This is a genomic window from Paenarthrobacter sp. CAP02, from assembly GCF_040137855.1.
In the GTDB taxonomy this organism is placed as follows: domain Bacteria; phylum Actinomycetota; class Actinomycetes; order Actinomycetales; family Micrococcaceae; genus Arthrobacter.
Window position 1 is genome coordinate 1 of record NZ_JBEEII010000018.1, and the last position, 46,771, is coordinate 46,771.

48 protein-coding genes are annotated in these 46,771 nt (G+C 63.4%); 13 read left to right on the forward strand and 35 right to left on the reverse strand.

Annotation, left to right across the window (positions count from 1 at the left end; all coding sequences use genetic code 11):
• Positions 1-253 precede the first annotated feature (253 nt).
• The gene (locus ABHM97_RS20780; RefSeq protein WP_349472060.1) at positions 254-1,708 is read right to left on the reverse strand and encodes an amino acid permease; all 1,455 of its coding nucleotides are present in this window, start codon (positions 1,706-1,708) and stop codon (positions 254-256) included.
• 251 nt (positions 1,709-1,959) lie between these two features.
• Positions 1,960-2,901 carry an aminodeoxychorismate lyase gene (locus tag ABHM97_RS20785; protein ID WP_349472061.1) on the reverse strand — a complete coding sequence of 314 codons (942 nt, stop codon included), beginning with the start codon at positions 2,899-2,901 and terminating at the stop codon, positions 1,960-1,962.
• A 29-nt stretch (positions 2,902-2,930) separates the two neighbouring features.
• On the opposite strand from ABHM97_RS20785, the gene cls reads away from it, so the two are divergent.
• Positions 2,931-4,460 carry a cardiolipin synthase gene (cls, locus tag ABHM97_RS20790; RefSeq protein ID WP_349472062.1) on the forward strand — a complete coding sequence of 510 codons (1,530 nt, stop codon included), beginning with the start codon at positions 2,931-2,933 and terminating at the stop codon, positions 4,458-4,460.
• Between the two features lie 4 nt (positions 4,461-4,464).
• Here cls and pabB read toward each other — a convergent pair whose 3' ends face one another.
• The 3 genes from pabB to ABHM97_RS20805 form a co-directional block, all read right to left on the reverse strand.
• The gene (gene pabB / locus ABHM97_RS20795) at positions 4,465-6,498 is read right to left on the reverse strand and encodes an aminodeoxychorismate synthase component I (protein ID WP_349472063.1); all 2,034 of its coding nucleotides are present in this window, start codon (positions 6,496-6,498) and stop codon (positions 4,465-4,467) included.
• A complete protein-coding gene (locus ABHM97_RS20800) occupies positions 6,495-7,055 on the reverse strand; it encodes a low molecular weight protein-tyrosine-phosphatase (RefSeq protein WP_349472064.1) in 561 nt (186 codons plus the stop codon). The genes pabB and ABHM97_RS20800 overlap by 4 nt, the downstream gene beginning before the upstream one ends.
• A 94-nt stretch (positions 7,056-7,149) precedes the next feature.
• Positions 7,150-7,776, reverse strand: coding sequence for a TetR/AcrR family transcriptional regulator (locus tag ABHM97_RS20805; protein WP_235517830.1), 627 nt, complete (start codon positions 7,774-7,776; stop codon positions 7,150-7,152).
• A gap of 100 nt (positions 7,777-7,876) precedes the next feature.
• Between ABHM97_RS20805 and ABHM97_RS20810 the strand changes: the two genes are divergently transcribed.
• A complete protein-coding gene (locus ABHM97_RS20810) occupies positions 7,877-8,197 on the forward strand; it encodes a putative antibiotic biosynthesis monooxygenase (RefSeq protein WP_235517829.1) in 321 nt (106 codons plus the stop codon).
• A gap of 53 nt (positions 8,198-8,250) precedes the next feature.
• Here ABHM97_RS20810 and ABHM97_RS20815 read toward each other — a convergent pair whose 3' ends face one another.
• The 6 genes from ABHM97_RS20815 to uriH all read right to left on the reverse strand — a co-directional run bounded on the left by ABHM97_RS20815 (position 8,251) and on the right by uriH (position 13,645).
• Complete coding sequence (locus ABHM97_RS20815; RefSeq protein WP_349472065.1) at positions 8,251-8,574, reverse strand: hypothetical protein; 324 nt, start codon at positions 8,572-8,574, stop codon at positions 8,251-8,253.
• Positions 8,575-8,690: 116 nt separating this feature from the next.
• Positions 8,691-9,185, reverse strand: a complete 495-nt coding sequence (locus ABHM97_RS20820) for a GNAT family N-acetyltransferase (protein WP_349472066.1) — start codon at positions 9,183-9,185, stop codon at positions 8,691-8,693.
• A gap of 30 nt (positions 9,186-9,215) precedes the next feature.
• On the reverse strand, positions 9,216-10,082 hold the full coding sequence (locus ABHM97_RS20825; protein WP_349472067.1) for an AraC family transcriptional regulator: 867 nt from the start codon (positions 10,080-10,082) through the stop codon (positions 9,216-9,218).
• Between the two features lie 124 nt (positions 10,083-10,206).
• Complete coding sequence (locus tag ABHM97_RS20830) at positions 10,207-11,181, reverse strand: ribokinase (RefSeq protein ID WP_349472068.1); 975 nt, start codon at positions 11,179-11,181, stop codon at positions 10,207-10,209.
• Positions 11,178-12,620, reverse strand: coding sequence for a uridine transporter UriT (gene uriT, locus ABHM97_RS20835; protein WP_349472069.1), 1,443 nt, complete (start codon positions 12,618-12,620; stop codon positions 11,178-11,180). The genes ABHM97_RS20830 and uriT overlap by 4 nt, the downstream gene beginning before the upstream one ends.
• Positions 12,620-13,645 carry a uridine-preferring nucleoside hydrolase UriH gene (gene uriH, locus ABHM97_RS20840; RefSeq protein ID WP_349472070.1) on the reverse strand — a complete coding sequence of 342 codons (1,026 nt, stop codon included), beginning with the start codon at positions 13,643-13,645 and terminating at the stop codon, positions 12,620-12,622. The genes uriT and uriH overlap by 1 nt, the downstream gene beginning before the upstream one ends.
• 186 nt (positions 13,646-13,831) lie before the next feature.
• Here uriH and ABHM97_RS20845 point away from each other — a divergent pair, with 186 nt between their 5' ends.
• On the forward strand, positions 13,832-14,860 hold the full coding sequence (locus ABHM97_RS20845; protein ID WP_235517822.1) for a LacI family DNA-binding transcriptional regulator: 1,029 nt from the start codon (positions 13,832-13,834) through the stop codon (positions 14,858-14,860).
• Positions 14,861-14,872: 12 nt separating this feature from the next.
• On the opposite strand, the gene ABHM97_RS20850 is transcribed toward ABHM97_RS20845, so the two are convergent.
• Positions 14,873-15,226, reverse strand: coding sequence for a hypothetical protein (locus ABHM97_RS20850; protein ID WP_349472071.1), 354 nt, complete (start codon positions 15,224-15,226; stop codon positions 14,873-14,875).
• 35 nt (positions 15,227-15,261) lie between these two features.
• A complete protein-coding gene (locus ABHM97_RS20855; RefSeq protein WP_349472072.1) occupies positions 15,262-15,885 on the reverse strand; it encodes a LysE family transporter in 624 nt (207 codons plus the stop codon).
• A gap of 659 nt (positions 15,886-16,544) precedes the next feature.
• On the opposite strand from ABHM97_RS20855, the gene ABHM97_RS20860 reads away from it, so the two are divergent.
• On the forward strand, positions 16,545-17,636 hold the full coding sequence (locus ABHM97_RS20860) for a DNA polymerase IV (protein ID WP_349472073.1): 1,092 nt from the start codon (positions 16,545-16,547) through the stop codon (positions 17,634-17,636).
• 27 nt (positions 17,637-17,663) lie between these two features.
• Here ABHM97_RS20860 and ABHM97_RS20865 read toward each other — a convergent pair whose 3' ends face one another.
• The 7 genes from ABHM97_RS20865 to ABHM97_RS20895 form a co-directional block, all read right to left on the reverse strand.
• Positions 17,664-18,647 (reverse strand): aldo/keto reductase, encoded by a 984-nt coding sequence (locus ABHM97_RS20865; protein ID WP_349472074.1) that lies wholly within the window; start codon positions 18,645-18,647, stop codon positions 17,664-17,666.
• A 72-nt stretch (positions 18,648-18,719) separates the two neighbouring features.
• Positions 18,720-19,037, reverse strand: coding sequence for a hypothetical protein (locus ABHM97_RS20870; RefSeq protein ID WP_349472075.1), 318 nt, complete (start codon positions 19,035-19,037; stop codon positions 18,720-18,722).
• Positions 19,038-19,124: 87 nt separating this feature from the next.
• Positions 19,125-20,561, reverse strand: a complete 1,437-nt coding sequence (locus ABHM97_RS20875) for a C40 family peptidase (protein WP_349472076.1) — start codon at positions 20,559-20,561, stop codon at positions 19,125-19,127.
• A gap of 181 nt (positions 20,562-20,742) precedes the next feature.
• The gene (locus ABHM97_RS20880) at positions 20,743-21,966 is read right to left on the reverse strand and encodes an RNA polymerase sigma factor (protein WP_502921316.1); all 1,224 of its coding nucleotides are present in this window, start codon (positions 21,964-21,966) and stop codon (positions 20,743-20,745) included.
• On the reverse strand, positions 21,967-22,326 hold the full coding sequence (locus ABHM97_RS20885; protein WP_235517814.1) for a YciI family protein: 360 nt from the start codon (positions 22,324-22,326) through the stop codon (positions 21,967-21,969). It lies immediately after the preceding gene.
• A gap of 110 nt (positions 22,327-22,436) precedes the next feature.
• Positions 22,437-23,252, reverse strand: coding sequence for a methyltransferase domain-containing protein (locus tag ABHM97_RS20890; RefSeq protein WP_235517813.1), 816 nt, complete (start codon positions 23,250-23,252; stop codon positions 22,437-22,439).
• A gap of 69 nt (positions 23,253-23,321) precedes the next feature.
• Entirely contained in the window at positions 23,322-23,834 is a 513-nt protein-coding gene (locus ABHM97_RS20895; RefSeq protein ID WP_235517812.1) for a MarR family winged helix-turn-helix transcriptional regulator, read from the reverse strand.
• A 165-nt stretch (positions 23,835-23,999) separates the two neighbouring features.
• On the opposite strand from ABHM97_RS20895, the gene ABHM97_RS20900 reads away from it, so the two are divergent.
• Complete coding sequence (locus ABHM97_RS20900; RefSeq protein WP_349472077.1) at positions 24,000-26,165, forward strand: MMPL family transporter; 2,166 nt, start codon at positions 24,000-24,002, stop codon at positions 26,163-26,165.
• Between the two features lie 181 nt (positions 26,166-26,346).
• Positions 26,347-27,324: a thioredoxin-disulfide reductase gene (trxB, locus tag ABHM97_RS20905; protein WP_257369414.1), complete on the forward strand. Its 978-nt coding sequence runs from the start codon at positions 26,347-26,349 to the stop codon at positions 27,322-27,324.
• Positions 27,325-27,338: 14 nt separating this feature from the next.
• Here the strand turns inward: trxB and ABHM97_RS20910 are convergent, their stop codons facing one another.
• The 4 genes from ABHM97_RS20910 to ABHM97_RS20925 form a co-directional block, all read right to left on the reverse strand.
• On the reverse strand, positions 27,339-27,680 hold the full coding sequence (locus tag ABHM97_RS20910; protein ID WP_257369416.1) for a hypothetical protein: 342 nt from the start codon (positions 27,678-27,680) through the stop codon (positions 27,339-27,341).
• 3 nt (positions 27,681-27,683) lie between these two features.
• Positions 27,684-28,139, reverse strand: a complete 456-nt coding sequence (locus tag ABHM97_RS20915) for a prevent-host-death protein (RefSeq protein ID WP_235517806.1) — start codon at positions 28,137-28,139, stop codon at positions 27,684-27,686.
• Positions 28,140-28,187: 48 nt separating this feature from the next.
• On the reverse strand, positions 28,188-29,045 hold the full coding sequence (locus ABHM97_RS20920) for a prephenate dehydratase (RefSeq protein WP_235517805.1): 858 nt from the start codon (positions 29,043-29,045) through the stop codon (positions 28,188-28,190).
• A gap of 97 nt (positions 29,046-29,142) precedes the next feature.
• A complete protein-coding gene (locus tag ABHM97_RS20925; RefSeq protein ID WP_235517804.1) occupies positions 29,143-29,868 on the reverse strand; it encodes an ArsR/SmtB family transcription factor in 726 nt (241 codons plus the stop codon).
• Positions 29,869-29,934: 66 nt separating this feature from the next.
• Here ABHM97_RS20925 and ABHM97_RS20930 point away from each other — a divergent pair, with 66 nt between their 5' ends.
• Entirely contained in the window at positions 29,935-30,570 is a 636-nt protein-coding gene (locus tag ABHM97_RS20930) for a flavin reductase family protein (RefSeq protein ID WP_349472078.1), read from the forward strand.
• Between the two features lie 57 nt (positions 30,571-30,627).
• On the opposite strand, the gene ABHM97_RS20935 is transcribed toward ABHM97_RS20930, so the two are convergent.
• Entirely contained in the window at positions 30,628-32,040 is a 1,413-nt protein-coding gene (locus ABHM97_RS20935) for an aldehyde dehydrogenase family protein (protein WP_349472092.1), read from the reverse strand.
• 161 nt (positions 32,041-32,201) lie between these two features.
• On the opposite strand from ABHM97_RS20935, the gene ABHM97_RS20940 reads away from it, so the two are divergent.
• Positions 32,202-32,846 carry a LysE family translocator gene (locus tag ABHM97_RS20940; protein WP_349472080.1) on the forward strand — a complete coding sequence of 215 codons (645 nt, stop codon included), beginning with the start codon at positions 32,202-32,204 and terminating at the stop codon, positions 32,844-32,846.
• Here the strand turns inward: ABHM97_RS20940 and ABHM97_RS20945 are convergent, their stop codons facing one another.
• On the reverse strand, positions 32,847-33,437 hold the full coding sequence (locus tag ABHM97_RS20945) for a TetR/AcrR family transcriptional regulator (protein WP_235517801.1): 591 nt from the start codon (positions 33,435-33,437) through the stop codon (positions 32,847-32,849).
• Between the two features lie 121 nt (positions 33,438-33,558).
• Between ABHM97_RS20945 and ABHM97_RS20950 the strand changes: the two genes are divergently transcribed.
• From ABHM97_RS20950 to ABHM97_RS20960, 3 genes are all read left to right on the forward strand, one after another.
• The gene (locus tag ABHM97_RS20950) at positions 33,559-35,526 is read left to right on the forward strand and encodes a primary-amine oxidase (protein ID WP_349472081.1); all 1,968 of its coding nucleotides are present in this window, start codon (positions 33,559-33,561) and stop codon (positions 35,524-35,526) included.
• 13 nt (positions 35,527-35,539) lie between these two features.
• Positions 35,540-35,962 (forward strand): hypothetical protein, encoded by a 423-nt coding sequence (locus ABHM97_RS20955; RefSeq protein WP_349472093.1) that lies wholly within the window; start codon positions 35,540-35,542, stop codon positions 35,960-35,962.
• An 87-nt stretch (positions 35,963-36,049) separates the two neighbouring features.
• Positions 36,050-37,381 (forward strand): APC family permease, encoded by a 1,332-nt coding sequence (locus ABHM97_RS20960; protein WP_349472082.1) that lies wholly within the window; start codon positions 36,050-36,052, stop codon positions 37,379-37,381.
• Here the strand turns inward: ABHM97_RS20960 and ABHM97_RS20965 are convergent.
• Together ABHM97_RS20965 and ABHM97_RS20970 are read right to left on the reverse strand one after the other, a co-directional pair.
• Positions 37,359-38,255 (reverse strand): sigma-70 family RNA polymerase sigma factor, encoded by an 897-nt coding sequence (locus ABHM97_RS20965; protein WP_235517797.1) that lies wholly within the window; start codon positions 38,253-38,255, stop codon positions 37,359-37,361. The two genes, ABHM97_RS20960 and ABHM97_RS20965, sit on opposite strands and share 23 nt — an antisense overlap.
• 17 nt (positions 38,256-38,272) lie before the next feature.
• Positions 38,273-38,731, reverse strand: a complete 459-nt coding sequence (locus tag ABHM97_RS20970) for a carboxymuconolactone decarboxylase family protein (protein ID WP_349472083.1) — start codon at positions 38,729-38,731, stop codon at positions 38,273-38,275.
• Between the two features lie 93 nt (positions 38,732-38,824).
• Here ABHM97_RS20970 and ABHM97_RS20975 point away from each other — a divergent pair, with 93 nt between their 5' ends.
• Positions 38,825-39,862, forward strand: coding sequence for a zinc-dependent alcohol dehydrogenase family protein (locus ABHM97_RS20975; RefSeq protein WP_349472084.1), 1,038 nt, complete (start codon positions 38,825-38,827; stop codon positions 39,860-39,862).
• On the opposite strand, the gene ABHM97_RS20980 is transcribed toward ABHM97_RS20975, so the two are convergent.
• Positions 39,863-41,098, reverse strand: coding sequence for a pyridoxal phosphate-dependent aminotransferase (locus ABHM97_RS20980; protein ID WP_349472085.1), 1,236 nt, complete (start codon positions 41,096-41,098; stop codon positions 39,863-39,865).
• A 48-nt stretch (positions 41,099-41,146) separates the two neighbouring features.
• On the reverse strand, positions 41,147-41,806 hold the full coding sequence (locus tag ABHM97_RS20985; protein ID WP_235517794.1) for a hypothetical protein: 660 nt from the start codon (positions 41,804-41,806) through the stop codon (positions 41,147-41,149).
• 195 nt (positions 41,807-42,001) lie between these two features.
• Between ABHM97_RS20985 and ABHM97_RS20990 the strand changes: the two genes are divergently transcribed.
• Complete coding sequence (locus ABHM97_RS20990; protein WP_349472086.1) at positions 42,002-42,610, forward strand: dihydrofolate reductase family protein; 609 nt, start codon at positions 42,002-42,004, stop codon at positions 42,608-42,610.
• A 93-nt stretch (positions 42,611-42,703) separates the two neighbouring features.
• Here ABHM97_RS20990 and ABHM97_RS20995 read toward each other — a convergent pair whose 3' ends face one another.
• The 5 genes from ABHM97_RS20995 to ABHM97_RS21015 are packed head-to-tail and all read right to left on the reverse strand — an operon-like array spanning position 42,704 to position 46,748.
• Positions 42,704-43,690: a sensor histidine kinase gene (locus ABHM97_RS20995; protein WP_349472087.1), complete on the reverse strand. Its 987-nt coding sequence runs from the start codon at positions 43,688-43,690 to the stop codon at positions 42,704-42,706.
• Complete coding sequence (locus ABHM97_RS21000; RefSeq protein ID WP_349472088.1) at positions 43,683-44,357, reverse strand: response regulator transcription factor; 675 nt, start codon at positions 44,355-44,357, stop codon at positions 43,683-43,685. Before ABHM97_RS21000 ends, ABHM97_RS20995 begins: the two co-directional genes overlap by 8 nt.
• Positions 44,358-44,361: 4 nt before the next feature.
• Positions 44,362-45,045, reverse strand: coding sequence for a DedA family protein (locus tag ABHM97_RS21005; RefSeq protein WP_349472089.1), 684 nt, complete (start codon positions 45,043-45,045; stop codon positions 44,362-44,364).
• On the reverse strand, positions 45,042-45,761 hold the full coding sequence (locus ABHM97_RS21010; RefSeq protein ID WP_349472090.1) for a phosphatase PAP2 family protein: 720 nt from the start codon (positions 45,759-45,761) through the stop codon (positions 45,042-45,044). The genes ABHM97_RS21005 and ABHM97_RS21010 overlap by 4 nt, the downstream gene beginning before the upstream one ends.
• 60 nt (positions 45,762-45,821) lie before the next feature.
• On the reverse strand, positions 45,822-46,748 hold the full coding sequence (locus ABHM97_RS21015) for an NAD-dependent epimerase/dehydratase family protein (RefSeq protein WP_349472094.1): 927 nt from the start codon (positions 46,746-46,748) through the stop codon (positions 45,822-45,824).
• Positions 46,749-46,771: the final 23 nt, after the last annotated feature.

Consider the following 46,771-nt stretch of genomic DNA (forward strand, 5'->3'; position numbering starts at 1 on the left):
GTGAGTGAGCGTTCGGGTGAAGGCGGTGGGATGTGAGTGAGCGTTCGGGTGAAGGCGGTGGGTTGTGAGTGAGGGTTGGGTTGATGGGGGTGGGTTGTGAGTGAGGGTTGGGTTGATGGGGGTGGGGTGTGAGTGAGGGTTGGGTTGATGGGGGTGGGGTGTGAGTGAGCGTCAGACGGGACCAGCCCCTGGGAAACCGTTCAGGTTGTCCAGGGGCTGGTCCTTCGTCACGCGGGGTCGGGAGGCTCAGGGCCTAAGCGCCGGCAACCTTCTTGAGCGACCGCCGTCGTCCGTACTTGAAGTAGAAAAACGCGTAGCAGGCTCCAACAAACGGAACACCGAACGACAGCGCGGCGACCTGGTTGGGATCAAAGGCAATACCGATCAGCGACACCAGGCATAAGGCGAAGGCCAGGATCGGGACCAAGGGGAAGAGCGGGGCCTTGTAGGGGAGCGTTGAGAGGTCCCCTCCGTTCTTCACGAAGGTCCGGCGGTAGATGAAGTGTGAAGCGACGATCGACATCCAGACACCCACCGTCGCGAAGCCGGCCACGGACACCAGCACGAGGTAGACAGTGGAAGGCGCCACAACGCTGCTGATCAGCGAAGCCAGGCCGCCAAGCATGCTGACACACAGGGCGATCATGGGGATGCCGCGTTTGGTCAGCTTCTTGAAGGCTTTGGGTGCGTGGCCTTCGTCTGCCAGCGAGAACAGCATGCGGGCACAAGAGAAGAGCCCGCAGTTGCCGGCCGAGAGCAGCGCCGTGATGATCACGAAGTTCATGATGTCCGCGGCGAAGGGGATCCCGAGCATGGAGAAGACGGTGACGAACGGGCTCTCATCCACGCTGACCTGCTCGTACGGGATGGTGGCCGCGATGACCACGATTGCGCCGACGAAGAAGATCATGAGCCGGATGACCGTGGTACGCATGGCCTTGGGGATGGTGGCACCGGGGTTGGCCGTTTCCCCTGCTGCGACGCCGATCAGTTCGGAGCCGGAGAAGGCGTAGAACACGGCCAAGCAGGTGACGAAGACTCCTGTGAAGCCGTTGGGGAAAAGACCATCCGGAGTGGTGAAGTTCGAGCCAAATGAGGGGTAGTCGCCGGTGGCGAGCGGGTGGAAGCCAGCCAGCGCGGCACCGCCCAGGATGATGAGGCCGACGACGGCGGCGACCTTGATCAGCGCGAACCAAAACTCAGATTCGCCGAAGACCCGCGATGAGATGGCATTCAGTGTGAAAAGGACTGTTGCGAAGACAAAGCACCAGATCCATACGTCGACACCGGGGAACCAACGTTGCATGAGGAGGCCGGCCGCCGTGAATTCAGAGCCCAGGGCCACGGCCCAGCAAAGCCAGTAAAGCCAGGCGGTGGCGAAGCCCGTTGCAGGGCCGATGGTCCGGGCCGCGTAGATGTGGAAAGCGCCGGAAACGGGGAACGCTACGGCGAGTTCCCCGAGGCAGGCCATCACCAGATAAACGACGACAGCGCCGATAAGGAACGCCAGGACCGCGCCGAGTGGGCCCGCGGTGGCGATCGTGTAACCGGAACTGACGAACAGGCCAGAGCCGATGACGCCGCCCATGGCGATCATCACCAGGTGCCGGGCCTCCATGGACCGGCGAAGACCTGTTGACGGGGCGTCAGTCTGGGGCTGCGCCTTGGTTGCCGATGCTTCGGCCTCTGTGGGGGAGCTGAGTCCCATATTCCCTCCGGGAAGTTAGCCAGCAAAGTTTCGGGTTGTGCCAGCCGGACGTGATCCAACTAACACGAGAACAAGATTCATCACATGACGGATGAGCATTTCAAGGAGGATAAGAATCGCGATTGGACCCGCAGGAACGTTGTGGCTGAGGCCAAGCATTTCTTATCTATAAGTCACGCGAGCGATTACTCTGCTTGTGACCTGCTAGGTTCCAAGCGGAGCCCCCTAGCCGTGGGCTCCGCGGGGCCGGCCTACTCGATTCCGGCGAACAGCTCGTTCAACTCGGCTGTGAGCTGCTTCCGTACAGCGGGCGTGCCGATTTCCTTGCCGTTGATGTGGTTCACGGGAGCGATCAAACGGATGCTCGAGATAAGCCAGACAGCGTCGGCGTCGAACAGGTCCTGTGGGACGAGCGGCCCGTAGCCAAGCTCCCAACCTGCTGCCTTCGCTGCAGCAAAGAGGGCGCCTTGGGAGGTTCCGGGCAGAATGCCGCTGTCGTGTTGGGGCGTGATGAGGCGGCGTACAGTCCTGACCGAACCCTCGCCGTCGTCAATTTCCTCAAGGTGAGCCAGCAGCACGGTGGACGTCGGGCCTTCCAGGACGCGGCCGTCTGTGGAGGTGAAGATGGCGTCGTCAACGCCCTGCTTGTGCGCGTAGCGAAGGGCCGCCATGTTGACCGCATAGGAGAGCGTCTTGGCGCCCAGCAGCAGCCAGGGTGCACGCTCTCCGGCTTCGGTGTCGAAGCCGCGGTCCAAAAGGACGACGTCGATGCCCGTCTCGCGCTGCCGGCGGCCGCCCGCGGGGGACGGCGAGGCCTGTACCCAGCAGGTGGGACTGGCCGCGCCTTCGACGCCGCGGGTCACGATCAGCTTGACGACTACCTCGTCCTCCTCCGGCGTCGGGGCCGGGTGGACGCGGCGGAACTCGGTTATGGCGGTATCTATGGCCCTGCGCCAGGCGTCCTGCTCCGGAAGTGTGAGATCGAGCGCATCCGCGGAACCGCCCAAACGGTTCAGGTGCGCCTGGACCTTGCGGGGGTGTCCCTGGACCGCCAGCAGCGATTCGAACACTCCATCGCCACGTGTGGCGCCCAGATCCGTTGCCATGAGCTGAGGTTGGCTGGAATCGGCAAGTCGGCCGTTTTCGAACGCGGGATCCAGGAAAACCAGGACCGTGGGGGCAGGTGAAGTCATGGTCCCAGCTTAGTGCCGGGCCATTGGATATGACTTTGCCGGATAGGCTGTGGTCACTGTTGTTCACGGAACGTGGGGGTTGGTCGGTGCTCTTTCCTTTTCCTTTGGGCCAGGAGTGGACCTGGTTACTGGGTGTTTGGGCCATTGTGGAAATCGCCATGCGCATCGTGCTGCTTGGCATCATTCCCGGCAACCGTCGTCCCACCACGGCCATGGCATGGCTTCTGGCTGTGTTTCTCATCCCATCGGTCGGCTTCGTCCTGTTCCTGCTTTTCGGAAACTTCAAGCTGTCAAAGCGCAGGCGGGAGCAGCAGGAAGAAGTCAACCGCCGGGTCCGCGCCGTAACCTCCGATCTGTCCGATCCCGTGAGCGATTACTCGGGCCCCGAATGGGTGAAATCGGCAGGAGAACTCAACCATCGGCTGGGATCCTTGCCCATGGTTGACGGCAACAAAGTAGAGCTCATTCCTGGCTACGAAGAGTCCATCAAGGCCATGGCCGAGGCAGTCAGGGGTGCCACCAGGTACGTCAACGCAGAGTTCTACATCATGAGCAGCGACTCCGTCACGGACGAGCTGCTGACGGAGTTGGAAAAAGCGGCTGAACGTGGGGTTGAAGTCAGGCTGCTTTTCGACCACATCGGGACGCTCAGGGTGAAGGGCTACCGGCGGCTGATCCGCAGGCTCAAGGCTGGAAAGATCCAGTGGCGGCGGATGCTTCCTTTGCTTCCCATCCATGGCCAGTGGCGGCGCCCTGATCTCCGGAACCACCGCAAGATCATGGTGATTGACGGAACCGTTGCCTTCACAGGCTCGCAGAACCTGATTGAGCCTTCATACAACAACCCCAAGCACCGCAAGGTGGGCCGCAAGTGGGTTGAACTCATGTCCCGGCTTGAAGGCCCGATCGTGGCGACCCTCAACGTCGTGTTCGCGACGGACTGGCTCAGCGAGACGGACGAATCCCTGGAGGACCAGCTCCGGCTGCCTTCCCAGCCGTCTCCGGGCAACGTTACGGCTCAGGTGGTTCCGAGTGGTCCGGGTTTTGCGACCGAGAACAACCTCCGCCTGTTCAACACCCTGATCTACTCCGCGCAGCACAGAATCTCCATCTGCAGCCCGTATTTCGTTCCGGATGACTCGTTGCTCTACGCCATCACCACTGCGGCGCAGCGCGGCGTGGACGTGGAGCTGTTCGTCTCCGAGAAAGGCGACCAGTTCCTGGTCCACCACGCCCAACGCTCCTACTACGAGGCCCTCCTGGATGCCGGCGTGCGCATTTACCTGTACCGGGCACCGTACGTCCTCCACGCCAAGCACTTCACCATTGACGATGAGGTGGCAGTTCTTGGTTCCAGCAACATGGACATGCGCTCCTTCTCCCTGAACATGGAGGTTTCGGTGATGCTGTTGGGCACCGAAACCGTGAACCTTATGCGTGCCGTGGAGTCCACGTATCGCGAGGTGTCCCGTGAGCTTATGTTGGAAGACTGGGTTGATAGGCCCCCGCTGGCCAAGTATGTGGATAACGTGGCCAGATTGACGGCGACGCTCCAGTAGTTCCTCAGCCCGGGAAGCCTGCGCCAAGCGTGGACAGCACGCCGTACGCCTTGGTCCGGATTTCCTCGTACTCGTCATCGGTCACTGAATCCGCCGTGATGGCCCCGCCCACGCCCAGGCTCAGGGTCCGCCCGTTCGCTCCGGAAGGGTTTACCACCAGGGTTCGAATCACCACGGCGAGGTCCGTGGCAGCGTTGAGCGAGAAGTAGCCGATAGCTCCCGAGTAGATCCCCCGGGGCCCAGACTCAAGCTGGTCGAGGATGTCCATGGTGCTGATTTTGGGAGCGCCGGTCATTGAGCCCGCAGGAAATGCGGCGGCTACCGCTTCGGCCCGGGGAGCCCCCGGATTGAGGTGCGCATCCACTGTGCTCACCATTTGGTGGACCGTGGCGTAGCTTTCGATCGCGCACAGCCGGCTCACAGTGACCGAACCCGGGATGGCGAAGTGGCTGAGGTCGTTGCGCAGCAGGTCCACGATCATGATGTTCTCCGCGCGGTCCTTCAGCGAGGTCACCAGGTCGTGCCGCAAGGCTGCGTCCTCAGCCGGATCGGAACTGCGCCCACGCGTGCCCTTGATCGGCTCGGCGCGCATACCGCCGTCGGACAGGATCCGGAGGAACCGTTCGGGTGACGTACTCGCGACCACCAGTTCGCCGAACCGCAGGTAACTGGCAAACGGTGCCGGGTTACGGCGTCGAAGGTTGAGGTACGCAAACCAAGGATCCAGGCTGCCGGCGAGTGCTTCAAGGGTGGTCGTGAGGCAGACCTCGTACGAGTTGCCTTCAGAAATTTCGTGTTGGGAGGCCGCGATTTTCCGCTTGTAGTCTGTAGCGGAGTCGCGGCTGACGAATTCAGGGACCGTCCCCGAAGGAGCGTCGACGGCGGTGGCAGCCGGGACGGCGGCGGCCACGACGGCGGTGCGTGCCGTGCGGAACCAGGCGTCGGCGTCGGGCGCATCCAGGGCCAGCAGCCATGCGGTTTGTTCGCGGTGATCAAGGACGATGGCGCGGCCGGCGAAGAGCAGCGCTGCGTCGGGGGTTTCGGACTGGACGTCGCTCCCGCCGGTTTCGCGTTTGAGCTCATACCCAAGGTATCCGAGCCAGCCGAGCGTGAACTGGCCGTCGTAACCGTGGGGTGCCCGGACTGCCCGGCGGCCCCACACGGAGTCGAGCCACCGGAAAAACGTCCCCGGTGTGGCCACTGTGGCGCAGCCGGCAGTAACTTGCGTGACGCCGGATCGGTGCATCGCCAGCTGGCCGTAAGTGCCGCCGTCGTCAGCCAAAATGCTGAAGCGGCTGCGTGCCGCGGCCTGGGACGTCCCGGCAACGGCCGACGCGTTGGAGGAGTCCAGCCAGACAGCGTTGGCGGACTGGCCGTAGAGCGCCTCAAAAAGCCGGGCTGCGTCAGGCGTGGTGTCCACGCGCTCGGACCGGAGCTGAAGTCCCCTGCGGGCACTGAGCTCCGGGGCGAGGATTGCCGCCATGGACGGCAGGTACATGAGGGCCTGCAGGACGTCGTCGGGGGCGCTCCCATCGGCACGGTTGAGGACGCGGACGTCCGCGGCGCTGGCCACCGGGTCCGATTCCAGCCAGGCGTCTTCCTGCGCCGCCCAAGTGTCCCAGTACGGTTCGTAGGTACTTCCGTCACGCGTCAGGGCTCGACGGCGGCGGTCGTCCCCGGGGGACTCGACCCACACTACGGCGTCCAGCATCGGCCGGGCGGCTTCTGCAGCGGCGCCCACGCCTTCCACGATCACGATCTCGGCGGGCAGGGTAACTTTCAGGCCGCCGTCGTAATGGCGTTCCCAATCCCAACTTGTCCATTCGGCAGCGAGGCCGGCATTCAGGGGCGGGAGGACCGTGGCAACGTACCGTTCGATGCCGGGCATGAGGCCGTTCCAGCCCGGATAGATGTCTTCCAGGTGGAACAGTGAAACTTTGTGGTGCTGGCGCAACCGGGCCGCCAATTCGACGGCCAAAGTGGTCTTTCCTGCACCGGACCTGCCATCAACAGCAATGATCACGGGTGCAGGGGTCATGACATAGAGGTTACCTGCTGGTGATCGCCGGATTTGGCCTCGACCTGGGGGCCGACGGCTGTTTTGACGTGTTGGACGATCCCGGGAATGGCGTCCTTGATGAGGGTCCACGTGGTGTCGAAGTCCGTGTGGCCCCCATACCAGGGGTCTTCGATGCCCAGATCGAGGGAGCTGCGACCCGCCGTGGCGGGATCGAAACTGCGCAGCATCCGGACTCTTTCCAGTGCGCCGGCGTCCGGAGCGCCCTCCTGTAGCCACCCGAAGTGGTCAACATCCAAGGCGAGGATCAGGTCCCGCTCAGTGAACCATTCACTGCGCCACTGGCGGGCAACGTGGTTCTCCGAGGGTATGTGCTTGGCGGTCAGGACACGCGCGGCCCGGGGGTCTATGGGGTGTCCAACCTCGTACCCGGTGGTGCCGGCGGAGTCCACCACAACGACGTCGCTGAGCCCTTCCGCTGCGAAGGCTTCGGTGAGCATGAGGGCTGCCATGGGTGAGCGGCAGATGTTCCCTGTGCAGACCGTAATGATGCGGTATGGGCTCGACGTTGAGTACATGAGGCAAGCATGATTGATGGCACCCCCTCTTGGCTAGGGGCTACTTCACAAGCGAGTCACTTTTCGTGTCAAACCTGTCACAAGGTCGCTGGAGTTAGGCTGTTGCCGCTTCGGTTGTTGCCGCTTCGGATGCCGCCGCTTCGGCGGCCAGCGCGGCGGCCATCAAGTGGACGGTACGTACGACGGCGGCGCGTCGCCTTTCGGTGCGGCCCGGGTTATCGCCGGCCATCAGCCCGTCGAGAGCCGGCAGCACGGGAGCGGAATCGCACAGGCTGACGATGGTGATGAGGAGATCACCCGCGTCCTCCCGCGAGATGCCGGGGAGCGCTGCAATGGTGCTGTTGACCTTGGATGCGCAGTTGGCCATCCGTTTGGGTAGGCCCACAACGTCGGTTCCGCGTTCCAATCCCTCCCAGAACAGCAGTCGCGGGGCAGTGGCATCCACCTGGTGGTGATCGAAAAGCCTCCCGGCGTAATCAGCCATGGCTTCAGGGCCGGAGCCCTCGATGGGGACTTCGTCCATGAGGTTGGTCAGGGCGGTGACAATCACGGCGTCGAACAATGCGTTCTTGTTGCCGAAATACTGGTAAATCCGTTCCTTGTTGACGCCGGCTTCGGCAGCGATCCGGTCGATGCGGGCGCCAGCCAGTCCGCGCGTGCAAAATTCTGTGGTTGCTGCACTGAGCAGCAGCCCCTTGGTTCGCTCCGTGTCCCAGGCCATGCAGTCATCTTAGCATTTTCCAACTAAGTGGTTGTAATTTCCTGATGGCCGGGGTTATGGTGATTCCAGTCAATTGCAACTATCTGGTTGGAGAAACCTCATGACCATCGAAGCCACTACAGAACAGGCCACGCCTACCCGCGTCGAGCCAGCAACGCCAGTGCCCCCGAAAGCCCCCTCGGTCCACATGCGGGCCCTGATCACCTGGTTGGCAATTTTCCCGCTGGTTTCCATCGGCATGCTGCTGCTGGGCCCCATCATGGAACCCTTGCACCCCGTGCTTCGCGCCTTGATGCTGACGGCTCTGGTGGTTCCCGCTGCGGTATACGTTGTGGTTCCCCGGCTCATGGCCGGTCACGGCGCACTCAGCCGCAAGGCAGCGGAACGCTCAAGCCAACGCGCTGCCCGCCGGTCCGCCTAAGCGGCGTAGCCGGAGGTTGAGCTGGTGCCCGGCGGAGCGCGGCGCCGTCGGTCCTACTTGGAAGACGGACTGTAGTCGGGGTAGTACCGCTGGATCTCTTCGACTTTCAAACCGAACTCAACCATGCGTTCAAGGGACATGAGCGAACGGACTTCCTCGTCTGAGGACCTGGTGCTGTTCCAAGGACCTATTGTCTGGTAGCAGAAGTCATTTGGATCGTTGAGCTTGGTGGCGTTGTAGCACTCCGGGTGACTTTTTTCGCCTGCCCCTGCGGTCACAGCCCGCGAGGGTGAGGAAGCGACAGCCCACGCAAATCCGAGTCCAATTATTGGCGCAATAGCCAAGGCCGCGATGGCAGATTTAGATCGTTTATTCATGGTTCCCCCAAGTTTCCGATGACTTGGAGAGCCTATAGCAAAGGGACGTGAAACGAGAGTCGGGAAGCGGGCCAGCGGTTGAATCCGACGCAGCTTTGGCCGGAAGCCGTAGGCCGCTAAAGGACGGCCTCCATGCACAGAAGGCGTGGCCGGTCTTCCCAAGATGGAACGGGAGCGAAACCACGTTTCGCGTACATGCGTATTGCATCGTCCCGCCAGTCCCAGACCGTCAGGCGGATAGGAAGGTCCCTCTGTTTCATGGCGGCATCCATCAAGGCAGAGCCCACCCGGTGTCCCCGCGCGCTGGGTTCAACCCAAAACCGCTTGACCTCGCGCGCCTCTGCACTCTGCTGCACCACCACGATTCCGACCGGCAGATCGTCGAGTTCAGCGAGGTAAACAGCCCCATTCCGGTAGGCCAGCTCTGGGGCGTCGATTTCCTCGCGGTAGCGTCCAGGGAGCGCCGCGTCGACGAAGATGCCGCCCAAGTGGTCGGCCTTCTCGCGCTCAGTCTGCATGAGATAGGCCTCGACCAGCCGACTCACCGCCCCGGCATCGGCTCCGCTGAGATCGGCTGGTCGGACGGTGTTCACTCCTGATCCGCTTGCCATGGTCTTATTCTGCCAAAGGCCCGGTGTGCACTAGGAACGTTCGATCGGAAGCCAAAGTTCGCAGGTGGCTTCGCTGAAGTCGGCGGTGCGATCCAGTATTGCCACCATCGAGGGCCCGGGGCGCAGCCGCCAGGGATTGGATGGGAACCAATCGGTGGCCGTGGCGGCCCAGGTGGATTGCAGGACCTCCGGATAAGCCCCTTCAGCGTGGAACACTGCCCAAGTCCCTGCAGGTACCTTGATCACGTCAAGTTCTTCGGGCACCGTTGCGGTTTCGGTGACGGCGACGCCGTGAAGGTAGGTCAAGTCGCTGCCCTCTTTGTAGTCGGGGTCGACGTCGGCGCTCACCTGGAGCAGGCCCTTAGGGTCAGTGCCGCTCAAGTCCTTAAGCCGGGCGTGTTCTTCCACTGGCAGTGAGGCGATGTGCGCCTGAATGTGGGGGTTGGGGCCGTGGTGGATAAGCGGCACACGAACAGAATGGCCTGCCAGCCGGAATGCCGGCCGGTCCACGATGCGGGTTTTCATGGTGGTGTTCCCTTCAACGGTCAGGTGGAACCTGAGCTGCGGTTGCGTATGAAGGGGACCGCCGTTCCGGCGTATATGGCCGGGGCCCACGCCGTGTACTGATCGGAAGGCCCGGTTAAAGGCTTCGGTCGAGCCGTAACCGTAGCGCACCGAGATCGCCAGCAGACCGTCTTCTCCCAGAACATCCGTTGCAGCCACGGTCATGCGGCGTCGTCGGACGTACTCGGAGAGCGGCAGACCGGCCAATGCCGAGAACATCCGCCGGAGATGGTACTCCGTCATGCCCAGGCTGACCGCCACAACATCAATGTCGATCTCCTCGGAGAGGTGGCCCTCGATGTAATCGACCAGTTGGTTCAGTGCTTGAATCACGGTCCCCCCTTCGGTTTCAAGTCTGCACGGCCGGCGTACCCCGCACCCTACTATTGCGGTCCGAAATCGTCACCAGCGGGCCACGGCCATCGGCCGCCGGTCGGCGGCCCGCTGGTCAGGTCACTCAGCCCAGGCCTCCCTGCCGCCGCAGTTCCTCAACCTCAGCGGCACTCGGGTACGCGGCCTGCGTTCCCTTCTTGGTGGCAGCCAGAGCGGCGGCCACGGAAGCGAAGGCTGCGGCATCGGCCAAGGAATCGCCTGCGGCCAACCGTGCGGCGACTCCGCCGGTGAACGCGTCTCCGGCACCGGTGGTGTCCACGGCCGTGACGCGGGTGGGCTCAACCCGGGTGATCCGATCCTCGCCGCGAGCAAACGAGTCCAGCACCACAGACCCTTGGGCGCCGAGCGTCACCAGAACGCGCTGCATCCCGCGGTCCGCAAACCGGGTCCGGACGGGTTCCCAGGCGCCCGCGTCCGCGTTGGCGGAAGGGATGCCTGCCTCGTTGCCCAAGAACAGCGCGGCCTCGTGGGCGTTCACCAGCAGGACGTCGCTCAACCGCACCAATTCCTCCGGCACCTCAGCGTAAGGCGAGAGGTTCAGAAGAACCGTTGCGCCGGCGTCGTGCCCTGCTTGGGCCGCCGCGACAACGGTGTCCGTGCCGACCTCCAGGCAGAGGCAGACGACGGCGGCGTTGCTGAAAGCAGCGGGTTCGACGTCGGCAGGGGCCAGGGTGCCGTTGGCGCCAGCCGAGATGATGATGCTGTTTTCGCCGCTGCTGTCCACCGAAATCACGGCCACGCCGGTGGCTGTCCCGGACCGACGGACGCGGGACACGTCCACCCCGGCGCTGGCCGTTGAATCCAGGAGCATGGTGCCGTTGGAGTCCTCACCTACCGCGCCGATCAGGCTGACGTCGCCGCCGAGCTTGCTCGCAGCCACCGCTTGGTTGGCGCTTTTGCCGCCGGGATTGACTGCGAATCCGTTACCGTGAACGGTCTCGCCGGGATTGGGGAGCCGGTCCGTGTAGATGGTCAGGTCCGCATTGAGGGAGCCGACGACGACGATTCCCGCCTTGGGCGCCTTGGCTGCGGTGCTCATGCGGTGACTTCTTCCTCCGAGGAAACCTCGGCTTCAACGGGCTTGGGGATCAGCAGGGACGCTGCGAAGGCCGCAAGGGTAATGGCGAGTCCCACCACAATGACAGTCAGGTAGGACGCCTTCGCGTCGCCCAATGAGGCCGTAGCCACCAAGACGGCGGGGAGTACAAGGAAGCTCAACCCGGCGCCGAGGTTGAAGGCGCCCGCGTTCATGCCGGGAAGGAATCCGGGGTTTCCCTTGGGAGAGAGCACAACGCCAAGGCCATTGAGCATGATGTTGACCGTACCGGCGTACATGATGCCCAGCAAGGCGGTTCCGACGATCATCAGGGGAAGGCTGCTGAGGCCAAAGAACGCGATGATGGCCAGGGCTACGATGCTGCCGATCATGCCGATGCGCAGGACCTTGGTGTATCCCAACACGGGAGCCAGGCGGCCGCTGATAGGACCGAAGACCCACCCCAGGAGGGCGTAGGGCGTGAGGATGATCAGGGACATCTCGGTGGGGCCAACGCCGAAACCGGGCTCTGCTGCCTGAACGTAGGCGGGCACGATGCCGTTGATGACCGCGAAGATACCGGTCATGGTCAGCGTGGTGGTCAGCAGCGGAGCCCAGGTGGAACGCTGGCGCAGGTGCACGGTTTCCACCATGGGCTGTTTGGCGCGCTTCTCAACGGTCCAGAACGCGTAGAACGCGACGGCGGCAATCACCGTGAGGACGATCGCGAGGGTGAGGGTGCCGGAGTCGAAAGCGCTGGCCAGCTTGGAGCCCTCGTTCAGGGCCGTCAGCAGCGCGCCCACGGCGATCACGATGAAGAAGACGCCCAGCCAGTCCATGGTGGTGCCCGCGGCAGGCTTGCTTTCACCGGCCAGGACTGCGACCAGGGCGGTCGCTACGACGGCCAGCGCCACCATGAGCCAGAAGATGCTCCGGAAGCCGAAGTTCTCAGCGAAGTAGCCACCAACAAAGGAATCAACACCGGCCACGCCGCCGTTGACCGCCGTGATGAGGCCCATGAGGGTGCCGTATTTGCGCGGGTTGCTGACCGCAGAGCGGAGCATGATCAGGCACAACGGAACCGTGGGACCGCTGACACCCTGGATGATGCGGCCCACGAACAGCCACGTGACATCGGGAGCCAGGGCGGCGATGACGGAGCCCACAGCCATGAGGAGCATCATGCCCACCAGGATCTTCTTGCGTCCCACGATGTCGCTGAGGCGGGGGAGGAAGAGGGAGAACAGTGCTGCGGCAGTAAAGAACCAGGTCTGGGAAAGCCCAATGGTGGCTTGGTCGGTCTGGAGCTCGTTGCCCATGGTGACCAGCGCGGGGCTGAGCATGGAGGCGTTGAGTTGGAAGGCAACGCAGGCGGCCAGCAGGGCCACCATGAGCGCGGTGACGTTGCCGCGGGTGGACTTGGTCTCGGCGAGGATGGACATTACTTTGCCTCCCCTGCCAGAACGGCCTGGGCCGTAGCGTCAACAGCGGTGGCGTCAGCGCCGCCGTCGAGCGTTGGCTCGCCAATCCTGACGATCGCGTCGGTGACAAGATCCCAGAACTTCTTGTGGTCCAGGTCCACGGCCACCGAGGTGTGGCAGTCTTCCGGCGCAGGGGAGCGGAAATCGGCAACAGTCATGCCGAGCGTGAGCTTGCCTTGGAGTTCTATGTCCACGGGGACCTTGCGGGTGGTCATGACGGAGGGATCGATCACGTAGGCCACGGCGCAGGGGTCGTGGACGGGCGGGAAGTCGAAGCCCTGGGCATCCTTGTAGGTCTTCTGGAAGAAGTCCATCAGCTCCATGACGAACTTGGCGGGCTTGGTGCCGATCTTTGCGATGCGCTCCACCACCTCGTCCGTGGCCAGAGCCTGGTGCGTGAGGTCCAGGCCCACCATCACTACGGGCCACTTCTCGTTGAACACGATGTGTGCGGCTTCGGGGTCGATGATGATGTTGAACTCCGCCACGGCGCTCCAGTTGCCCACGTGGTAGCCGCCGCCCATGAGGACGACTTCCTTGACGCGTTCAACAATGCGCGGTTCCTTGCGGGCTGCCATGGCGATGTTGGTCAGGCCCGCCGTGGGAACCAGGGTGACCGTGCCCGGCTCATGCGCCATGACGGTGTCAATGATGAGGTCGACGGCGTGGCGCGGGTCCAGCTCAATGGCGGACTGGGGCTGCTCGGGGCCATCCATGCCGGAATCGCCGTGGATGGCGGGTGCGGTTTCAATGGTGCGGACCAAGGGACGGTCGCAGCCGGCAGCGAAGGGAACGCCCGTGATGCCCGCGATGGTGGCCACTGAAAGGGCGTTGCGGGTGACCTTCTCGAGGGTCTGGTTGCCCACCACCGTTGTTACTGCGAGCAGTTCGATGTCCGGGTTGCCATGAGCCAGCAGCATTGCCACAGCGTCGTCATGGCCAGGGTCGCAGTCAAGAATGATCTTCTTGCGGGTGTTGGGATCCACGTTTCTCTCCACGTCATTGGGGCCTGCCAGGTACTTGCCCGGGGCAGGGCGGTAAGCATTCAGGGGTGATTCTGGCACCGCAACGGGTGTCGCGTCAAACGCTTAACGTACTTTCTGAGACCGCAGCGTTAAGCGCTTGATGCCTTCTCGCAGGTCAGGGCGGCATAACAGCGCTACGATCGATGCATGGAATCCCTGGAACGGCGCCATGCCCGCGCGCCACGAGTGACCGCCGCGATGGTGGCCGCCCGGGCGGGTGTTTCCACGGCGACCGTATCGCTGGTGGCCAACGGCAAGACGCAGGGACGCGTGTCAGACGACAACATCTCCCGCGTTCGTACCGCCATTTCCGAGCTTGGTTACGTGGTGGACAGCATCGGCAGTTCGCTGGCCCGCGGCGTGAGCTCCATTGTCATTCTGGTGACCCCGGACGTGTCCAACCCGTTCTTCGCCAACGTGATCGCAGGCGTGCGGGAATCGCTGGGCGCCGAATACCAGTTGCTGCTGTCAGTGGCAGATTCGGGGGAGTCGCCACAGGCCTCCGACGTGCGCAAATTGCTGGCCCTCCGCCCCGCTGGCCTGCTGGTGGGCGCTCCCAGTGCCGAATTCCTGGAAGATCTCTCAGCGGCCGGACCCCTGGTGCTCCTGGACGCGCCCGGACTTGAAAGTTTCGCACCATCCGTCAACCTCGACGTTGCCCAGGGTGCCCGCGAACTTGCCCGGCACTTGGCCGCCTCCGGGCACACGAGGGCAGCGTACGTGGACGGCATTACCGGAACGGAAACGTTCAAGCTGCGCCGGGACGCTTTCCTGGAGGAAGCCGCCTCGTTGGGCCTTTCCGTCTCACAGGAGCACATCATCAGAACAGCGATCGACGTCGGTGCTGCCGCTGCCGCTTTCGCCGACGCCTGGCCGGGCTGGCAGCGCGAGGGGGTGACCGCCGTCGTCTGCGGTACCGATACGCATGCTTATGGACTCCTGCAGGAGGCGCGGGTAGAGGGGGTCCGGATCCCCGATGAACTGGCGGTGGCCGGCTTCGATGACCTGCCCTATTCGGCCACCAGCAACCCCAGCCTCACCAGTGTCCACCTGCCTGCGACCCCGCTGGGACGCAAAGCGGGGGAGCAACTGCGCGGGCTCATGGAGGGCCTCGAGTTGTCCGAGCCGCATGTGACCTTGGAGAGTTCGTTGGTAGTGCGGGGTTCTACTTCGTAGGAAGCCCGGAAATCATCGCAACAGTGGGCGAAGCTGTTCCTCCGTCACAGGAAGCGAGACCGTGAAATAGATTTGGGGAGCGGTCATGTCGCCCCAGTCGTCCTTCTTCACCCGGACCGAGGAGGGCGTGACTTCCGCAATCCGCACGCGCAGCCAGTTGCCGTCGTCGAGCCGCAATTCGTGGGGATCGGCCAGGTAGCGCAAGCCAAGGTCATCGAGGACTTCCTCCGCGCTCAACCAGTCCACAATCTCGGTCCGCGGACGGCCAAGCAGATCAATGGCGACGAACCCATCGGCCACGGGTTTCATCCATCCAACATGCTCGCCGTCATCCGCGCGTCGGTGCTCGATCCAGTTCGACTCCATGCCTCCGACCGTAGCATTCGCCCTGGCTGCGGGGGCTAGTGGATGACTGCCAGCAGGATGCCCACCAGCACGAACAAGCAACCGAAAATGCGGTTGAGGATCATCTGGCCACGTTGGTCGTGGGTGAAACGCTGGAATGAGCGGGCTGCCAATGCGAAGAAGAACCACATCACCATGATGTCGATCGCCAGGACGGTAGCGGTCAGCACCACGTATTGTTGGACCAGCGGCTGGTCGGGGCGGATGAACTGCGGCATGAAAGCCAGGAAAAAGACGATTGCTTTTGGGTTCAGCAGATTGACCCAGACGCCCCGCTGGAACATGGAGAGGGCGGGTTCGTTCTTCATTTCTTCGACCTGGTCTTCGTCCAGATCGGGTTTCCGAAGGAACTGCCGGATGCCGAGGTACACCAGATAGGCCGCGCCCGCGTAGCGGATAACGTTGAAGACGACCGGCGAGTTGGAAACCAGGACACCGACACCGAGGGCAACGATCAGAATGTGGATGACCAATGCCACCTGCTGGCCCAGGATGCCCCAGATGGAGCGTCGGAAGCCGGAGTTGAGCGAGTTGCTCATGGTGAAGATTGCCCCGGCGCCGGGAGTGAAGCTGATCAGCGTGCCGGCACCAACCAAGGCCAGCCAAAGAGAAAATTGCACCACCTCAGCTTATGCCGGAGGGGGCGGGATCAGGACGCGTGGTTCGGCCCGAGCGCAGCAGCACGCTGCCGGGACGGTGGCCGCCAGACATTGCTGGCGGCCACCGCTCCCGGTTAGGGGATGTTGTGCCAGAACCACCGGGCAACATCAACGACTAGTCGGATGATGTTATCCGCGAGGTTCCAGGCGCCCCATGGTTCCACACGTTTGCGTTTGGAAATCATGGTGGGCACCTCCTCCCGAAGGAACAGGGCACGGCCGCACGCTCCGAGGGCACAACTGTCGTTGCGCCCTAGTGCGTGGGGCCATAAACTCAAAGGGTGATGTTTGAGGTTCTATGGCCCTCTTGCCGCACCAAATGAGCGCACCGCGCTGAACATGGACTCGATTGCCGTCGGGTCCATTGTTCGTTACGGCCCACAGGACTTTCTCTTGATCCCCCAACTCTAGAGGCATGTGCTCCTATTTACGGACCTTGGGGATGCATTCACGGTGCACTGTGGATTGAGGCGACAATCTATGCGCAGGGGCGGGATCAGGACGCGTCCCGTTACCACCCACATTCGCCCGCCAGAGCGGGAAACGCGCCCGAAAAAGGTTGACTTCACCGGCAACCGATCCCAAAGCAGGTGGTGGAGGTACAGCCAAGGCCCGGGGCCATGGGGCAGACTGATCCCGTGAGCGGAATTCCGTGGGTGTTGCACGTAGATCTCGACCAGTTCATTGCAGCGGTCGAGATACTCCGGCGGCCCGAACTTGCGGGCAAACCGGTCATTGTGGGCGGCAGGGGAGATCCCACGGAACGGGCTGTGGTGTCCACGGCATCCTACGAAGCAAGGGCCTTCGGTGTTGGCTCAGGGATGCCCCTGCGGATTGCGGCCCGGAAAGTCCCCGACGCCATCATCCTGCCAGTGGACCAGGAGGCCTATCTGGCGGCTTCAGAGGTGGTGATGGAGACCCTCCGGGAACAGCCGGGCGCAACTGTTCAGGTGCTCGGCTGGGACGAGGCTTTCGTCGGCGTCACAACGGAGGATCCCGAAGCCTACGCGCGGCAGATCCAAAAAGCCGTCCTGGAACAGACCCGGCTTCACTGCAGTATCGGCATCGGGGACACCCTGGTCCGCGCAAAGAATGCCACAGACTTCGGCAAGCCGGCAGGGATCTTCAGGCTGACCAAGGAAAACTGGCTGGAGGTCATGGGAGACAAGCCCACCAAGGATTTGTGGGGCGTCGGAAGCAAAATCTCACAGCGCCTCGCGAAGCACGGCATCACCACGGTGAACCAACTCGCCGCAGCCGACCCGCAGGAGCTGGTCCCGGAATTTGGCCCCAAGATGGGGCCTTGGTACGCGCAGTTAGGTCGCGGCGAAGGTGCCACCGAAGTGGACGACACCCCGTGGGTTGCCCGCGCCCACGGCCGCGAGACCACCTTCCAGCAGGACCTCACCGAGCCGGAGCAAGTGGAAGCCGCCGTCAAGGAGCTGACCGCCCGAGTCCTTGAGGATGTTGCGGCCGAGGACCGGCCAGTGGTGGGCCTTACGCTGAAAGTCCGTTACAAGCCGTTCTTCACCAAGACCTACGCGAGGAAAATTCCCGAGACCTTCAGCCGCGACGAAGTCCTGGCCCAGGCCTTGGACCTCACCGGAAAAATCGAACCGGACCGCCCCGTACGGCTCCTTGGATTGCGCGCCGAAATGGCCATGCCGGACGACGCCCGGAGGGGACACACCCCCACCAGGAGTGGCTGGTAAAAACCACGCCCGACGGCGGCCCGGCGGCTACCAGCGTGGGTGAATCGCTTCGCGGAAGTAGCGGTCGTAGATGTCCCGCACTCCGTCGGCCAATCCCGCACCGACCACCGGCATTTCTCCGGCCTCGGCGTTGACGCGCGCCTGCTCGGCGGACCGTGCTCCGGGGATCACGGAAGTGACGCCGTCCTGTGCCACGACCCAGGCGAGGGCCGCTTGGGAGGTGGTGACGCCGTCGGGAACCAATGCACTGAACTCCTGGGCGGCTTTGACGCCGGTTTCGAAGTCGACACCGGAGAAGGTTTCGCCGACATCGAAAGATGATCCGTCGCGGTTGTAGTTGCGGTGATCGTTAGCCGGGAACTCAGTTGCGGCCGTGTATTTTCCGGACAGCAGGCCTGAGGCCAGGGGAACGCGGGCAATGATCCCCACGTTGGCCGCTTTCGCGGCGGGCAGCACCTCATCGAGGGGCTTCAGGCGGAAGGCGTTGAGGATGATCTGCACGGAGGCGGTGTTCCCGCGCTTGATGGCTTCGAGGGCCTCGTCTGTCCGTTCGACGCTGACCCCGTAGTTGCGGATGGCCCCTTCGCTGACCAGCGTGTCCAGTGCGTCGTAGACTTCGTCGCGGCTGTAGACGGCGGTGGGCGGGCAGTGGAGTTGGACGAGCTCCAGTGTGTCCTGTTGGAGGTTGCGCCTCGACCGGTCTGTCCATGCGCGGAAGTTCTCAAGTGTGTAGTTTTCGGGCACCTGGTCCACGCGGCGGCCCATCTTGGTGGCCACGGTGATATCCAGGCCGGGGTTGGCGCGGAGGAATTTTCCGATGATTTCCTCGCTGCGGCCATCGCCGTAAACGTCGGCAGTGTCGAAGAATGTGACGCCGTGGTCCACGGAAGCCTCAAGCACAGCAATCGCATCCGCTTCGCTGACGTCTCCCCAGTCCGCCCCGAGTTGCCAGGTGCCGAGCCCTACTGTCGAGACGGATCGGCCGGTCTTGCCAAGTATGCGCTGTTCCATGGGTTCGACTATAAGGGTTCTTCCTTTGTTAGCGCTGCCATTTTGCCTGAAGACACCGCCGCTCGGGGATCCTCAGCTCGGGGAACGCCGATTGCGCGCTTGGCGGGCAAGCTGAATGAACCCATAAACGAAAGCTGCTTGCACAAGCACCATCAATCCCAGGAGCAGCCACTGACTCCGGGCGATGAAGACCACGGCGCCTGTGACTACCAGCGTGGTTCCCAGAACAAGGGCATACACGGCGAATCCAAGGGCGACTTTCGCGCTGCGCACACCCGTTCTGAAACCGAAACCCGCAGGTTGGTTGGTTGGATGGCCGCCCATGGGATCGGGGCGGGCAGGTTTGAGGTTGTCGAATTCTGCCCAGAGGTCCGGGTCCGGATTGCTCATGACTTCATCATCCCGCAGCCTTCCGCGGTTTGGTGAACAAATCCAGGCATGGGACGGCCGATGTCTGCGGCAGCCGTGAGCCGGCGCCTAGTATCTGGCCGCGAAGGGGTAGAGCTCCATACCCACCATTGAACTGATGTTCGAGACCGTGATGCCTTCCTGGGGGTTCAAAGCCTGCACTACCTGCCCGTTCCCCAGGTAGATTGCCACATGGTAAAAGTTGGACGGCGAACCCCATACCAAGAGGTCTCCCCGGCGCGCCTGTGACAGCGGGACGTGGACCGGGGCTGCGGCATATTGCTGCGAGGCGGTGCGCGGTAGTCGCATCCCGGCGGTGCCAAAGGCGGCCTGCACCAGTCCTGAGCAGTCAAACCCGTAGGGTCCGGTGCCGCCCCACTGGTAGTAGAACGGCGAACCAACTTTACTCAAGGCGCTGGAAATTGCTGTTTCGTAAGACCCGCTCGATGGCGGCGCAGGCGCAGGTGCTGGCGCAGGCGCTGGCGCGGGTGCAGGGGCAGGTGCTGGCGCTGGCGCTGGCGCCGGGGCGGGCGCAGGTGCAGGAGCGGGCGCTGGTGCAGGTGCCGGAGCGGGTGCTGGCGCAGGAGCGGGAGGCGCGGCGGGACCCTGGACTGGGGCTGCCGGAGCCGGTGCGGCGGGCCCAGGCGCATCCGGCGGCGTTGCCTGATCCCGGGCGGCCTGATCCTGCTCTGCCTTGTCGGCACTGGCGGTCAATGCCGCGAGCCGTGCCTCTTCGCGCTGCCGGTCCAGAGCATCCACTCTGGCCGCCTCAAGCTCAACAGTGGTGTTGCGGAGCTGGGCCAACTGGTCCACCAAAGTGGTCCGCTGCGCTTTTGCGTCGGCCACTACCTTGACCTGCGCCGCGTTGGCCTGTTCGGCCTGCGTTTTGCGCTGTTCGGCTGTCTTGGCCGCGTCGTCCGCGGCTTTGGTGGCGTCATCCGCAGCTGCGGAGAGGGACTTGGATGCGGCGGCGGCGCCGATGGCAACTTCGAGATCGCGGTTTCGCCTGGCTGAGAGGGCCTCCAGCGTGGCGGCCTGCTGGAAGCTTTCACTACCGCCGGCCAGCGTAACGAGTGCGGGATTCACTCCACCGTTGCGGTACAGGTCACCGGCGATCTGTCCCACTTGTTTGCGCGTCCTGTCCTGCTGTTCCCGGGCGGCAGAGGCTTGGGCGCGGGCTGTGGAGGCGGTTTTGGTCCTTTGCTGCAGCTCCACCAGGGCCTCGCTGTAGGCGTTGTTGGCCTGCATGGCAGCCGTAGAGGCTGCCTGCTGGTTAGCGGCCGCGTCTGCGAGGATCCGCTCAATGGAGGCGACCTGGTCCGCCGTCGCCGCTTCACTGGCTTTGGCCGCCGCGATTTCTTCGGGCGAGGGCACGTCCGGAGATGCCCGGACAGTGAGGGGCACAGTTGTTGCGGGTACAGCCTCTGAGGGAGTTACCACTGCCCCGGCGAGTACGACGACGGCGCACAGTACCGCGGCCCCGCGGGCGGATCGGGATAAAGCCATGTAAAGAAACCTCGAAACGGGACGGGGGAGCGAGGTTCTGGAGGAGGCACGACTGCGGCCCCTCAGATGCTCCCGGCAGTCCTGAGGTTACGTGAGCACTTGCACATTGGCAACAGCAGTCACACCAGTAACATAAACCACAACGTTGTGATTTCGGCGGACACTGCGGGCGTGTCGTAGATCACGCTCCGCCGGTATCCAGCCCTGCCACCTTTCCCATCAGATACCGCCGCTCCGGGAGGCTTCCGGCTTTGGCGGCTGCCGCGAGGTAGGCGTTCCGGGCTCCGGCGCTGTCTCCGGCGAGCTCATGAAGATGTCCCCGAACAACATCAAGCCGGTGGGATTTCCCCAGCGCCGAATCGAGACCATCCAGCAGGGCGAGTCCAGCTGCAGGGCCCTTCACCATCGCCACAGCAACGGCACGGTTCAGGGTCACCACGGGACTGGGAGCCAACTTCTCCAGAACCGTATACAGGGCCAGGATCTGTGGCCAGTCGGTCGCGGCGTCTGTGGCGGCTTCGGCATGCACGGCGGCGATCGCAGCCTGCAGCTGGTAAGGGCCCGGACGGGTCCGGCCCAGGACCGAACTCAGCAGGGCAATGCCGTCCTGGATCTGTTGGTGGTTCCACAGGCTCCGGTCCTGCTCCGCCAGCGGCACCGGAGTCCCGTCAGCCAGCGTCCGTGCCTTCCGACGCGAATCCGTGAGAAGCATCAGCGCCAGCAACCCGGCTACGTCGCCGTCATCCGGCACGGCCGCCATCAGCAACCGCGTCAGCCGGATCGCCTCCGTAGTGAGATCTTCCCGCTGGAGCGACGCCCCGGAACTGGCCGTGTAGCCTTCGTTGAAGATCAGGTACAGGACGTGAAGTACGACGCCGAGCCTCGCCTTTTGTTCGGCAGGCGGCGGCATGGTGAAGGTCGCTCCCGCCTTCTGGATTCCTTGTTTTGCGCGGCTGATGCGTTGTCCCATGGTGGCTTCGGGAACAAGGAAAGCTGAGGCGATTTCCGCCGTCGTGAGTCCTCCAACTGCCCGCAGCGTCAAGGCGAGTTGCGACGGAGCCGAGAGCGCCGGGTGGCAGCAGAGGAACATCAAGGTCAGGGTGTCGTCCGCCCCTGATACTGAGGTGGACTGGGTATCCATGGCGTGGAAATGTTCCTCACGGGAACGCCGTGCGCTTTCGCTTCGGTAAAAATCCACCAGGCGCCGGTTGGCTACAGCCATCAGCCAGGCTTTTGGTTCTCGTGGCAGCTCTGCAGGCCACTTCAGCGAAGCCTCCAGCAGGGCTTCCTGGACCGCGTCCTCACAGGCGTCGAACTGCCCGTGCTTGCGTGCCAGCACGCCGAGGACCTGCGGCGCCAGCGTGCGCAGCAGGTCCTCGATTCGTTCGTGCGGTGGGAGTCCCAGTCAGACCTCCGGCGGCCCATCGGCGAGGGCACGGAGCTCCACGACCTGGGAGTACTTCACAATGCTGGAACAGATCTCCACGGCGCGTTCCTCGCTGGCGACATCAATCACCCAATAGCCCACCAGTGACTCTTTGGATTCGGCGTAGGGGCCGTCCGTGGTGATCACGCCGTCGGGTGTCTGCTTGACCAGTTTGGCTGTGCTTCCGTCAGTCAGGCCAGCGTTGAAGACCAGTTCGCCGGACTCTGTCAGATCCTTGTCGATCTGGATCATGAACCCGATCATTTCCCGGATCCACTCAGGGTCGGCGGTTTCCATCATGCCCTCAGCCGACCCGAACATCATGATCATGTATTTCATCTCAAACTCCTTATGAACGGCACCCCGTGCGGGTGCTTTCATCCATGGGTCGGAACCGCGGTGGACATTTCTACATGGTGCGGCAAACTTTTCCGGAATCTTTCGGATTTTTATGCGCGGGCGATCACCTCACCGTTGGGAATGAGGAAATAGCCATCCTCCGTGGCACCCCACCGGTGCCAGCCCGCGGCGATCCGGGCAAGATCGGCTTCGTTTGCCAAGCCGTATTCAAGAGCCTGTTCAGCGAAAGCGGAGTGGAGCACACGTTCGCTCCAAACCCGGGATTGCCAGGCGCGCTGCTGGGCGGTGGCGTAGAGCCAGTTGCTGCTGGTGGGTGCCACCTGGGTGAATCCGGCTTGCTGGGCCCAGGAGACCAAGCGTCGGCCGGCATCGGGTTCTGCTCCGTTGCGTCGGGCGATCTTCTGGTACAGCTCCATCCAATCGTCGAGCTCCGGGACTTCCGGGTACCAGCTCATGCCATGGAAATCGGCGTCGCGAACCGCGACGATGGCTCCGGGTTTGGCTACTCTCCGCATCTCCCGGAGCGCCGCAACCGGGTCCGTCAGGTGCTGAAGGACCTGGTGGGCGTGGACGAGGTCGAAGCTCTCATCCTCGAAATCGAGGTCATAGATGTTGCCGGTCTGGAAGCTCACGTTGTCCACGCCACGCTCCGCGGCAAGTTCGGTGGCCTGGGCAACGATGTCAGGTGAGCGGTCCAGGCCGATCACGTGGGCGGGCGCAACCAGCCCGGCGAAATCGCACGTGATGCTCCCCGGTCCGCATCCGACGTCGAGCACTGACGTGCCAGGGGTGAGGTGCGGTATGACGAACGCCGCCGAATTCTCGACCGTCCGTGAGGCGTGGGCCCGGACAACCGACTCGTGGTGCCCGTGGGTGTAGACATCTTCAGGCTGCTGCGCGTTCATAGGCAAACGCTACCCAACCGGGTGGCATTATTTCGCGTTTTGAGCGCTGAAAACGCGGACTAATGCGAGCTAGTTGGATTGGGGGTGCGTGGCTTCCTCGCGGGCAGCCATCGTTGCTTCCACCATGTCCGTCATGAAGCGGCTGACAAGGTCCAGTTCCTCGGCACTGTAAGCGGCCATGGCCTTGCCCATTCGGAGGGCCAGCGGCATGAACATGGCGCTGCCGTCGCGGTAGGCCTTGGGCGTCATATGGAGCTGGACCTGCCGACGGTCAGTGCCCAGCCGCTCCCTGACAACGTGCCCGGACGCATGGAGCCTGTCGATCAATGCCGTCGTGGCAGGGGAACTAAGCCGGAGCTCGGTCCGCAGGACGCCAGGAGTGACCACCCGGCCCGCGGCGGAGTGGCGCATGATCACGGCGAGCGCATTCAAGTCCGTGCGGTGCATGTCGTTGCGTCCGCCCGCTGCGTCGACGTAATGGTTGGCTTCGAGTGTGAAGTCCTGGAGGAGCCGTACGAGTTCCTGCGGGGCTGCGTTCTCGGGCCTGCCGGCGTCATGGCGCGGAGCTGATGGGTCAGACATTGCGCCCTCCTGCCAGCGTTCGTCTCTTGTTTACTGCCTTCCGGATATTACTCCCAGCTGCCACAGATTCCGGCATCAGTTGATGGGCACTCTTGGAATAGTTCCATCATAGAGATAATCTATGATGGAATAAAGCCCTTGATCATCCCTGGAGAAGAAGGACATATGAACGCGCAGAAAGTACCGTTCTGGCTGAGATGGCTGGTACCTGTGGTGCTGGTCATCACTTGGCTGGGTATCGCCGGAATTGGCGGCCCGACGTTCGGCCGGCTCAGTGAAGTGTCCTCCAACGACCAAGCCTCCTTCTTGCCTGCCGGCGCCGAAGCCACCGAGGCCGGTGAGTGGCAGGCCAAGTTCAGGGATTCGGAAGAGATCCCGGCAGTGGTCATCGTCGAAAACGACGCTCCTTTCAACCCCGCCCAGCTGGCTCAAGCAGCCAAGCTCAAAGGCGACATTGAGGCACTCAAGCTGGGGAGCGCCGTCGTCGGACCCATCCCGTCGCAGGACAGCAAGGCTGTTCAGTTCATTGTCCCCATGGCGTCCTCGGACGAGCTAAGGGAAAAGGTCAAGGAGCTGCGCGACGTGGTTCAGCCGGGGGCTCCGGATGGCATGAAGGCGTTCGTTACGGGGCCCGCCGGGCTGACCGCGGACCTTGTGAATGCGTTCGGCGGGATTGACGGCATCCTGTTGCTGGTGGCCCTGGGGGCAGTGTTCGTGATCCTGCTGCTCGTCTACCGGTCCGTGGTGCTGCCTCTGGCGGTACTCTTCACGTCGGTGTTCGCGCTGTGCGCAGCGATCCTGCTGGTCTTCGGTATGGCCAAGCTCGGCTGGATCCAACTCAACGGACAAAGCCAGGGCATCCTGTCCATCCTGGTGATCGGCGCAGCCACCGACTACGCGCTGCTCTATGTGGCGCGTTTCCGGGAAGCGCTGACGCACACCACCAACCGCACCCGGGCCGTCATCACTGCGTGGAAGGCTTCGTTTGAGCCGATCCTCGCCTCCGGCGCCACGGTCATCATCGCCCTGCTCTGCCTCCTTTTCTCCGACCTCAACTCGAACAAGGCGTTGGGGCCCGTGGCTGCGGCCGGCATCCTCTGCTCTCTGTTCGCTGCGCTGACTCTTCTGCCCGCGCTCATGGCACTGCTGGGCCGCGCAGCCTTCTGGCCCTTCCGGCCCAAGCTACTGCCCGACGACGAACGCGAACCTGAGCTGGTTACTGGACTTGAGGGGCAGAAGGGTCTCTGGAAGGGCGTCGGAACCCTGGTCTCCAATCGCCCGCGGGTGGTTTGGATCGCTTCGGTTCTCCTGCTGCTTGTAGCGTCCGCGGGCGTGCTGCAGCTCAAAGCCAACGGCGTCCCACAAACCGACGTCATCCTGGCCAAGTCCGATGCTGTGGACGGCCAGGACGCGCTGGCGCGCCATTTCGACGCCGGCAGCGGCAGCCCCGCCGTCGTGGTCGCCTCCCAGGGCGCCGCGCAGCAGGTCCTGGACAAGGTCAAAGCGGCCGACGGCGTGGGTGACGCTTACTTCCTGGCTGACGGGAACGTGCCGATCACCGGAGCTCCGGGCGCCCCCTCCGAACCGGCAGTCCGCGATGGCAGGGTGCTGATCAACGCCACGTTGAACTCTGCAGCCGACTCGATAGAAGCAGAGAACGCCGTGAAGGCCCTGCGAACCGAGGTCCGGGACGTTGACTCCCAAGCCCTGGTGGGCGGTGTGACGGCCACTGCGTTGGATACCAACACCACCGCGCAGCGTGACCTGGTAGTCATCATCCCGGTAGTCCTGGTGGTCATCCTGTTCATCCTGATGCTCCTGTTGCGATCCGTGGTGGCGCCCGTACTGCTGGTGCTCTCCGTGGTGCTTTCATACGCGGCAGCCCTTGGCGTCTCTGCATGGGTGTTCAACGGGATCTTCAAGTTCTCGGGAGCTGATGCCACTGTGCCGTTGTTCGGGTTCGTGTTCCTGGTTGCGTTGGGGGTGGACTACAACATCTTCCTGATGAGCCGGGTCCGCGAGGAATCCCTGAAGCACGGAACCCGCCCCGGTATCCTCCGTGGGCTGGCCGTCACCGGTGGCGTCATCACCTCCGCAGGCGTGGTGCTGGCCGCGACATTCGCGGCTCTGGGCGTCATCCCCATCATGTTCCTGGTGCAGCTGGCGTTCATCGTGGCATTCGGGGTGCTGCTGGATACGGTGCTGGTCCGATCGCTCCTGGTGCCCGCACTTGCGTACGACATCGGGGCCAAGATTTGGTGGCCCAGCAAGCTGGGACGCGGTATCACCCCACCTCCGGTGAAGGAACGTGAGGCATCGGTTGTCCGATAGGCCTTGATTGCCGGGCGGGTACTTGTTGCACTTGAACAAGTACCCGCTTCAGCTTAAGGGGATTGTGTGGCCCAGGATCCGCAACGAAAGGCGTCCGTACTGTTCGTCTGTGTGCACATTTTTGAAACTCGACGCGTTGATCCCCGCTGCCAGCTGAACACGACCACCAGGAGCGTCTCCCATGAGTAACGAACAACTGATTATCATCGGGTCCGGTCCTGCCGGTTACACGGCAGCCATCTACGCTGCACGTGCCGGTCTGAAACCCCTGGTCCTGGCCGGGTCGGTGACTTCCGGCGGCGCGCTCATGAATACCACCGAGGTGGAGAACTTCCCCGGCTTCCCGGCCGGCATCCAGGGCCCCGAGCTCATGGACGGCTTGCAGGAACAGGCCGAAAAATTCGGGGCTCGCATAGTGTTCGACGACGTCACCTCGGTCTCGCTGCAGGGTCACCTGAAGAGCGTGGTCACCGGAGGCGGCGAAACCCACGAAGCACCGGCCGTCATCCTTGCCACGGGCTCTGCGTACAAAGAACTTGGCTTGCCCGAGGAGAAGAAGCTCAGCGGACACGGCGTCTCCTGGTGTGCCACCTGCGATGGATTCTTCTTCCGCGAACAGGACATCATCGTGGTGGGCGGCGGTGATTCCGCCATGGAGGAAGCGACCTTCCTGACTCGGTTCGGGAAGTCAGTGACCGTCGTCGTGCGTAAAGGTGAACTTCGCGCTTCCCGGATCATGGCGCAGCGTGCCAAAGATAACCCGAAGATCAGCTTCGCCTGGAACTCGGCCATCACGGCAATCCACGGAGACACAAAGGTCACAGGCGTGACGCTCAAGGACACCCGCACCGGAGAAACCCGCGAACAGGCGGCGGCGGGCATCTTTGTGGCGATCGGCCACTTGCCGCGGACGGAACTGGTGGCCGGCCAGGTGGAGCTCGACGCCGAAGGCTACATCAAGGTTGACTCACCCACCACGTGCACCAACCTTTCAGGAGTCTTCGCCTGCGGTGATGCCGTTGACCATCGCTATCGCCAAGCCATCACCGCTGCGGGAACCGGATGTGCTGCGGCGTTGGACGCTGAGCGCTATCTCGCCGCCTTGGAGGACGCAGCCAGCATAGCGACGGCGCTGGTGGAGGAACCGACGCATTTCTAGGTGGACTTGGGCAGTTACTTGGTTTCGTTCGGGTGGTGAGTGTGCACTTGTTCCAGATAGACCACTTGTTCCACGACGAAGAACCAGATTCTGGCGTTGCCCTTGAGCGTTGGCTTGTGCTGCCAGCGCTCATACGTCGAGCCGTTGTGGGTGACAAGCCCCAACTCGCCACGCAGTGGGTAATTGGTTGGAGTGCTGAGTTGAGGTGTCCGCGTGAGAAAGTCCCAAGAGTCAGCCAGCGCATTACGAGTGGTTGCTCGCAGATCTATCCACCCGCGTCTCGCTTGAACAGAGGCGAACCGAAGTTCGTATTCAGTCTTTTTTATAGGGCGCTCAACCTTTGAATCCTTCGCCATGCCCTAGGGACGCTCTACGGGTTCGGGCTCTTCAAGCCACTCAATGGGTTCCCGGCCCAGACCGGCTGCCATTGCCGTTGCCGACTCACGCCAAGCAGTCAGCTCGGCAATGGCCAGGTGAGGTTGGTTCGTAGCGAACGACGCCCGGGCAGCTGCCAAAATTCCGCTCGCACAGGTTTCCTGGTCGGCTTTGCTTAGAGCCAACATCCATGGGAAGCGGTCGCTCATGCGGCCGGCCAGCGTCCCCTCGGTGCTGGTTGAGACAGCCACGAGTTGGGCTGCAAGCTCCAGGAGGGAAACTCTAGCTTGATCTGCGCTTTCCGACATCAATACGAGTGCCTCCCCATCTCGGCGGGTGACCCGGACAGGGTGATCCGCCGCGGCCGCGAAGACCTCCGCGGAAGACCTGCTGAGCTCAGAAGACTGGAAAGTTGTCCTTGAGGTGGTGGCGGTGCTCATGCCCTCAATTGTATTCAGAATGTGTTCTGAATGAAAGATGGCTTCCTTTCAGGCCTTGACCGTGTTCCGTTCGCGGTATCCGTCGGCTGCGTAGACGCCCAGGACCCGGACTTCGGTGGTGAAGAATTCGAGTTCCTCAAGCGCGCGCCGGAGGCGTGCGTCCTCGGGGTGGCCTTCAACGTCGGAAAGGAACATTGTGGCGGCAAACTCATCGCCCACCATGTAACTTTCCAGACGGGTCATGTTCAGGCCGTTGGTCGCGAAGCCGCCGAGTGCCTTATACAGGGCCGACGGGACGTTGCGGACGCGGAAGACGAAGCTGGTGATCGCCGGACCCGGCAGTTCTTCCTTGGTGGGAAGCTCGCGTTCCCGTGCCAGGACAACGAAACGGGTGGTGTTGGTGGGGTCGTCCTCGACGCCGGACGCCAGGACCTCCAGGCCGTACAGTTGGGCGGCAAGCGGCGGCGCCAACGACAGTTTGCGGGGATCGTTCCAGTCCCTGACTTCACGCGCCGAACCTGCCGTGTCGCCGGCGATCACAGGCTTGAGGCCTGCTTCGCGGATGATCCGGCGGCATTGTCCCAGTGCGTGGATGTGACTGTGGACCTCCGTGGCGCCTTCAATGGTGCTGCCCGGAATTCCCATGAGGTCAAAGCGGATGGGCAGGAAGTATTCGCCTACGATCTGCAGCTTCGACTGGGGAAGGAGAACGTGGATGTCGGCTACGCGGCCGGCGATGGAGTTCTCGATCGGGATCATGGCAAGGTCAACCGCGCCGGTGGCGACGAGCTCAAACGCGTCCTCAAAGCTGGCACACGGAACGCTTTCGAGTTCGGGGAACATTTCCTTGCACGCGAGGTCCGAGTTGGCTCCGGGCTCGCCTTGGTACGCAATCTTCTGGGACATGGTGCTCATGGTTACACGCGGAACTCCCGGCGGCCCAAACGCGTCCGCCCTGTGACCCGACTATGGGCCGGTGTTGCCGTGATCGGGTGCGGTGCGGTCATCCTTGCAGTCGCCGTTCTCCCCGCGCTGGTTCGAGCCCGAAGTGCCTTTTCATTTCCATCACGCCGAGGTCAGTGATCTTCAGGGCCCGGCTTTGAGGCGTGGGAAGCACCCATCCGCTGGCAAGGGCATGCCTGCAGATCGCCCCGCCCACCAGCCCAGCCGCATGGTACTGGCGCCCGGTCCAGTCCAAGCAAGTTCGTATCAGCGGTCTTGTTCCTTGTCTCTCGATTGAGATTCCGGCCCGCGCCAGATCCTGCTCACCTTTGGGGGTCAGCTGTACCCCGGAGTCGAGATTGATGATGTTCTTGGCGACGAGGGCGTTCATCAAACTGACCCCCAGGTCACCTGCAAGGTGGTCATAGCAGGTGCGGGCCCGCCTTAGGGCTTGGTCACGAGTGATGGAGGTGTACGAGCGGCGATTGCTGGGAACCGGCTCGACGTGGCTGGCCATGGTCTCGATCAGCTCCGCGATCCGGGCATCTTCAAGCCGCACGTAACGGTGCCTGCCTTGGCGTATCTCCGTGAGTATCCCTGCTCCGATGAGCTTGTTGAGGTGCTCGGTGGCTGAAGACTTCGGCACCTGGGCGTAGTTTGCCAGTTCAGAGGCGGTCCATGCGCGCCGGTCCAACAGCGCCAGGCAGAACGTCGCACGAGTCCTGTCAGCAAAGAGTGCAGCGAGGGAAGCAAACCCCTCTCCAGCCGGAAGAACGTCGGTAGCCATGCGTCCATTATTGGCCCTGCATAGTTCGGTCCGTGCCGAACCGTTGGCGCCCTACGCTTCTAAACCATGTCACCGCATATTGAATTGGACCCCAAGATCCTTTACTTCGGCACACCCGTGGTCTTGGTTTGCACTGAGAATTCCGATAGATCCTTTAACCTCGCACCTATCTCCTCCGCGTGGGCGCTTGGTCGCACCATTGTCCTGGGGTTAGGGGAGGACGGGCACACCATCAGCAACCTCCGCTCACGCCCGGAGCTGACCTTGAACTACCCCGAGCCCCACCTTTGGCCGGCTGTCGAGCGGCTTGCTTCGCTGACAGGAGCGAATCCGGTGCCACCGACTAAACCTGTCCGCACTACCTTCGAAGCCAACAAGTTCGCGGCCGCCCGACTCAACAGCCAAGGCTCGGTTGGTGTTCGTCCGCCGCGGGTACAGGAGTGCGGCATTCAACTTGAAGCCCGTGCGACAGTGATCTCTCCATCAGGCGCAGGAGAATTTGCGGTCGTCGAATGCCAGGTGGAGAAGATCCACGTGCGCGAATCCTTGGTCCTGCCGAATACCCAGCACATCGATCCGATGCAATGGGAACCGTTGATCTACAACTTCAGGCACTATTTCGGGCTCGGCCCGGAACAAGGCTTCTCCTACCGTTCCGAAACCCCGGGAGGGCGCCCGAAAACCCAACTGGGCAGCAGCTAACGCCCTTATGGGAAAGTCCAAAGGGCGTTAGCTGCTACCTGGTTTGGGAAGGAGATGTCAGCCGTTGATGACCTGCGGTACGCCCAGGGCCTTCAGGCCTTCGGCGCCGAACTCCAAGCCATAACCGGACTGCTTGGCGCCGCCAAACGGGACGCGGGGGTCCACGGCGCCGTGCTTGTTGATCCACACGGTTCCGGCTTGGATACGGGCGGCGACTTCGCGGGCCGCACCCAGGTCGGACGACCAGACCGATGCGCCGAGTCCGACGTCGAGCGCGTTCGCCTTGGCGACTGCCTCGTCAATGGTGCTGTACTTGATGATCGGCAGGGCGGGCCCGAACTGTTCCTCCGCGACCAGCGGGTTGTCGTTGTCGATGTCCGCCACCAACGTCGTCGGGTAGAAATTGCCGGGCTGGTCAGCGTCAGGGTTGCCGCCCACCAGGATGCGGGCGCCCGAGTCGCGGGCGGCTTCAACCAGCCGGGCCACGATGTCGTACTGCTGCCGGTTCTGCAGCGGACCCAGGACGTTGTTCTCATCCAAGCCGTTACCCATGGGCATGGCGGCAGCGACGGCGGCGAGCTCGGAGCAGACGGCCTCGTACTGGGATTCGTGGACGTAGAGTCGCTTCAGCGCGGCGCAGGTCTGGCCGGTGTTGATGAACGCGCCCCAGAAAAGGCCCTCGGCGATTGCCTTCGGGTCGGAGTCAGGGAGGACGATGCCGGCGTCGTTGCCGCCGAGTTCCAAGGTGAGGCGCTTGACGGTGTCGGCCGAGGAACGGATGATCGCCTTGCCCGTGGCGGTGGAACCGGTGAACATGACCTTGCCGATCGCGTCATGCGAGGCCAACGCTTCGCCGACATCACGGCCGCCGGACACCACGCTGAGCAGCCCCTCAGGAAGCTCTTCGTTGATGATGGCAGCCAGCGCCAGCACGGACAACGGTGTGTACTCAGAGGGTTTGACCACGACGGCGTTGCCCATGCGCAGTGCCGGGGCGATCTGCCAGACGGTGATCATCATGGGCCAGTTCCACGGTCCAATGGCACCCACGACGCCGATGGGCCGGTAGTGCAGTTCGGCGTGGGTTTCGCCGTCATCCACCACGGTTTCCGGGTCGAGCGGCGTAGCGGCGGTGGCGCGCAGCCACGCCGCGCAGGCGCCGACTTCGAAACGCGCGTTCGGGCCGTTCAACGGCTTGCCTTGCTCGCGGGAGAGCAGTTGGGCGAGCTCTTCGGCGGACCGTTCGACGGCGTCGGCTGCTTTCAGGAGCGCAGCGGACCTGGCGTCGTGACCCAGGGCAGCCCATGCGGGTTGCGCTGCTGCTGCAGCGTCGATCGCGGTTTGAAGGTCTTCTACGGTGTGAACAGGCGCTTCGCCAACGGCCTGGCCCGTGGCCGGGTCGAAGATGGTGCGGCTGTTCTGGCCGGGGGCTGGTGTGATCGATGCCAGCAGGGCGTCGTAAGTCTCCATTGGTACTCCGCTCGGGTAGTAAGTCTTGGCGGCCAGTGAGGCACGCGGCGATGTTTCCAGTGTGGTGGGCGTCACGGGTATGGGCCTTGTCTATGCACGAACAGCCCTTGACGGGAAGTGAACGCTTTCCGTGGGGGTGCCTGTGCCTGATAATCGAGCTTGTGACGCTTGCTTCCCTCGCCGCCTTCGCTGGCCTCTGCCTCGTCTTGTCCGTGACGCCCGGCCCTGACACGTTCCTCGTGTTGCGTATTGCGTTGAACCGCCCCAGCGCGGGGATCGCTGCTGCCGCGGGTTCGGCGGCCGGTGCGATTGTCTGGGCAGCCTTGGTGGGCGTCGGGCTGGCGGCACTCCTGGAGCAATCGGCCGAACTGTTCCGTTGGCTCAAGATCGCAGGCGGCCTTTACTTGCTGTACCTGGGCGTCTCCTCATTCATCAAGTCCCGGAAAGCCGCGAAGGCCGCGACCATGGGCGGGGCAACGAAGAATGCGCCCCTCCCTTACAGCCGGCTTTCCGCTCTGGGTGCCGGAGCGCTGTCAACGCTGCTCAACCCCAAGGTTGGGCTCTTCTACTTAGCCGTGGTCCCGCAGTTCATTCCCCACGGGGGCGACACCATGGGCACTTCCCTGATTTTGGGTGTGGTGGTGGCCGTCATCGCCTTCGCGTACCTCTCGATGATCGCGATGGTCGCTTTCAAGGCCATGCGGTGGCTGAAGCGGCCCAAGGTGAGCACCGCCGTCGAGCGTGTCAGCAGCGGCGTGATCGCCGGCCTGGGCGTTGGCGTGGTGGCGTCGGGGGCAATGAGCTAACTATCCAGCCAGCAGCGCCAGGTAGTTGTCCAACTGCCCGGCAAGGTCCTGCGAAAAGTGTTCGTCGGGGGACAATGCCGCCACGATCTGCGCGCCGAGCATCATGTTGAGCAGGTGGTCGGCGACGGCGGCGTCACCGATGGGGGTGCTGATCTCACCGGCCGCGCGGGCTGCTGCGGCATGCGCCGTGATGGTGGTGTGCCACTGGTTCATGGATGCGCTGTGGAGGGCGGCCATGTCGGCGTCGTTCAGCGCTTTCTGCCAGAACGGGATCACGATGCGGGCTTCGTTGACGCGTTCTTCATCCAGCGGCAATACCTCCGCGCAGAACGCCCGCAGCGCGGCTACTCCGGCCAGCCCTTCAGTCATCGAGGCGATGCGCTGGTTGGTGCGGTTGAACACGTGCCCGAACGCCGAGGTCAGGAGCATGTCCTTGGTGGGGAAGTAGGGCTTGAGGGCGCCGTTGGCGAAGCCGGCTTCCTCGGCGATTTCGCGCATGGTGGCGCCCTCCATGCCCAGCCTCGCGATGATGCGCCAGGTTGCGTCCACCAGCTCAAGGCGTCGTTGATCGTGGTCCACAATCTTTGGCACTGTTGGGGCTCCCGGAAAAAATATGGCGGACAGGTCTTGTGACCCATCTTACGTTTTGGTTATTCTCTACAACTATAGAAAATAAATCCTGACCGCACGCGGTCCCGGACAAGAGGCAGCCATGACGCCCACAGCAACTGAGACAGCCGCCATCGAGGAAACGCAGTACCGCCTGGCCACGGATGCCGAAATCTCCGCGGTCCAAGGAATCCTGCAGGCCGCAGGACGCCTCGGCCCCGAAAAGCGGATTGCCTACCTGGGGCTGGTGGACCCCTCCCGCGGACAGACAGACGAAGACCGTCGCTTCCGCATCTTCATCCACGACATCTCCGGTGGCGCACCCACCGACATCCTGGTCTCCGTGACCCGCGGCGAGGTCCTGTCCGCCGTCGAGCTTGACACCAAAGTCTCCGGCGAACTGCCTGTCCTGGAAGAAGAATTCGAGGTAGTCGAGACGCTCCTGGCAACGGACGAGCGTTGGCTGGCAGCACTCGCAGCCCGCGACCTTGACGTCGCCAGAGTCCGGGTGGCACCGCTGTCCGCCGGCGTTTTCGAGTACGACGACGAGAAGGGCCGCCGCATCCTCCGCGGACTGGCTTTCGTGCAGGACTTTCCCGAGGACAGCGCCTGGGCCCACCCGGTGGATGGCCTGGTTGCCTACGTGGACGTGGTCAACAAGCAAGTCACACAGGTGATCGACCTGGGCGTCATGCCCATTCCGGCCGAGCACGGGAACTACACGGACCCGGAACTGACCGGCCCGCTCCGGGAAACCCAGAAGCCCATCAGCATCACCCAGCCGGAGGGCCCCAGCTTCACGGTCACCGGCGGCAACCATGTGGAGTGGGAAAAGTGGAGCGTGGACGTCGGTTTCGACGTGCGCGAAGGAGTTGTCCTCCACAACCTGGCCTTCCAGGACGGCGGCAAGAAGCGGCCCATCATCAACCGTGCCTCGATCGCCGAAATGGTGGTGCCCTACGGCGACCCCTCCCCAATCCGGTCATGGCAGAACTACTTCGATACTGGCGAATACCTGGTGGGCCAGTACGCCAACTCCCTGGAACTCGGCTGCGATTGCCTGGGCGATATCACCTACCTGAGCCCGGTCATCAGCGACGCCTTCGGGAATCCCCGCGTAATCCGCAACGGCATCTGCATGCACGAGGAAGACTGGGGAATCCTCTCCAAGCACTCCGACCTCTGGACCGGCATCAACTACACCCGCCGCAACCGCCGCCTGGTGATCTCCTTCTTCACCACCATCGGCAACTACGATTACGGCTTCTACTGGTACCTCTACCTGGACGGCACCATCGAATTCGAGGCCAAAGCCACCGGCGTCGTATTCACCAGTGCGTTCCCGGAAGGCGGTTCGGACAACATTTCCCAACTTGCGCCAGGACTGGGCGCCCCCTTCCACCAGCACCTCTTCAGCGCGCGTCTGGACATGGCCATCGATGGCTTCACCAACCGGGTGGAAGAAGAAGATGTGGTCCGCCAGGCCATGGGCGAAGGCAATGAACGTGGCAACGCGTTTTCCCGCAAGCGTACGGTCTTGGCCAAAGAGTCCGAGGCCGTCCGGGAAGCCGACGCGCGAGCCGGAAGAACCTGGATCATCTCCAACCCCGAATCCAGGAACCGCCTGGGCGAGCCTGTTGGCTACAAACTCCACGCCGAGAACCAGCCCACCCTCCTGGCAGACCCGGGTTCTTCCATTGCCAAACGCGCTGCATTCGCCACCAAGGACGTGTGGGTCACCCGTTACGCGGACGAGGAACGCTACCCCACGGGAGACTTCGTGAACCAGCACTCCGGCGGCGCCGGGCTGCCCGCGTATGTGGCCCAGGACCGCGACATCGACGGCCAGGACATCGTTCTGTGGCACACCTTCGGCCTCACGCACTTCCCCCGCGTCGAAGACTGGCCGATCATGCCGGTGGACACGGTTGGCTTCAAGCTGCGCCCGGAAGGGTTCTTCGACCGCAGCCCAGTGTTGGACGTTCCAGCCAACGCCTCGGGTTCAAGCTGCCACAGCGAGGCCGGTGCGTCAGGCGAAGAGCACGGCGAGCCCGCCGGGCACTGCCACTAACGTGGCCTCGGCCATCAGTGGAGGGCGGGTCCGGCCCGTCCTCCACGCACGTGCCTGCGCCGTCCTTACGGCACTCTCCTGCGTGGTGCATCTTGGACTCGCAGCCTCAGGGCACCACGACGCCTGGCTGGGTATCCTCATGGTCGCCCTGGCAGCCGTGTGCATCCCCTGCACAGTCCACATCTGGCGCCACAGTCGCGTCGGTGAACTCCACCAAGTCATCGGCACAGCCCTTGCCATGGTCGCCCTGCACGCCGTGCTGCTGCTCGGAGCGGGCGGTTCCGGACACGCCCATGGCGGCAGGCCGGCGTCGAACGTTGTTGACACGTCCGGCGCAACCCAGCTCCTGCTGGTGATCGGACTGGAAATCACGACGGCGTTACTCGCCGCAACGCTGGTAGCCCGCCTCAGGCGGGTCCGGGCGCAGTCCACCTGACTGGAGTTCCCGAAAATTCGGCAGGATATTGCTGTTTGCAGGCAGTATCCCTGCTTGTTGGAGTCCTTCCGAATACTGTTCAGTGGGATGGTGAATAAAGCTGTCAACAGTTCGGGTTTAGGTCTCTTCCGTGCAACGGGAATCTATGTTGGTGCCATTCTCGGTTCAGGCGTGCTGGTTCTGCCCGCCATCGCCGCCCAGGTGGCTGGACCGGCGTCGATATTGGCGTGGGGTTTGCTCCTGGTGTTCTGCACGCCCGTGGCATTCAGCTTCGCCGAAATGTCCAGGCAACAGCCCGACGCCGGCGGCATAGCAACGTTCGTCACAAGGGCATTCGGGTCCCGGGCGTCAGTGGTGGCCGGCTACCTGTTCTACTTCGCGATTCCCTTCGGCGCGCCAGCGACCGCGGTGATTGGCGGGGAGTACATCGCCCACGCCATGGGAGGCGGACGGGAGACGGCACTGATTGCCGCGGGGTTGATCCTGGCGGCTGGTTTTCTGAGCAACGCGGTGGGCATCAGGGTCTCCAGCAAACTGCAGCTGCTGCTCATGGTCTTGTTGGTGGCTTTGCTTGCCTTCGCTGTTGCCGTGGCCGCGCCGTATGCCCGGGCCGAGAATTTCGAACCCTTCGCCCCGCACGGCTACTGGGCTGTGGGAGGTGCGGCCAGCTTGTTGTTCTTCTGTTTCGCGGGGTGGGAAGCCGTGACCCACCTGGCCGGCGAGTTCCGCAACCCCGAGCGAGACCTCAAGCGGGCAACCTGGCTGACCCTCGTCGTCGTCGGCGTGGTGTACATCGGGCTCGTGGCTGCGTGCGTAGCTGTCCTGGGGCCCGCGCTCGCGGGCAGCAGCGTCCCGGTCGCCGAGTTGCTGGCGAAAGGGCTCGGCCCCGCGGCAGCACCGGTGACCGCCGTCGCGGCGGCGGTGCTCACGTTCGGTCCGTTGAATACTTTCGTGGCCGGTGCCAGCAAGCTCGGTGCCAGGTTGGCGTCCGACGGCGTGCTGCCGCGGGCTATGGCGCGCGGTGCCGGGCCGGGGGAGGTCCCGTCGGTAAGTCTCGGCGTCCTGGGCGTGTTGGCGTCGATTTCCTTTGTCCTCGCCGCGACCGGCCTGCTGAGCATGGAGTTCCAGATTGGGGCGGCCTCGGCGTGCTTCACTGCGGTGACGGCCTTTGGCTTGGCTGCCGGAGTGGTTCTGCTCCGCCGTGGAACTCCGGCTTGGTACGGGGTGATCGTGGCGGCGGTGGTGATGCTCGTTGTGCTCGTGTTCAGCGGATGGGCGCTGCTGGTCCCGGCTGGCCTGGGTGTGGCGGCTCTGGCTGCCTGGCGAGTTCGCGGGAAGCCTGCCACTTCGCACGGAATTTTCCAGACGAACCCGCAGCCTTCCCGCGAACTCGCGGCTAGGAACGGGAGACCCTCGTAAGTTTGTCCGGATTGGACACTTGCCGCAGGCCGCGGATGCTTCCATCCGGGGCGGCGTCCACCTCCATGACGTCGGAGCGGCCGTTATGCCTGAGCACCAAAGCCGTTCCACCGTTGATCTCCACAAGCCAGGCCCGGATCGGCTCCACAGGATCGAAGGCCACAGCCTTGCCGAGGATGCCCGCAAAGAAGCGTGCGATCCTTGAGGCCCCGAACAGCGGGTTCATGGCGCTCTTGACCTTGCCACCGCCGTCGGCCCACAGCACTGCGTCGCGGTGGAGCATCGAGACCACCGTGTTGATCTCACCTTGCTCAATGGCTTGGACGAGTTTTTCCAGGGCGGCCCGGTCCTTGGCCCGGGGTGCGGGTGCGTCAGGGTCAATATCCAGACGGCGTTCGGCCCTTGAAATCAGCTGGCGAACGGCGGCCGGCGTCTTGCCCAGGACGTCCGCGATCTCCGGAGCGGGCATTCCGAAGGCACGGTGCAGGACCAACGCCGCCCGCGCCTCCGGTGCCAGTTGCTCGGCCAGATGCAGCAAGGTCAAGGACAACAGTTCGCGGTTGGCCACTGCCTCCTCCGGCAATTGGGCGGTGTCCACGGGCTCAGGCAGCCACGGTCCGGTGTAGTCCTCACGCACCGCCGCGAGCTGACGCACCCGGTCGATGGAACGGCGCACGCACACGGTGGTCAGCCACGCCGGCCAGGAGTCCACGCGGCCGCCGTCGGTTTTCCGTTCCTGCCGCACGGCGTCGATCCCAACCTCGGAGACCACATCCTCGGCATGGCCGAAGTCGCCCAGCATCCGGTAGGCAATCCCCAGCAGGCGGTTCCGTTCGCTTTGCCACGCCACCGTGGCCGAGACTGCAAGCGTCATGCTGCCCACGTTACCGTTCAGACCAGCGGATTCTTCTCGTCCACCGGCGGCTCCATCTGTGTGCTGATCGCAATCCTGTTCCACACATTGATGGTGGAGATCGCCAGGACCAAACCGCCCAGCTGGCCGTCGTCGAAATGGGTTGCCGCAGCGTTCCAGATCTCGTCGGTCACAGTGTCGGGCCCCAGTTGGGTCAGGGCATCGGTGAGGGCAAGGACGGCCTGCTCGCGGGCGTCGAAGAACACCTTCGAGTGCTGCCAGGCGGCCACAGCATGCAACTTCCGTGACGGGATGCCACGCTTGTGGCCATCGGTCGCATGCATATCCACGCAGAAGCCGCAGCCGTTGAGGATCGAGGCGCGGAGCTTGATCAGCTCATAAAGATCGGGATCCACCGAGGTGCGGGCGTAGCCTTCCAGGCCAATGACGGCAGCGTAGCCGAGTTTGTTGCTGCGGCCGATGTTGATGCGGGTCATGCTGACTTCCCTTCAGAGTTGGTGCGTTACAACAGTGATGTCGGAAGCAGCGGTGAAAGTGTGACAGTGCTGCCCGATTGTTAGAGTCAGTCCGTGCGAGCAGTGATCTTTGATGAAGTCCGGACCCAGCCCTACGTTCGGGAGGTCGACAAACCGGAGGCACCAGCCGGGGGCGTTGTGGTGAAAGTCCTCGCTACGGGCATGTGCCGCAGCGACTGGCACGCGTGGGCCGGCCACGACGACATTGCCATGCCCCATGTCCCCGGGCATGAGCTCGCCGGTGTCATCGACGCGGTTGGCACGGGCGTCCGGAACTGGAAGGTGGGCGACCGCGTTACCGTCCCCTTTGTCTGCGGGTGCGGCACGTGCGAATGGTGCCTGGCAGGCGATGCGCAGGTCTGCCCCGAGCAGCAGCAACCCGGTTTCACCCACTGGGGATCGTTCGCCGAGTACGTTGCACTGCACGCAGCTGACAGCAACCTGGTTGCCATCCCGGACAGTATTGAATTCACGACGGCGGCCAGCCTCGGCTGCCGCTTCGCCACGGCGTACCGTGCGTTGGCAGCCCGGGCGCAGGTCAAGGCCGGCGAATGGGTGACCGTGGTGGGCGCGGGAGGCGTGGGGCTCAGCGCCGTGATGATCGCAAAGGCCATGGGAGCGAAGGTCATTGTGGTGGACCGGAACCCGGCAGCCCTGGCTGTGGCCGACCGGCTGGGCGCTGACCACACGATCCTCGCTGACGGCACCGACATCCCTGCCACCGTAAACGTCCTCTCCGGCGGAGGCAGCCACGTAGCGGTTGACGCTGTCGGAAGTGAACAGACCTGCGCCGACGCGATCCTTAGCCTTCGCAGGCGCGGGCGGCATGTCCAGATTGGTTTGCTGCCGTCCATCGATGGCAACCCGCAAGTGCCCATGGCAAGGGTGATCGGTTGGGAACTGGACCTGTTGGGCAGCCACGGCATGGCCGCTGTGGACTATCCGGGGATGATGACGCTCATCGAGCAAGGCTCGCTTGAGCCGCAACTGCTGATCGAACGCACCATCGGCCTGGAAGAAGCTGCCGTGTTGTTGCCCGGCTTCGATCAGGCCAACCCGGCCGGCATGACCATGGTGGACCCGGCACTCTAATCAGTTGGCTTCCCGTGCCGGCCGGTTCCGGTATGCCGCGAGGAAGTGCGATATACGGCGCACCGCTTCTTCGATGTCCTCCACTGCCGGCAGGATTACGAAACGGAAGTGGTCCGGCGTTGGCCAGTTGAAGGCAGTGCCGTGCGAAACCAGGATCTTCTGTTCCTGCAGTAGTTGGAGGACGAACTTCTCGTCGCTTTCGATGGGGTAGATCTCAGGGTCCAACCGGGGGAACAGATACATGGCACCAGCGGCGGGCACACAGGAAACACCCGGGATGGCCGTCAACAGTTTCCACGCCAGATCCCGTTGTTCGCGCAAGCGTCCGCCAGGACGAATCAAAGCCTCGATGCTTTGGTACCCGCCAAGGCAGGTCTGGATGGCGTGCTGTGCCGGAACATTGGCGCACAGGCGCAGGGAAGCCAGCAGTTCCAGGGATTCGCGGTACGCAGCAGTGGCAGCAAGCGGCCCGGTCACAGCCACCCAGCCGGCGCGGTAGCCGGGCATGCGGTAGGCCTTGGACAGTCCGCTGAACGTCAGCACGCACACGTCCTCGGCCACTGCCGCGGTGTGGATGTGGGGTGCGTCGACGTAGCGGATCTTCTCGTAGATCTCGTCCGAAAACAGCACCAGGTCATGCTTCCGCGCCAAGGCGGCGAACTGTTCAAGGATGTGCCGCGGGTAGACGGCCCCGGTGGGATTGTTCGGGTTGATGATCACAATGCCCTTGGTGCGCGGGGTGATCTTCGCTTCGACGTCGGCCATGTCCGGCCACCAGTTCTCGTCCTCATCACAGAGGTAGTGAACGGCTTGGCCGCCGGTGAACGTCACGGCTGCGGTCCACAGGGGGTAGTCAGGGGCGGGGATGAGGATCTCGTCGCCGTTCTCCATGAACGCCTGGAGGGTCATGGAGATCAGTTCGCTGACGCCATTGCCGATGAAGAGATCCTCGACGCCGATGTTCATGAGCCCGCGGGTTTGGTAGTACTGCGAGATGGCGGTGCGGGCGGAGAAGATCCCTTTGGAGTCGCTGTAACCCTGTGCTCCGCGGAGGTGGTGGATCATGTCCACCACAACGGACTCCGGCGCTTCCAGGCCGAACGGTGCGGTGTCCCCGAGGTTCATCTTGAGGATCCTGTGGCCTTCCGCTTCCATGGCCTTGGCGGCTTGGAGGAGGGGACCGCGGAGTTCGTAGCGGACGTTCTGGAGTTTGCTGGAGTGCTGCATCGGACGCATGGTTGATCTTTTCATGGGAGCGGCCCCGGGGAGCAAATGATTCCAGAATCAGGTCCAGCGGATGATCAGGGGAAGGCTCCTGGTGCTCGCCGAAACTTCCCGTTCAGTGCCGTCCACGGCAACAGCGAAGTGCTGGAGTTCATCGGTGGATGTCACCACTTCAAAGTGCCCGGTCGCATCGCTTACAGCAGCTGAGGCGGAGGAGTGGGCATGGATGTAGGCGTCGGGGATCCCTTTGTTATGCACGTCCACCAGCCGCCCCCGGATCCGACGGCCTGCACCTGGCGTTCCCGCGGCAGGCTGGGTGGAAGGACCGGACGGTTCCTCGAAGCGGAGGGATACCGGGATGCGCACCAGGAAACCCAGTCCCTGCTGGATGGCGCCGGAGTACTCGTCGTGCGGGAGTTCACCGTTGGAGACCACGGAGTACTGGCTGTGGAGTTCAACAGCCAGCAGCAATTGCTCCATGTTGTCCAGCTGTTCCGGACCGTGGCATTCCACGGCAACCCTCAGTTCCAGGTCCAGGACCGGCCCCTCGCGGCGTGACCTTCCCACCCTGCTGAGGGTTACGGCCCGTACGGTGACTGGAGCGTCCGGTGGCGGAACGACGGCGGTGGGGGACCCGTCGTCGAACCTTACATGCTGAGGGGCGACGGCGTCGGAAAGTACCCCCAGGAGGTCGGACAGCGACGAACGCACTTGGCCCACGGCAGAACCCCAGCCGGACAGAGATCCACTACATCAACTGGAACAAGGCTACTCCCGCAAATGCCCCTGATGGAGCCTTATTAGGGCACTTTCTGTACAAAAGCCGGGGAGGTTCCTCGTAGCCCTTGGCGGCCAGTCGGACTAGGATGGCCCGCATCCAAGGGCAGGCTCGGACTTCCACCGAAGGAACACACTATGGGCACACTTTCTGTTGACCTTTTCCTCACCCTCGACGGCGTCTACCAGGCACCGGGCGGTCCCGACGAGGACACCTCGGACGGCTTCGGATACGGCGGTTGGCAGGCTGCGTATTCAGACGAAGAGGCCGGCGCCGCGATTACAGCGGGCATCGACCGCATGGACGCGCTCCTCCTGGGACGCAAAACCTACGACATCTTCGCCCAGTATTGGCCACAGCAAAGCGGTCACATAGCCGACAAGCTCAATGGCCTGCCCAAGTTCGTGGTCTCGGGCACCCTGGCAGATGCCAACTGGGAAGGGACCACGGTCTTGGCCGAGGCGAAGGACGTAGCGGCGGTGAAGGAACGGTTCAACGACATCCACATCATAGGCAGCGGCGTCCTGGCACGCTCGCTCCTTGAAGCGGACCTCCTGGACAGGCTCAACCTGTACCTCTACCCACTGACGTTCGGAACGGGCAAGCGGTTGTTCCCGGACGGCGCAGGCGTGCCCGCTGCCTTCCGGTTGGCCCAGCCGCCACAGGCATTTCCCAATGGCGCCATCCTGCTCGCCTACGACCGCGCCGGCGATCCCGTTACGGGCATTGACATCGGCCAGATGTAGCCGGCCCACATCCAACTAAAGCGTTCGACGGCGGTGCGCACCCGCCGTCGAACGCTTCTGTTTCCTTTTTCCTGGAGTGGGCGCCCGGGAGCGTCAGCCGGTTGCCAAGGGCAGCGTAATCCGCATGCAGGTGCCTTCCGGGCCTGTGTATGCGACGTCTGCGGAGCCGCCCGCTGCCACGGCAATATCGCGGACCAGCGACAGTCCGATCCCGAAGCTACGCTGCTGTTGGCCAGCGCGTGGGGCGGTTGTCCGGGCGAAACGGTCGAAGATCCGGTCGCGATCAATCCCAGTAATTCCGTGGCCCGTATCGGTGACGGTGATGACCGCCTGGTGAGCGGTCACGTCACTGGCAACCGTGATGTGACCGCCTGCCGGCGTATGGCCAAGGGCGTTCTCGGCCAGACCGAGGATGGCACGGTGAAGTCGCTGTGGCGTGATCATCGACCGAGGCTGCCCGTTGCTTGAACAGTGCAGGGTGATGCCCCGGTCCGCAGCCAACTGCTGGAGGCTGTCCACCACTTCCTGGGTGACGTCGGAGATGTTCGTTGGCGCTGCGGCCGGTTCCTGGTGGGAGCCCGTGGCGGATTCGAGGAGTTCGTTGACGATTCCGGTCAGGGCAGCTGTGTCGTCCCGGATCCGCGAGAGTTGCTGGCCGGCAGGTGAATCCGGAGCAGTGCTGCGTTGTGCCACCTGGATTCTGGCATCAAGGATTGCCAAGGGTGTCCGCATCTCGTGGCTGGCGTCCTGGATGAAGCGTCGTTGCAGCGTCAGTGCTTCGCCGAGAGGCCGGATGGCGCTGCGTGCACTAAGCCAGCCAACGCCGCCGGCGAGCAGGATGCCTGCTGCCCCGGCGATGACCATGGCTTTGATCAGGTCTTTGGTGTCGAGATAGGCGTAAACGGCCCCGGGTTCGGCGGGTTCCGTGTTGCCGGCCCGGTTCAGCAGGTAGGCGGTTGCCGCAGCCAGGAGGCACAGGACCAGCAGGGCGCAGACTGCGCTGATTCGGACAGCGATCTTCAGGGAAGCCTTGCGAAGGATGGCCTGATCCTGGGCCGCGGCCATGGACTGATCAGTCATGTGCTTCGCCTATCTGGTAACCCACCCCGTGGACGGTACGGATGACCGACCTGGCGACTTTTCGCCTGAGGTGATGGACGTGGGTGTCAATGACACCTGGCAGGTCACCCTGACTGTCAGTGGCGACAATCAGCTCCTCCCTGGTGAACACCCGGTCCGGCTCGGCAGCAAGAACCGACAGCAACTCCGATTCGGTCGCGGTCAAGGAGGCAAGGAATCCGTGAACGGAGCGCATGGACCTGGTGGTGGGGTCCAGTTCCCAGTCGCCGATAACTGTGGTCCGGGGCGCCTGGTGGTAGCTGCGGGTCAAGGCCCTCAGCCGCGCTCCCAATTCCATGGCGTCGAAGGGCTTGGTCATGTAGTCATTCGCGCCGGCGTCGAGCCCCCGGACCTTCTCGTCCACAGCGCCCAGGGCAGTGAGGATGAGGATTGGGGTGGCGATCCCCTTGGAACGGAGCGCGGAGATCAATGCGATGCCGTCCATTCCCGGAAGCCCCCGGTCGATCACCATCGCATCCCAGCCTCCCATCAGTGCCTGCCGCAAACCTTCACGGCCGTCGACGGCGATGTGCACCTGGTAGTCGGGCTCAAGGAGCTCGGCGATCAGGGGTCCCAAGGCAGGATCGTCTTCCACCAGCAGGACGGACAGCTTGGAGTCAGTGATCACGGATCTATTCTTGCGCGGAGGAGGACTCCGATGCGCGGGCACGCCTGTGTTTGAGGTATTCGATGCCCCAGGGCAGCACAGAGACCAACACCATGACCACGGCTATGACGTCGATGTTCTTTGCGATGACCTCGAAATGGCCCAACCAGGAGCCAAGGAGGGTAACGGAGCTTGCCCAAAGGATCGCACCCGTGATGTTCCAGAGGGCAAAGGACTTGTAGTGATACCGGGCGATCCCTGCGCTGAGGGGCGCGAAGGTGCGCACCACCGGTACGAAGCGGGCAAGGATCAGCGCGGGGCCGCCACGACGCCTGAAGAAGTCTTCGGCCTTTGCCAGATGGGACGTTTTCAGGACCCGGGCATCATCGGAGAACCACCGGCGTCCGAAGCGGCGTCCCAACAGGTAACCCACCTGGTCGCCAGCTATGGCGGCCACTGTCACCACCGTAATCAACACAGGAAGTGTCAGGTTCAATTGCTGGTGAAGGAGTCCGGCAGTGAAGAGCAACGAGTCACCTGGCAGGAACGGGAACAGGACCCCCGATTCAATGAAGATCATCAGGGCCACCACTGCGAGGGTTGCCGGACCCAAGCCCTGCAGGAGGCTGGCGGGATCCAGGATGGGGAGGAGCTCGGTATGGTTCAGCGCAGGCGCCAAGGCAAAGGGATCCATAAGGGACTCTTTCATTTGGGGGTGCGTAGGGAAGTTGCGCGGGAATGGATGGCGGTGGTGAGGGCAGGTGCGTAGCGGTTCCAGATTCCAGCCATGATCATCACCGCCGCAATTGATGCAGGGAGTGAGGCAACAACGTCCAGCGGATAATGGGCTCCGATGTACACGCGGGACCAGGCAACCACAACAGTCACGACCGCCCCCGCGCAGAGGACAGGTTTCGCCCATCGTGTTTCACGGACCAGAAAGAACATCGCCAGCGTGAGTGCGACGGCCAGGCACGTGTGGCCGCTGGGGAAGCTGTTGGATACAGGCTCCGGTACCAAGGGATCGAACAGCAGGGCAGGGTCCGGCCTGATCCTGCCGATAACCGCCTTGAACACTTGGCACGTCAACCACCCGGAGGCCACTGTGAGCGAAAAAAGTGCTGCATCCTGCGGGGAACGTCGGATCAGTGCGAGATAAAGACTGACAGCGATCACGATTATCGCGCCCGCGACCGGGCCGAAAAGCACGTTCAAAACCAAGGCAAGCCCCGTCAGCACGGAAGAGTGGTGACGGCTGAAATCATCATCAACAGCCAGTTCAGCCAGGGTCAGCCCAGGAACTGCCTGTATTGCCCACCCCGCCAACACGACGGCGGCCGCGAGTACCAGCCCCATGGCCAGCCAGTGTTTCGGTGCGGGCAGAGGCTTGAAGCGCACGGGATGCGGTGTGGACTGCTGAAACATGGAACCCCTCGACAGGACGAATCGTTTCTTCGATTCTGCGCCGAGGGTTTTAAGAACCCGTTAAGAATTGCCCCGGTCAGCCCCACGCCACCACGCCATGGTTGTGGCGGCGGCTTCCGGCAGGGGAGTCGGGTCCAAGCCCAGCATCCGCTGGCTTTCGGAGGAATCCATCACGAATGGGCGCTCAAACTGATACAGCAATTCAGCCAGTTCGCGCATATCGGTTGAGACCATTCCGGCGGCCCGCAGTACCCAACCTGGGACGGCGCTCACCTTCGGCGTCGTCAGGCCCGCCGCGCGTGCATGCGCAACCGCGATTTCCCGCTGGGTCACGGCCGCGCCGGTGGGGGCATGCAGCACGCTGTTCCAGACTTCGGGCTTCCCCGCGGCAGCGATCATGGCCGCAGCGAGGTCCGGTACGTAGGTGAATGAATGTGGCTGGTTCGCGCTGCCAATGAACTGCAGCCGTTTGCCCGCCAGGATCGGCGTGACCATGCGCTCGCCGGCATGTGCCATCTTCACGCGCGGCCCAAAGAAGTCACCCGCCACTACGCTTACGGTGTTTGCCGCGTGCTCGCGTCGAGCCTTCAGCAGCGCCGTCCGGATACCGCGCTTCCCGCCGGCGGCTTCGCGGGGACTCGATTCGGTCATGATGCGTTCGGGTTCACTGTACGAGTACAGGCTTTCAGGAAATACGACGACGGCGCCCGCGGCTGCGGCCGCGTCCATCACCACTTGCTCGGCTCTGGGGAGTTCCGCTGCCCAGGCCGCCGCCCTGTAGGCGGAACCGTGGATGCAGTGGAAGACGGCCGTTGCACCGGTGATGGCTTCCTTGAGCTGGTCAGGATCGGATGCATCGACGCGCATCTTTTCCACCAGGGGATGGTCCGGGCCGCTGCCCGAGCGGGTCAAAACGCGTACGGGGTGCCCGAGACCTGCGAGTTGTTCCGCGATGGCGATGACTTCAGCGGATGTTGATGCTGTCAGCCGTACCAGAGTCGTTGTGCGGG

Coding starts and splice junctions, on each gene's coding strand:
- ABHM97_RS20780 (WP_349472060.1), bottom strand. CDS start 1,708: ATGGGACTCAGCTCCCCCACAGAGGCCGAAGCATCGGCAACCAAGGCG.
- ABHM97_RS20785 (WP_349472061.1), bottom strand. CDS start 2,901: ATGACTTCACCTGCCCCCACGGTCCTGGTTTTCCTGGATCCCGCGTTC.
- cls (WP_349472062.1), top strand. CDS start 2,931: ATGACTTTGCCGGATAGGCTGTGGTCACTGTTGTTCACGGAACGTGGG.
- pabB (WP_349472063.1), bottom strand. CDS start 6,498: ATGACCCCTGCACCCGTGATCATTGCTGTTGATGGCAGGTCCGGTGCA.
- ABHM97_RS20800 (WP_349472064.1), bottom strand. CDS start 7,055: ATGTACTCAACGTCGAGCCCATACCGCATCATTACGGTCTGCACAGGG.
- ABHM97_RS20805 (WP_235517830.1), bottom strand. CDS start 7,776: ATGGCCTGGGACACGGAGCGAACCAAGGGGCTGCTGCTCAGTGCAGCA.
- ABHM97_RS20810 (WP_235517829.1), top strand. CDS start 7,877: ATGACCATCGAAGCCACTACAGAACAGGCCACGCCTACCCGCGTCGAG.
- ABHM97_RS20815 (WP_349472065.1), bottom strand. CDS start 8,574: ATGAATAAACGATCTAAATCTGCCATCGCGGCCTTGGCTATTGCGCCA.
- ABHM97_RS20820 (WP_349472066.1), bottom strand. CDS start 9,185: ATGGCAAGCGGATCAGGAGTGAACACCGTCCGACCAGCCGATCTCAGC.
- ABHM97_RS20830 (WP_349472068.1), bottom strand. CDS start 11,181: ATGAGCACCGCAGCCAAGGCGCCCAAGGCGGGAATCGTCGTCGTCGGC.
- uriT (WP_349472069.1), bottom strand. CDS start 12,620: ATGTCCATCCTCGCCGAGACCAAGTCCACCCGCGGCAACGTCACCGCG.
- ABHM97_RS20845 (WP_235517822.1), top strand. CDS start 13,832: ATGGAATCCCTGGAACGGCGCCATGCCCGCGCGCCACGAGTGACCGCC.
- ABHM97_RS20850 (WP_349472071.1), bottom strand. CDS start 15,226: ATGGAGTCGAACTGGATCGAGCACCGACGCGCGGATGACGGCGAGCAT.
- ABHM97_RS20860 (WP_349472073.1), top strand. CDS start 16,545: ATGGGGCAGACTGATCCCGTGAGCGGAATTCCGTGGGTGTTGCACGTA.
- ABHM97_RS20865 (WP_349472074.1), bottom strand. CDS start 18,647: ATGGAACAGCGCATACTTGGCAAGACCGGCCGATCCGTCTCGACAGTA.
- ABHM97_RS20870 (WP_349472075.1), bottom strand. CDS start 19,037: ATGAGCAATCCGGACCCGGACCTCTGGGCAGAATTCGACAACCTCAAA.
- ABHM97_RS20875 (WP_349472076.1), bottom strand. CDS start 20,561: ATGGCTTTATCCCGATCCGCCCGCGGGGCCGCGGTACTGTGCGCCGTC.
- ABHM97_RS20885 (WP_235517814.1), bottom strand. CDS start 22,326: ATGAAATACATGATCATGATGTTCGGGTCGGCTGAGGGCATGATGGAA.
- ABHM97_RS20890 (WP_235517813.1), bottom strand. CDS start 23,252: ATGAACGCGCAGCAGCCTGAAGATGTCTACACCCACGGGCACCACGAG.
- ABHM97_RS20895 (WP_235517812.1), bottom strand. CDS start 23,834: ATGTCTGACCCATCAGCTCCGCGCCATGACGCCGGCAGGCCCGAGAAC.
- ABHM97_RS20900 (WP_349472077.1), top strand. CDS start 24,000: ATGAACGCGCAGAAAGTACCGTTCTGGCTGAGATGGCTGGTACCTGTG.
- trxB (WP_257369414.1), top strand. CDS start 26,347: ATGAGTAACGAACAACTGATTATCATCGGGTCCGGTCCTGCCGGTTAC.
- ABHM97_RS20910 (WP_257369416.1), bottom strand. CDS start 27,680: ATGGCGAAGGATTCAAAGGTTGAGCGCCCTATAAAAAAGACTGAATAC.
- ABHM97_RS20915 (WP_235517806.1), bottom strand. CDS start 28,139: ATGAGCACCGCCACCACCTCAAGGACAACTTTCCAGTCTTCTGAGCTC.
- ABHM97_RS20920 (WP_235517805.1), bottom strand. CDS start 29,045: ATGTCCCAGAAGATTGCGTACCAAGGCGAGCCCGGAGCCAACTCGGAC.
- ABHM97_RS20925 (WP_235517804.1), bottom strand. CDS start 29,868: ATGGCTACCGACGTTCTTCCGGCTGGAGAGGGGTTTGCTTCCCTCGCT.
- ABHM97_RS20930 (WP_349472078.1), top strand. CDS start 29,935: ATGTCACCGCATATTGAATTGGACCCCAAGATCCTTTACTTCGGCACA.
- ABHM97_RS20935 (WP_349472092.1), bottom strand. CDS start 32,040: ATGGAGACTTACGACGCCCTGCTGGCATCGATCACACCAGCCCCCGGC.
- ABHM97_RS20950 (WP_349472081.1), top strand. CDS start 33,559: ATGACGCCCACAGCAACTGAGACAGCCGCCATCGAGGAAACGCAGTAC.
- ABHM97_RS20960 (WP_349472082.1), top strand. CDS start 36,050: ATGGTGAATAAAGCTGTCAACAGTTCGGGTTTAGGTCTCTTCCGTGCA.
- ABHM97_RS20965 (WP_235517797.1), bottom strand. CDS start 38,255: ATGACGCTTGCAGTCTCGGCCACGGTGGCGTGGCAAAGCGAACGGAAC.
- ABHM97_RS20970 (WP_349472083.1), bottom strand. CDS start 38,731: ATGACCCGCATCAACATCGGCCGCAGCAACAAACTCGGCTACGCTGCC.
- ABHM97_RS20980 (WP_349472085.1), bottom strand. CDS start 41,098: ATGCGTCCGATGCAGCACTCCAGCAAACTCCAGAACGTCCGCTACGAA.
- ABHM97_RS20990 (WP_349472086.1), top strand. CDS start 42,002: ATGGGCACACTTTCTGTTGACCTTTTCCTCACCCTCGACGGCGTCTAC.
- ABHM97_RS20995 (WP_349472087.1), bottom strand. CDS start 43,690: ATGACTGATCAGTCCATGGCCGCGGCCCAGGATCAGGCCATCCTTCGC.
- ABHM97_RS21005 (WP_349472089.1), bottom strand. CDS start 45,045: ATGAAAGAGTCCCTTATGGATCCCTTTGCCTTGGCGCCTGCGCTGAAC.
- ABHM97_RS21010 (WP_349472090.1), bottom strand. CDS start 45,761: ATGTTTCAGCAGTCCACACCGCATCCCGTGCGCTTCAAGCCTCTGCCC.